The following is a 57,106-nucleotide window of genomic DNA, read 5'->3' on the forward strand; positions in this document are numbered from 1 at the left end:
CCAGCGCCGTGATGCTTTTGCCGCAGCCGGATTCGCCGACAAGGCCGAACGTCTCGCCGCGATCGATGCGGAATGAAATGCCCTCGGCCGCCGCAACGCGCCGCGATCCATCGTCGAGATCGATACGCAAATCCTCGACTTCGATCAGCGGCGTGCGGGTCATGTGCGCCGGCTCCGCGATTGCGGATCGAGAATGTCGCGCAGGCCGTCACCGAGCAGATTGAGGCCGAGCACCGTCAGGAAGATCGCAAGGCCGGGAAACACCGAGAGCCACGGCGCGGTCGTGATCTGATCGCGGGCATCCGACAACATGCTGCCCCAGCTCGGAAACGGCGGGCGGACGCCGAGGCCGAGGAACGACAACGCGGCTTCGGACAAGACCGCGCTGCCCATGCCGAGCGTGCCGATGACGACGATCGGCCCTAGCATGTTCGGCAGCAGCTGCGTGATCATGATGCGGAGATCGCCGTAGCCGAGCACGGTCGCGGCCTGCACATAGCCCTGGCTCCTCAGCGACAGCGCCGAGGCCCGCGCGATCCGGCACGTGAAGGACCAGTTGGTCAAGCCGAGTGCGATCAGCAGGCTGGTCAGGCCGGGACCGAGCACCGCCATGATGGCCAACGCGAAGATCAGCGAGGGGATCGCGAGCATGAGATTGGTCAGGCCGTTGACGACATCGTCCCACCAGCCGCCCCAATAGCCGGCGCTCAGGCCCAACGCGACGCCGATGACGCTATTGATGAGCTGCGAGACGATGCCGACCGTCAGCGAAACCCGCGCGCCATAGACGACGCGGGAATAGATGTCGCGGCCTTGGTCGTCGGTGCCGAACCACCAAGTCCAGCTCGGAGGCTCTTCCGCGTTGAGCAGATTGGCGTCCAGGACAGGATCGGTATGCGCCAGCCATGGCGCGAGCAGGCCGACCAGGATCGCAAGCGCGAACAGCGCGCCACCGATGATGAGATTGGCGCGGAGCTTCATGCGTATCTGATCCTGGGATCGATCACGCCGTAGAGCACGTCGATCAGCAGATTGATAGCGAGAAAGGACAGCACCACGACAAGAATGGAGCCCTGGACGGCCGGAATGTCGCGCTGCAGGACACTGTCGACCAGCAGCGAGCCGATGCCCGGCCAGGAGTACAGTTTCTCGACCACGACCGCCTGCCCCATCAGCCCGCCGAACTGCAGGCCGACGGTGGTGAGAATGATGACAAGCGCGTTGCGCATCACATGCCACTTCACGACTCGGGTCTCGCTCATGCCCTTGGAGCGCGCGGTGCGGACGAAATCCGCGGTCATGATCTCGAGGACCGCGGCGCGTGTCGTCCGCGCGAACAGCGCCATCGGCGAGACGCCGAGCGTCACGGCCGGGAGGATCAGATATTTCAGTCCGCCATCGCCATAGCCGAAACTCGGCAGCCAGCCGAGCTTCAACGCGAACAAGTACATCAGCACCAGTCCGAGCCAGAATTTGGCGATCGAAAGGCCTGATACCGCCACGACCATGGCCAGCGTGTCGACGATACCCCCCGGCTTCAGCGCGGCGATGAAACCCAGGGGAACACCGATCACGACGGAAAACGCCATGGCGGTGAAGATGAGCTGGAGCGTCGGCCATATCCGCTTGGCGATCATGAACGTCACAGGCTCGCGCGTCCGGAACGACGTTCCGAAATCACCGGTCGCAAGCTTGGCGATGTAGGCGCCGAAGCGGACATAGACGGGATCGTCGAGCCCGAGCTGCTTCTTCATGCGCAGCTCGACCTGCGGATCGGCATCGTCGCTCATCGACGAGACGATGCTGCCGGGAACGACGCTGAACAGCACGAACACCAGAGCCACCACTGCGAGCACGGTCGGAATGGTCTGCAGCAGGCGGCGGAACAGGAAGGAGAGCATCGGCACTTTTCCTCTCTCCCTCCGTCGTTCATGGCGACGGAGGGAGCGCGAGAGCGCGTGTCACTTCGCGGGCGAGGTCTCGTCGACCCAGAGGTCTTCGACGTTCTGATGGGTCAGTTCGGTCGCATTCAGCTGAACCCCCTTGAGCCACGGCTGCACGGCCATGACCGCCTTGTTGTAGTTGAAGAACCAGACCGGCGCCTCTTCGTAGAGAACAGCATTGGCCTTCTGCAGCAGCTGGGTACGCTTTGCAGCGTCATCGGACTGCCCCGCCTCGTCGATCAGCTTGTCGAACTCGGCATTCTTGAAGTTCATGTAGTTGCAGGCCGACTGCGGTGTCGATGAGTGGAAGCATTTGAGGGCGGCCTGCGGATCGGGTCCGGTCGCCTGCGAATAGACAAAGGCCTGGTAGTCGCCGCTGCGAACCACCTCCGCCAGCACCGCGGTCTCGACCTGCTTGACCTTGGCCTTGATGCCCACCCTGTCCAGCATCGGGATCACGGCCGAGACGATCGGCAGACCCCAGCTCTCGTTCTGGCTGGTGGTCCATTCGAATTCGAAGCCTGAGGGATAGCCGGCGTCGGCGAGCAGCTGCTTGGCCTTGGCGGGATCGAAGGCGTAGGGCTTCATGGCCTTGTCGTAGGCGGTAGAGGTGAGCGGCAGCCAGCTGGTGGCCCGGTAGGCCTTGCCCTTGACCAGCTTGTTGATGATCAGGTCGGTGTCGATCGCGTAGTTGATCGCCTGCCGGACCCGCTTGTCGGCGAACGGCTTGAACGCGGGATTCATCCCCATGTAGCGGGTGAAGACCTCGGCGACTTCCACGACCGTGCCCTTGAGGTCGGCGTCGTTCTGATAGGCGACATATTGCGCCGGTCCCAGCACCGAGGTGTCGATCTCCTTGTTGCGGAAGGCGACATCGCGTGCCGCGGCCTCCCCCATGACCGACACGATGATCTTGTCAGCGTAGGGCTTGCCGGGCTTGTAGAACCGATCCCAGCGCTCCAGAACGATGCGCGACCCCGGCACGTGCTCGACGAATTTGAAGGGTCCAAGACCGATCGGCTTCTGGAGAAAGCTCTCCTTGGCGGCCTCGTCGGCGGGATAGATCGACGTGATCGCGTTCCAGAAGTAGAAACCTGGATCGACCTTCTCGGTCAGCTTCATCTCGAAGGTAAAGTCGTCGATTTTCTTCAGGCCGGAGATCTCCTTGGCCTGGCCCTTCTCGACCGCCGCCGCGCCCTCGATCACGCGGACATAGCGCGCACCGGGATAAGCCTTGGTGCCGTCCATGATGCGGTTGTAGGTCCAGATGATGTCGTCGGCCGTCATCTTGCGGCCGTTGTGGAAATAGGCGTCGTCGCGCAGCTTGAAGGTATGAACGAGGCCTCCGCCCGAGACGACGTCCTCCTTGGCAAGCGCCAGAACCGGCTTGCCTTCCGTGGAATTCCAGATGTAGAGCGACCGGTGCAGCGCCTTGGCGTAGATCTCGTCCTGGGCGCGCTGCGTGGTAAGAATGTCCAGGCTGGTGAAGCTCGAGCCATAAGGCGCGGTCATGCGGATGGTTCCGCCCTTGCGCGGCGTCTGGGCCTCCGCCGAGGCCACCAGTGCCAGCCCCAAACCCGCGATGATCGCCACTATCCTGAACATCATGGTCCCTCCGACAACGCAGCGTGCTCTGGTCCGAGAGTTGACCATCCACGGCACGTCGAGCGCAAGCGTCTTGAAGGGGTTGACGTATGCGAGCGTCGCGCGCGGGCCCCACCGATTTGCGCAGAAGCCCGCTAGAACTCCGGCTGCCAGTCGCGCAATTTTCGCGCTGCAGCGGTGACATCCGCGATGGTCGGAAACGCCCCCACCTCGAGCATCATCGCCCTTGCCAGCCTGACGGCGCGTGCTTCGCTGATCGCGCGCCGGCGCGGATCCTCGATCAGCTCGAAGTCGATATTGTGGGCGAGGCCGAAGATGCGGCGGATGGTTTTTGCCGCGGCGAAGCCGACCGTGTCCGCGAACAGCCGCTGCATGTAGGCCTGCCGCTCGGCTTCCAGCCGTGCCGCGCCTGTCTCGCCGGCGAACAGTGAGGCGGGATAGGCATCGCCTGCGGCGCCAGCGCGCCAGAGCTCGAGGAACTTTCGCGTAAAATCGTTCCAGACCGTTTCCACCGTCTCCAGCACCCAGGCCTCGAAAGCACGCCGTTCGCCCGGCGTGCGCTCATGCCCGGCGGAGGCAAAATAGGCCATCAGGAGGTTGGCCAGCACGGCGCCGACATCGAAACCCATCGGGCCGTAGAACGCGAATTCGGGGTCGATCACCCGCGTCTCGCCGCCCGTGACCATGATCGAGCCGGTGTGCAGGTCGCCGTGGAGCAGCGCCTCGGGGCTCGCCATGAACTTCAGCTTCAACCGGGAGATCGCGACGTGGAGGTCCATATCCTCGCGAAGCTCTGCGGCGAGCGCATCGAGATACGGCGCAGTCCAGCGGTTCTGCTCGGCGACGCGGTAAGGATCGGTGAAGATCAGATCCTCGGTGATCTTGCACAGCGCATGGTTGCCGGCGAAAGCTGCGATGCCCTGCTTCTTCTCGGCCGCCGACACCGCGAGGTCGGAGGTGAAGAACAATGTCCGCGCCATGAAGGTGGTGATGTCATCGACAAAGCGCGGATACTGCGAGCCCGCAACCATCCCCTTGCGCATGATGATGTGGGGCTCGAGCAGCTCCATCACCGTCAGCGCCAGGGCCTCGTTGTGATGCAGCAGCGCCGGCACGAGGCCGGGCGCGAGCTCGGCCTGCCGCGACAAAGCGAGATATTCGTAATGAGCCCGGGACAACGGCAGCGGCCAGCTCTCGCCGACGAGGCGGACATAGGGCAGCGCCTGCTTCACGGCGATGCCGCCGCGGCCGCCCTTGACGATGAAAACGAGATTGAGATTGCCGTCGCCGACTTCGGTGATCGACCAGGAGGCCGGCTCGCCGCCGAGGGTCGCGGCGAGATCCGCAACGCCCGCGAGATAGTCCCGCAACGCCGCCTCATGCAAAATCCGGTAGTCCCCCTGCCCCTGCGCCATGACGATCCCATCCCATGCTTGGCATGGCCGTATCGTTACTCCCGCTCCAGGAAGCTCGAGCCGATCTCGGCCTTTCTTTTGATCGGATCGTAATCACAATAGACGCTGTCCGCCACCAGCGTGTAGCTGGCGCTGACGGTGTATTTGTCTGTTTTGACCGAGTTCAGGCCGATCACCGCGGTGCTCTTGCCGCCGTTCCATTTGAATGGGGTCGAGCTCTTGGCCTGCTCGCAGGCGATCACGGCCTCGTTGAAGACATAGCCCTCGACGAACGCCTTCAGGGTGCGCACCTGCACGGCCATCTTCCACTCGAAATAGCCGATGGCGCCGAGACCGGCGACGATCAGCACTAGAAGCGCGACGACGATCCTCTGAAAAGTCATTCTTCCCCCAACCAAGCCAACCACGAAATTAAAACGGCATGCCCATCAATTTCGACAGGCGCTCGATCGACAAATAGCCGGCGTGATAGGCGACCATGGCGATCCCGTAGATGACCGCCGAGATGATGGTGGTCCAGATCAGCTTGCCCCCCATCCGCGTCAGGATCGGCGCGCCGGGGTCGCTGCCCGGCACTCCGACGCCGTCCTCGTGCTGGCTGCGCACGCCAAACGGCAGCGTCAGGAACAGCGCGACCCACCAGATGACGAAGTAGATCGCGATCGCGGTTGATATCTGGATGGCCATGGCTTCGGCCTATGCCTGCTCGATTTCGACCAGCGCGCCGGAAAAATCCTTCGGGTGCAGGAACAGCACCGGCTTGCCGTGGGCGCCGATCTTCGGCACGCCGTCGCCGAGCACCCTTGCCCCCTCCTTCACCAGCGTGTCGCGCGAGGCGATGATGTCGACCACCTCGTAGCAGACGTGGTGGATGCCGCCGTCGGCGTTGCGGTCCAGGAACTTTGCGATCGGCGAGGCCTCGCCGAGCGGCTCGATGAACTCGATCTTGGTGTTGGGCAGCGTCGCGAACACCGTGGTGACGCCATGCTCGGGCAGCGCGACGGCCTCCGAGATCTGGGCCCCGAATGCGGTGCCATAGATTTTGGCGGCCTTGACGGCGTCCTTGGTCGCGATCGCGACATGGTTGAGCCGGCCCAGCATGTTTCTCTCCCGTTACACTGTCAGCACATGTACCAGACAGGGGGGCTTTTTGCCCCAATGTTCGTTGATCACGGAGCGGACAGCGCGTCGCACCGACTCCGCCAGCGCATCCGGGTCGCGACGGCGCGCCTTCGGCAGGCCCTCGACGGTGGAGACCACGGCGTCGAAGACGAGGTCGTCGAAGGGCTCGCCCGCTTTGTTCTTCTCGGGGATACCGACGAGTTCGACCGCGGGATCGTCGGCAAGCTCGCCCTGCTCCGTCATGGCGATGGCGACAAAGGCGCAGCCGGAGAAGGCCATGCGGCGCCGCTCGCCCACCGCGCGGGACTTGGAGTCCTCCAGAATCGTGCCGTCCTTGTAGAGACGGCCCGCAGGCACTTGCCCAATGATGCCGGGATCGCCGGGGCCGAGCTTGACGAGATCGCCGTTGCGGCAGACCAGCACGCGCGGCACGCCGGCGGCACGCGCGAGCTTGGCGTGCTCATTCAGGTGCAGGGCCTCGCCATGGACGGGGATCAGGAGCTGCGGCCTGGTCCAGGCGATCATGTCGCGCAATTCGTCGCGGCGGGGATGACCGGAGACATGGACCAGCTGGTCGCGGTCGGTGATGACCTCCACGCCCTGCAAGACCAGGCCATTGATGATGGCCCCGACCGCCTTCTCGTTGCCGGGAATGGTGCGCGAGGAGAAGATGACGCTGTCGCCACGGTTGAGCGTGATCTCGGGATGGTCGTCATTGGCGATGCGCGCCAGCGCGGCACGCGGCTCGCCCTGGCTGCCGGTGCAGAGCGCCAGCACCTTGTCCTGCGGCAGATGACCGTAGACCTCGGCGGAGCGGAAACTCTGCACGCCGTCGAGATAGCCGGTCTCGCGCGCGACCTGCACCACGCGTTCCATGGCGCGGCCGACCACGACGACCTCACGGTCGGCGGCCTTCGCAGCGATGGCGACGGCCTTGAGGCGCGCGACATTGGAGGCAAAGGTCGTGACCGCGACGCGGCCCTTGGCGGCCTTGACGAGCTCGGTGATGGAGCTCGCAACCTCGGCTTCCGAGGGTGAGCGGCCGTCGCGCACGGCGTTGGTGGAATCACCGATCAGGGCGAGCAGGCCCGCATCGCCGAGCTCCCGCAGCCGCTTTTCGTCGGTCGGGCGGCCGATGATCGGGGTCGGATCGATCTTCCAGTCGCCGGTGTGCAGCACCGTGCCGACTTCGGTGTGAATCGCGAGCGCATGCGACTCCGGAATCGAATGGGCGACCGGGATGAACTCGACGTTGAACGGGCCGATATCGACGCGCCCGCCTGACGGCACCACCGTCACCGGGATCTTGGGCGCATTGCGCTCGGCGGCGCACTTGGCCTCGAACAGCGCGGCGCTGAACTGCGTCGCGTAGATCGGACATTTCAGCTTCGGCCAAAGGTCGATGATGGCGCCGAAATGATCCTCATGGGCGTGGGTCAGCACCAGCCCCATCAGATTCTTGCGTTCCTTCTCCAGGAAGCTGACGTCGGGCATGATCAGGTCGATGCCCGGCAGATGCTCCTCGTCGCCGAAGGAGACGCCGAGATCGATCGCCAGCCAGGCGCGCTGCTGGCGGTTGCCGAGGCCGTAGATCGACAAATTCATGCCGATCTCGCCGACCCCGCCGAGCGGTGCAAATACCAGTTCTTCCGGCTTCGCCATCACGCAGCTCCCACGGAGGCGGCCGTGCCGAAGAACACCTCGCCCGCGGCGACCGGCACGCGCCGGCCCTCCGCGGTGCGGACGATCAGGCAGCCGGTGTCGTCGATCGTGTCAAAAATGCCGTCCAGCGTCATCACTCCCGTGTGGATCGCGACCCGCTCGCCGAGGCCGGCGGCGCGCTCCAGCCACAATTTGCGAATTTCGGCAAAGCCACGGCCATTGTCCCAGATACCGCGGAATTCCACCCAGGCATCGGAGAGCGCCGAGAACAACTCCTCCGCACTGATCTGGACGCCGAGCGCGGCCAGCGACACCGCAGGCGTCGGCGTACCCTCGGGCGCGGCGACGACGTTGGTGCCGATGCCGACGACGATGGCAAGACGGTCGCCGATGGCTTCGGCCTCCAGGCCGATGCCGACCAGCTTCTTGCCGCCGGCCAGCACGTCGTTCGGCCATTTCAGGGCGTAGCGGGGACGGCCCTCGCCGAGGCGCAGTGCAGCCTCCAGGCTGACCTTCTCCAGGGCGGCCTCCTCGGCCAGCCCGGCCGCAAAGCCGATCGTCGCGGCGACGGAAGGGGCAACGTCCAGGACTTCGAGGACGCTGGCTGCAAGGTTGCCCTTTGGTGCGATCCAAGGGCGCTGGCGGCGGCCGCGGCCGGCGGTCTGCTCCGACGTCACGAACCACATCGGGCCGCGTTCGCCGCGCCTCGCGTGCTCGATCGCCTCGGTATTGGTCGAGCCGGTCCGTTCGAAAGCTGCGAGCTTGTAGCCCGCCGACGCCGCACGAGGACCGAGCGCGAATGCCATCCTAGAACAGCGACTTGGCGGCGGCGGAGGCGACGCTCACCACCGGGCCCGCGAACAGGGCGAACAGAATGTTGAACAGGCCCGCGACCGCCAGCACCGTCTTGACTTCGACGCGCACCGGATCGACCTGCCCGGCCGGCTCGTCGAAATACATCGTCTTGACGATGCTGAGATAGTAGTAGGCGCCGACCACGCTGGAGAGCACGCCGATCACGGCGAGCGTGAACAGGTTCGCCTTGATGGCGGCGACGAAGACGTACCATTTGGCGAAGAAGCCGGCGAGCGGCGGGATGCCGGCGAGCGAGAACAGCAGCATCGCGAACATGAAGGCGAGCAGCGGATTGGTCCGAGAGAGACCTGCGAAATCGCTGATCTGCTCCACCGGCTGGCCGTTCCGCTTCATCGCCAGGATGATGGCGAAGGAGCCCAGCGTCATCGCGACATAGATCACGATGTACATCAAGACGCCCTGCGCGCCCTCGACCGTGCCTGCGGCAAGTCCGACCAGGGCAAAGCCCATATGGCCGATCGAGGAATAGGCCATCAGGCGCTTGATGTTGCTCTGGCCGATCGCGGCGAACGAGCCCAGCGCCATCGAGGCGATCGACACGAACACCAGGATCTGCTGCCACTGCGAGACGATGCCCGGGAATGCGGTCAGCGTGACGCGGGTGAAGACCGCGAGCGCGGCCACTTTCGGGGCCGAGGCGAAGAAGGCTGTCACAGGCGTCGGTGCGCCCTCGTAGACGTCGGGTGTCCACATGTGGAACGGCACCGCCGAGACCTTGAAGCAGAGGCCGGCGAGCAGGAACACCAGGCCGAACAACAGGCCGACATTCGAGATCGTCGCGGCCGCCGCGATGCCGGTGAAGGCCACCGTGCCCGTGAAGCCGTAGATCAGCGAGGAGCCGTAGAGCAGCATGCCCGAGGACAGCGCGCCGAGCACGAAGTACTTCAGGCCGGCTTCGGTCGACTTGGCGTTGTCGCGGTTCGAGGCCGCGACAACGTAGAGCGCCAGCGACATCAATTCGAGGCCGAGATAAAGCGAGATCAGATCGCCGGCCGAGATCAGCACCATCATGCCGAGCGTCGAGAGCAGCACCAGGATCGCATATTCGAAGATGCGGCGCGACGGATCCGACAGGAACTCGGTCGACAGCACCAGCGTCACCGCCGAGCCGATCAGGGCCAGGATCTTCATGAAGCGGGCAAAATCATCGACGATGAAGCTGCCGCCGAAGGTCACGTGCTTGCCCGCGGGCAGCATGTATTCGAGCACGCCGACAACGATCAGGAGCAGCACCGCAAGCGTCGTGACCGTCTTGGTGGTCTCCTGCCCGCGATAGGCGCCGAGCATCAGGAGTGCCATCGCCCCGACCGCGAGCACGAGCTCGGGCAGCACCGGCGCCAGTTGATAACCTGCAGTCTCAAAGCTCATGGCGATATCCTGACCTGCCCGCTCACTGGAGCAGTGCGGCGGCCTTCACGGCCGTCACAGCGGTGTTGTAATTGTTGACGAGTTGCTGGACCGAGGCCGCCGACATGTCGAGCACCGGCTTCGGATAGATGCCGAACAGGATCGTCAGCGCGATCAGCGGGAACAGCGTCAAGCCCTCCCGGAAGGTGAGATCCTTCATGCTCGCCAGCGACGGCTTGACCAGCGCCCCGAACACGACCTTGCGGTAGAGCCACAGCGCGTAGCAGGCCGACAGGATCACGCCGAAGGTGGCGAAGAACGCGGTCGGGATCGAGACCTTGAAGGTACCGAGCAGCGTCATGAACTCGCCGACGAAGCCAGAGGTGCCGGGCAGGCCGACATTGGCCATGGTGAAGACCATGAAGGTCAGCGCGTAGAGCGGCATCCGGTTGACGAGGCCGCCATAGGCCGCGATCTCACGGGTGTGCATGCGGTCGTAGACGATGCCGACGCAGAGGAACAGCGCGCCGGAGACGATGCCGTGCGAGATCATCTGGAACACGCCGCCGGCGACACCCTGCATGGTACCGGCGAAAATGCCCATGGTGACGAAGCCCATATGCGCCACCGAGGAGTACGCAATCAGCTTCTTCATGTCCTCCTGCATCAGCGCCACCAACGAGGTGTAGATGATGGCGATGGCCGAAAGCGTGAAGACCAGCGGCGCGAAGTCGTGCGAAGCCAGCGGGAACATCGGCAGCGAGAAGCGCAGGAAGCCGTAGCCGCCCATCTTCAGAAGGATCGCGGCCAGGACCACCGAGCCTGCGGTCGGCGCCTCGACGTGGGCGTCGGGGAGCCAGGTGTGCACCGGCCACATCGGCATCTTCACCGCGAACGAGGCGAAGAAGGCGAGCCACGCCCAGGTCTGCAGCGAGCGCGGCACGGCGGTGTGCATCAGGGTCGGGATGTCGGTGGTGCCGCCGTTCCAGTACAGCGCCATGATCGCGAGCAGCATCAGCACCGAGCCGAGCAGCGTGTAGAGGAAGAACTTGAAAGATGCATAGACCCGGCGCGGACCGCCCCAGACGCCGATGATCAGGAACATCGGGATCAGGCCGCCTTCGAAGAACAGGTAGAACAGCACGAGATCGAGCGCCGAGAAGGTGCCGATCATCAGCGTTTCCAGGATCAGGAACGCCATCATGTATTCGCGGACGCGGTTGGTAATCGCCTTCCAGCTCGCGATGATGCAAAACGGCATGATGGCGGTGGTCAGGATCACCAGCGGCAACGAGATGCCGTCCACGCCCATGTGGTAGGTGATGCCGGTGGCAAGCCAGTTCGCCTTCTCGACGAACTGGAAGTCGGCGCTCGACGCATCGAACCGCATGACCAGGATCACCGACACAGCGAAGGTGATCAGCGTGGTCCACAGCGCGATCCAGCGCGAGTTGCGCCGGGCCGCCTCGTCGTCGCCACGGCTGAGATAGACGATCAGCGCGCCGACCAGCGGCAGGAACGTCGTGACGGATAGAATTGGCCAGGTCGTCATTTACTGGCCTCCAAAGCCGAACATGAACCAGGTGATCAGGCCGGCGGCACCGATCAGCATGGCGAACGCGTAGTGGTAGAGATAGCCGGTCTGGATTTTCACGACGTTGCGGGTGACGTCCAGCACGCGGGCTGAGACGCCATCGGGGCCGAGACCGTCGATGATGAAGCCGTCACCCTTCTTCCAGAGCTGATAGCCAATCCACTTCGCCGGACGGACGAAGATGATGTCGTAGAGCTCGTCGAAGTACCATTTGTTGAGCAGGAACTTGTACAGCATTGGCTGCGTGTTCGCGAGCTCGACCGGCAGATAAGGCCGGCGGATGTAGAACAGGTATGACACCAGGAAGCCCAGCACCATCATCACCGTCGGCAGGAAGGCGATGGTCTCGGGAATGTGGTGCATCTCCTCGATGATATGCGGGTTCATCTTCACGGACTCGCGGAAGAACTCCTCGATGCCGTGACCGGCGAACAGCTCCTTGAACGGGAAGCCGGCCAGGATAGAGCCGACCGCAAGCACACCGATCGGGATCAGCATCCAGATCGGCGCTTCATGTGCGGCCTCGTAGTGGTGCTCGTCATGCGGCTCGCCGTGGAAGGTCTTGAAGATGAGGCGCCACGAGTAGAACGAGGTCAGGCCGGCCGCGACGACCGTCATCAGGAAGCCGTACATCGCGAACGGATTGTGCGAGGCGTAGGCGGACTCGATGATCGCGTCCTTGGAGAAATAGCCCGCGGTCAGCGGGAATCCCGTGAGCGCGAGCGTGCCGACCACCATCACCGCGTAGGTGTAGGGGATCTTGCGCCAGAGGCCGCCCATGTTGCGGATGTCCTGCTCGTGATGCATCGCATAGATCACCGAGCCGGAGCCCAAGAACAACAGCGCCTTGAAGAAGGCGTGCGTGAACAAATGGAACATGCCTACCGAATAGGCCCCTGCTCCCATCGCCACGAACATGTAGCCGAGCTGCGAACAGGTCGAGTAAGCGACGATGCGCTTGATGTCGTTCTGGACCAGGCCAATGGTCGCCGCGAAGAACGCCGTAGTGGCGCCGAAGAACATCACGACGGCCTGCGCGTTCGGCGCGAGTTCGAACAGCGGCGACAGGCGCGCCACCATGAAGACGCCGGCGGTGACCATGGTCGCGGCGTGGATCAGCGCCGACACCGGGGTCGGGCCTTCCATCGCGTCCGGCAGCCAGGTGTGCAGCAGGAACTGCGCCGATTTGCCCATCGCGCCCATGAACAGCAGCAGGCAGGTCAGGGTCAGCGCGTCGGCGTGCCAGCCGAGGAAGTCGATGGTCTTGCCGGTCAACCCGGGCGCAGCGTGGAAGATGGTCTCGAAATCGGTCGAGCCGGCCAGCAGGAAGATCGCGAAGATGCCGAGCGCGAAGCCGAAATCGCCGACACGGTTGACCACGAAGGCCTTGATGGCGGCGGCGTTCGCCGACGGTTTCTGGTACCAGAAACCGATCAGGAGGTAGCTTGCCAGACCCACGCCTTCCCAGCCGAAGAACAGCTGCACGAGGTTGTCGGCGGTCACCAGCATCAGCATGGCGAAGGTGAACAGCGAGAGATAGCCGAAGAAGCGCGGCCGGTTCGGATCCTCGTCCATGTAGCCGATGGAATAGAGGTGCACCAGCGAGGACACGGTGGTCACGACCACCAGCATCACGGCGGTGAGCGTGTCGACCCGCAGCGTCCAGTAGACCTGGAGATCGCCGGAGAGGATCCACGGCAGCAGCGGAATGCGCATGTCGTGGTGCATGAAGCCGACATCGACCAGCGTCATCCAGGACAGCGCCGCCGACACGAACAGCAACGCCGTGGTGATCAGCTCGGCAGCGCGCGAGCCCGCCGCGGGCGGCTCGGAGACGTGGTGGTCGTCGTGGCCATCTCCGGGTTCGTGATGAGTCTCGTGGACGACCGACGCATCCTCGTTGATCGTGTCCGACGCATGGGCGTGCGCGCCATGACCGTGATCATCGTGATGCTCGACCGTGTCGCCCGAGGGGTTGCGGGCATGCGCGCCGAACAGCGCGATCAGGCCAGCCAGAATGGCGCCCAGCAGAGGCAGGAAGACGATTGCCTGGACCATGATTTACTCTTTCCGCATGATCTGGTCGGAAAACCGGTGTCCACTTTTCCGGATCATGCGATCAGCCCTTCATCAGATTGACGTCCTCAACCGCGATCGAGCCGCGGTTGCGGAAATAGACCACCAGGATGGCGAGACCGATCGCGGCTTCAGCGGCCGCGACGGTGAGCACCAGGAGCGCGAAGACCTGCCCGACGATGTCGCCGAGGAAGGTCGAGAACGCCACGAGGTTGACGTTGACCGCGAGCAGGATCAGCTCGATCGACATCAGGATGACGATGATGTTCTTGCGGTTCAGGAAGATGCCGAGGATCCCGAGCGTGAACAGGATCGCGCCGACCGCAAGATAGTGTCCGAGCCCGATCGTCATTTCACCCACTCCGCCGCGTCAGAGTCCTGGAGCCCCTGCCCCGGCGCCACCTTGCGTATCGCCATCGCTATTTCGGGCGTGCGCGCGTTCTGAATGTTGATGTCCTGCCGCTTGACGCTCGCCTTGTGCCGCAGCGTCAGCACGATGGCGCCGATCATCGCGACCAGCAGCACCATGCCCGAGAGCTGGAAGTAGTGGATGTACTTGGTATAGAGCACCAGGCCGAGCGCCTCGGTATTGGAGACGTTGGTCGGGATCGCCGCCGTGATCGTCTTGGCGACGCCGGGGTTGATGACCCAGAAGCCGACCGTGAGCAGCAGCTCGAACAGGAAGATGCCGCCGATCACGAGGCCGACCGGCAGGTATTCGATGAAGCCCTCGCGCAGCTCGAGGAAGTCGACGTCGAGCATCATGATCACGAACAGGAACAGGACCGCGACCGCACCGACATAGACGACGATCAGGATCATCGCGAGGAATTCGGCGCCCATCAACACGAACAGACCGGAGGCGTTGACGAAGGCCAGGATCAGGTACAGCACCGAGTGCACGGGATTGCGCGAGACAATCACCATCACCGCCGAGGCGACACAGACGCCGGCGAACAGATAGAAGAACAGCGCGGGAAGGATCATGCTCTCATCTCACCGGTACGGCGCGTCGAGTTCGATCGCTTTCGCGATCTCGCGTTCCCAGCGGTCGCCATTGGCGAGCAGCTTGGCCTTGTCATAGAACAGTTCCTCGCGGGTCTCGGTCGCGAACTCGAAGTTCGGACCTTCGACGATGGCATCGACCGGACAGGCTTCCTGGCAGAGGCCGCAATAGATGCACTTCACCATGTCGATGTCGTAGCGCACGGTGCGGCGGGTGCCGTCGTTGCGGCGCGGGCCGGCTTCGATGGTGATGGCCTGCGCCGGGCAGACCGCTTCGCACAGCTTGCAGGCGATGCATCGCTCTTCGCCGTTCGGATAGCGGCGCAGCGCATGCTCGCCGCGGAAGCGCGGCGAGATCGGGCCCTTCTCGAAGGGATAGTTCAGCGTCGGCTTCGGCTGGAAGAAATAGCGCATGGCGAGGAAGAACGCCGAGACGAATTCCGACAGCAGGAGCGAGCGTGCAGTGGCGTTGATGTTGATACCCATGACGGCCCTCACTTCGGCGCGATGTCGGCGAAGTGCAGCACACCGGCCACCACGATCACCATCGCTAGCGACAACGGCAGGAACACTTTCCAGCCGAGGCGCATCAGTTGATCGTAGCGGTAGCGCGGCACGATCGCCTTGGCCATCGCGAACAGGAAGAACATGAAGAACAGTTTCAGCGAGAACCAGATGATCCCCGGCACCCAGTTGAAGGGCGGCAGGTCCACCGGCGGCAGCCAGCCTCCGAGGAACAGGATCGTTGCCATCGCGCACATCGTGGCAATCGCGACATACTCGCCGAGCATGAACAGAAGATACGGCGTCGAGCCGTACTCGACCATGAAGCCGGCGACGAGCTCGGATTCTGCTTCGACGAGGTCGAACGGCGGGCGGTTGGTTTCAGCCAGCGCCGAGACGTAGAAGATCACGAACATCGGGAACAGCGGCCAGACGTACCAGTTCAGGATGGTGAGCTGCGGCAGCCCGATCAGGCTGGCGAGGCCGCGGACATGCTGCGCCTCGACCACGGCCGAGAGGTTCAGCGTGCCGGCGCAGAGCAGCACCGTGATGATGACGAAGCCGATCGAGACCTCGTAGGACACCATCTGCGCCGCCGAGCGCAGCGCCGCGAGGAACGGATATTTCGAGTTCGACGACCAGCCGGCCATGATGATGCCGTAGATCGACAGCGACGAGATCGCGAAGATGAAGAGAACGCCGACGTTGATGTCGGAGATCACCCAGCCGAGATTGGTAGGGATCACCGCCCAGGCCGCGAGCGCGAGCACGCACGAGACCAAGGGAGCAAGAAGAAACACGCCCTTGTTGGCGCCGGACGGGATGATCGGCTCCTTCAGCACGAACTTCAGGAGGTCGGCGAAGGATTGCAGCAGGCCCCAGGGACCAACCACATTCGGGCCGCGGCGGATCTGCACCGCCGCCCAGATCTTGCGGTCGGCGAGCAGGATGTAGGCGATCGCCACCAGCAGAACGACCAGCACCAGGACGCTCTGCGCGATCATGATGATCAGCGGCCAGAGGAACCCGGTCCAGAATGCGCTTTCGAAGAATTCCATCGGCTCACTCCGCTGCGGTCAGCATCTGCCCGGAGGCAAGCCGCGAACATTCCGCCATCACGGCGGACGCACGCGCGATTGGGTTGGTCAAATAGAAGTCCTCGACAAGCGGCTTGAACGGGGCCTTCTCCGTCGAGCCGCCCTTCCCCGCGAGCTTCCTGATCTGGTCGGCCGAGCCGGGCTCGATCTGGTCGAGACGGATCAGATGCGGCACTGCCTTGAAGATCGCCTGGCGCAGGGCCGAAAGCGAGTCATAGCCGAGCTTCTTGCCGAGCGCCTCCGACAGCGCGCGGATAATCGCCCAGTCCTCGCGGGCCTCGCCCGGCGGGAATGCGGCCCGTCCGGTCATTTGCACGCGGCCTTCGGTGTTGACGTAGATCGCGGACTTCTCGGTATAGGCGGCGGCCGGCAGGATCACGTCGGCGCGATGGGCGCCGCGGTCGCCGTGGGTGCCGATATAGACGACGAAGGTGCCGTCCGACGGCTTGATCTCGTCGGCGCCGAGCAGAAACAGCAGATCGAGCGTCCCGAACGTCGTCATCTGCGCCGCATTCAGCCCGCCCTGACCGGCGACAAAGCCGATATCGAGCGCGCCGACGCGCGAGGCGCTCTCGTGCAGCACGCCAAAGCCGTTCCAGCCGTCCTTGAGCGCGCCGACGTCGAGCGCGAGCTTGGCCGCGGCTGCGAGAATGGCGGCGCCGTCGTGGCGCGAGGCGGCGCCCGCGCCGACCAGGATGATGGGGTTCTCGGCGTTCTTCAGCACGTCCATGAAGGAGTGCTTGCCGGCCGCGAGCTCACCGAGCGTGTCGGTGCCCGCGCCGAGGTGATCATAGTCGTAAGTGAGGTCGGGCTTGGCGCCGATCACGCCGACCTTGAAGCCGCCGGCGCGCCAGCGCTTGCGGATGCGGGCGTTGAACACGGCCGCCTCTTTCCGCGGATTGGCGCCGATGATGAGCAGCGCATCGGCCTGCTCGACGCCGGCGAGCGTCGGATTGAAGATGTAGGAGCCGCGGCCGAGCGCGGGATCGAAGGCGTCGCCGCCCTGCACCGCCAGATTGGCCGAGCCGTATTGGGCCAGCAAGTCCTTCAGCGCGAACATCTCTTCGACGCCGGCGAGGTCGCCCGCGATCGCGCCGATGCGCTTGCCGTCGGTGCGGGCCGCTTTCGCGGCGATCGCGGCAAAGGCCTCGGGCCAGCTCGCCGCGCGCAGCTTGCCGGCTTCGCGGATATAGGGCCGGTCGAGGCGCTGGGTGCGCAGGCCGTCGACGACGTGACGGGTCTTGTCGGAGATCCACTCCTCGTTCACGGCCTCGTTGATGCGCGGCAGGATACGCATCACTTCGCGGCCGCGGGTGTCGACGCGGATCGCGGATCCCACGCCGTCCATCACGTCGATCGACTGGGTCTTGCCGAGCTCCCACGGGCGCGCGGCGAAAGCATAGGGCTTCGAGGTCAGCGCGCCGACCGGGCAGATGTCGACGAGATTGCCTTGCAATTCCGAGGTCAGCGCGTGCTCGAGATAGGTCGTGATCTCCATGTCCTCGCCGCGGCCGGTCGCACCCATTTCGGGGGCGCCGGCCACTTCCGCCGAGAAGCGGACGCAGCGGGTGCACTGGATGCAGCGGTTCATCGAGGTCTTGACCAGCGCGCCGAGATATTTGTCCTCGACCGCGCGCTTGTTCTCGGCGAAGCGGCTGGTGTCGACACCGTAGCCCATCGCCTGGTCCTGGAGGTCGCACTCGCCGCCCTGATCGCAGATCGGGCAATCCAGCGGATGGTTGATCAGAAGGAATTCCATCACGCCTTCGCGCGCCTTCTTCACCATCGGCGAACGGGTGGAGATTTCCGGCGGCTCGCCCTTGGGGCCTGGACGGCAATCGCGCACGCCCCAGGCGCAGCTCGCGACCGGCTTCGGGCCGCCCTTCACCTCGACGAGGCACATCCGGCAATTGCCGGCGATCGACAGCCGCTCATGATAGCAGAAGCGCGGAATCTCGGCGCCGGCCGCTTCGCACGCCTGGAGCAGCGTGTATTCGGCGGGGACATCGATCTCTTTACCGTCGATGATGAGCTTGGTCATTCTCTCTACTCCGCCGCGACCATGTTCACGGGATCGCGGACGCCGATATCGTCGATGTCGGACTTGTGCGAATATTGGTCGATGCGCGCTTCGATCTCGTGACGGAAATGCGCTATCAGGCCCTGGATCGGCCACGCCGCCGCGTCGCCAAGCGCGCAGATGGTGTGGCCTTCGACCTGCTTGGTGACTTCCAGCAGCATGTCGATCTCGCGCTTGTGGGCGCGGCCTTCGGCCATGCGGGTCAAGACGCGCCACATCCAGCCGGTGCCTTCGCGGCACGGCGTGCACTGGCCGCAGCTCTCATGCTTGTAGAAATAGGAGATGCGGGCGATGGCGCGGATCAAATCGGTTGACTTGTCCATCACGATCACGGCCGCGGTGCCGAGACCCGAGCGCAGCTTGCTCAAGCTGTCGAAATCCATCGGCGTGTCGATGATCTGCTCGGCCGGCACCATGCGCACGGAGGAGCCGCCGGGGATCACGGCCTTGAGGTTGTCCCAACCACCGCGGATGCCGCCGCAATGCTTCTCGATCAGGTCACGGAACGGAATGCCCATGGCCTCTTCGACGTTGCAGGGCCGCTCGACATGGCCGGAGATGCAGAACAGCTTGGTGCCGACATTGTTCGGACGACCGATGCCGGCGAACCATGCCGCGCCACGGCGCAGGATGTCCGGCGCAACCGCGATCGACTCGACATTGTTGACGGTGGTCGGGCAGCCGTACAGGCCGACATTGGCCGGGAACGGCGGCTTCAGGCGCGGCTGGCCCTTCTTGCCTTCGAGGCTCTCGAGCAGCGCGGTTTCCTCGCCGCAGATATAGGCGCCGGCGCCGTGGGCGACGTAGATGTCGAACGGCCAGCCGTTGACGTTATCCTTGCCGACCAGCTTGGCCTCATAGGCCTGGTCGATCGCCGCCTGGAGATGCTCGCGCTCGCGGATGAACTCGCCGCGGACATAGATGTAGCAGGCATGCGCGTTCATCGCGCAGCTCGCGATCAGGCAGCCCTCGATCAGGAGATGCGGATCGTGCCGCATGATCTCGCGATCCTTGCAGGTCCCGGGCTCGGATTCGTCGGCGTTGACGACGAGATAGCTCGGCCGGCCGTCGGTCGATTCCTTGGGCATGAACGACCATTTCAGGCCGGTCGGGAAGCCGGCGCCACCGCGGCCGCGCAGCCCCGACGCCTTCATCTCGTTGATGATCCAGTCACGGCCCTTGTCGATGATGTTCTTCGTACCATCCCAGGCGCCGCGGCGCCGCGCGCCCTCGAGGCCCCAATCGTGGAGGCCGTAGAGGTTCTTGAAGATGCGGTCCTTGTCCTCGAGCATGTCAGTGCTTTCCGATCAACGGTTGGCTTGCTTGTAGGCAAGCCCGGCGGCGCAGACGGCGAAGGTCAGCGCCCAGAGCAGACTGGATTCCAGCGACGCGTTCAGGGCGAAGCGCTGAAGCAGGAAAATGAAGGTGGCCGCCACGGCGGAATGCATTGCGACGAAGCCCCACTTCTTCACAACACTGCTCCCTTCAACTGGCGGTAAGAGATCACGCATCAGGTGATTTCCTTCAGCGTGGTCGGCCCACCGGTCGGCGCCGAGAACTGGCGGCCGTTCTGCGGACCGGGCTTGGGCGGATTGCCCGAGGCAAAGCCATCGAGCACCTTGCCGAAGCTTTCCTTCGTCAGATCCTCATATGTGTCCTTGCCGATCAGCACCATCGGCGCATTCACGCAGGCACCGAGGCACTCCACCTCTTCCCAGCTGAAATTGCCGTCCTTGGAGAGATGGAAGGGCTCGTGATGAATGCGGTGCTCGCAGACGTGGATCAGATCCTCAGCGCCGCGCAGGCGACACGGCGTGGTGCCGCAGACCTGGACGTGGGCCTTCTTGCCGACCGGGCCCAGCTGGAACATCGTGTAGAAGGTCGCGACCTCGAGCACGCGGATATAGGGCATGTCGAGCATGTCGGCGATGACGCGGATCGCGGCTTCCGAGACCCAGCCGTCGTGCTGCTCCTGCGCCCGCCAGAGGATGGCGATGACGGCCGAAGCCTGGCGTCCGGCCGGATATTTCGCGATCTGCTGCTTGGCGAACGCGAGGTTTTCCTCCGTGAACGCAAAGCTCGCGGGCTGGACTTCCTTCGGTGCTAATCGGCGAACGGACATCTCTTCAATCTCTCACTGCACGCGGCGCGCTGTTTTCGCATTCAGGGCATTGATCCTGTCCTGCCAGAATGCGCTTGCGGTGCCGAAAACATTGTAGCCGACGTGGGTGGAGACCTTGATGCGGTCGAGGATCGACAGCTCGGTCACCGTTTCCATACGTCGGGTGCTGGGATCGTAGACGATCAGCTTCAGCGGGGTGTGTTCGAGGATGTAGCGCGAGACCGCGTGCGAACGGTCGCTGCCGTGCTCCTCGCACATGATGACGCTGTCGGCCTGGAGCAGCCGGGCGCCGCCCTTGATCGCCTCGATCTCGACGCCCTCGACGTCGAGCTTGATCAGGTACTTGCCGGTGCCTGCGATCTTGCCGTCGTCGATCAGATTATCCAGCGCAATGACCGGCACATCCTCGCCGCCCGCCGACGCATCGCCGGCGATGCTGAAGGCCTCGTGCTTGGTGCCTGACAGACGCGCGGTGCCACGGGCCGCGCCGATCGCGCATTTCATGGTCTCGAAGCGGCTGGCGTTAATGCGGGCGTTGTTGTCAAGCTTCGGATAGTTCTGCCCCGACGGCTCGATCGCGATCGCCTTGTGCGAGCCGAACGGCTTGCTCGACACCAGCACCGACCAATAGCCGTAATTCGCGCCGCAATCGAGCAGCGTGTAGTCGACGTCGATGGAATCGGCGAACAACAGCTCCAGCTCGTCCTCGTAATTGTAGGAGCGGTTGAGCAGCTTGCTCCAATAGCCGTCGCCGTAGGGAAATTCGAACACGGCGTCGGGGTTGAGCTTGATCGCGATATTGCGCTCGGGCAGCGTCTTGCGCAGCAGATTGGCGCAGGCGATGTAGCCCATATGCGAGAAGTGCGACGAGATCTTCGATCCCGTCACCAGCGCCAAGGCAGCCGTCCGCTCCCACAGGTTGGCCCCTTCAAGGGCCCCCGAGGCACGGTCAAACTGGATCGGCGCCTGCGCCATCACCGATCGACCTCTCCGAACACGATGTCGAGCGAGCCGAGGATCGCCGAGACGTCGGCGAGCAGATGACCGCGGCAGATGTGGTCCATCGCCTGCAGATGCGCAAAGCCGGGCGCGCGGATCTTGCACTTGTAGGGCTTGTTGGTGCCGTCCGAGATCAGAAAGACGCCGAACTCGCCCTTCGGCGCCTCGACCGCGGCGTAGACCTCGCCGGCGGGCACGTGGACGCCTTCGGTGTAGAGCTTGAAGTGGTGGATCAGCGCTTCCATCGAGCGCTTCATCTCGCCACGGCGCGGCGGCGCGACCTTGTTGTCCTCGACGACGACGGGACCCTTCCCGTCGGCCGCGTTCAGCTTCTGGATGCACTGCTTCATGATGCGCACGGACTGGCGCATCTCTTCCATGCGGATCAGATAGCGGTCATAGCAGTCGCCGTTCTTGCCGATCGGGATATCGAAATCCATCTCGGCGTAGCATTCATAGGGCTGCGACTTGCGCAGATCCCACGCCGCGCCCGAGCCGCGCACCATCACGCCCGAGAAGCCCCACTCCCAAGCTTCCTTCAGCGACACGACGCCGATGTCGACGTTGCGCTGCTTGAAGATGCGGTTGGCGGTGAGCAGCCGGTCGAGATCTTCGACCACTTTCAGGAACGGATCGCACCAGGCGTCGATGTCGTCGACTAGCTTCTGCGGCAGGTCCTGATGCACGCCGCCGACGCGGAAGTAGGCTGCGTGCATGCGACTGCCGGAGGCGCGCTCGTAGAACACCATCAGCTTTTCGCGCTCTTCGAAACCCCACAGCGGCGGGGTCAGTGCGCCGACGTCCATCGCCTGCGTGGTGACGTTGAGCAGATGCGACAGGATGCGACCGATCTCGCAATAGAGCACGCGGATTAGCTGCGCGCGGCGCGGCACCTCGATGCCGAGCAGCTTTTCTGCAGCCATGCAGAAGGCGTGCTCCTGGTTCATCGGCGCGACGTAGTCGAGGCGGTCGAAATAAGGGATCGCCTGCAGATAGGTCTTCTGCTCGATCAGCTTTTCGGTGCCGCGGTGAAGCAGGCCGATATGCGGGTCGACGCGGGCGACGACTTCGCCGTCAAGCTCCAGCACCAGGCGCAGCACGCCGTGCGCCGCCGGATGCTGCGGACCGAAGTTGATGGTGAAGTTGCGAAGGACTTCGGGTTGCTCGTTCATGATCAGACCTTCGGCCCTGCTTTTTCATCCCCTGGAAGGACCGGATAGTCGGCGCCCTCCCACGGGGACAAAAAGTCGAACTTGCGGAATTCCTGGTTGAGCCTGACCGGCTCGTACACCACCCGCTTCTCCTGGTCGTCGTAGCGGACCTCGAGGAAGCCGGTGGTCGGGAAGTCCTTGCGCAGCGGATGACCCTCGAAGCCGTAATCGGTCAGGAGGCGGCGCATGTCGGGATGACCGACGAAGATCACGCCATAGAGGTCATAGGCCTCGCGCTCGAACCAGTCGGCGCCGGGAAACACCTCGATCAGCGAGGGCACCTGCGTGGTCTCGTTGGCCTGCGCCTTGAGCCGGATCCGCGCGTTCAGGGTCGGTGACAGGAAGTGATAGATCACGTCGAAGCGTTTTTCGCGCGACGGATAATCCGCGGCCGTGATGTCGGTGAAGTTGATGAAGCGGCAGTTCGGGTCATCGCGGAGGTACTTGACCACCTCGACGATTTTGCTGACCTCGACATCCACCGTGAGTTGGTTGAAGGCCACCGAATGACCGATGGCGGCGCCCGGAAGCGCGCTAACGATCGTCTGCCCCAGGGCGTCGAGCTTGGCGTCGTCCATGACGTAAAACCTTAGCGTTCGATTGTGCCGGTGCGGCGGATCTTCTTCTGCAGCAGCAGCACGCCGTAGAGCAGCGCTTCCGCCGTGGGCGGGCAGCCCGGCACATAGATGTCGATCGGCACGATGCGGTCACAACCGCGCACGACCGAGTAGGAATAGTGATAATAGCCGCCGCCGTTGGCGCAGGAGCCCATCGAGATGACGTAGCGCGGCTCGGGCATCTGGTCGTAGACCTTGCGCAACGCAGGCGCCATCTTGTTGGTCAGGGTCCCCGCGACGATCATCACGTCCGACTGACGCGGTGAAGCGCGCGGCGCGAAGCCGAAGCGCTCGACGTCGTAGCGCGGCATCGAGACCTGCATCATCTCGACCGCGCAGCAGGCGAGACCGAAGGTCATCCACATCAGCGAGCCGGTGCGCGCCCAGGTGATGAGGTCGTCGGTCGCGGCCACGAAGAAGCCCTTGTCGGACAGTTCCGAATTGACCTCGAGGAAGAACGGATCATTGGCCCCGACCGGCTTGCCGGTCGACGGGTCCAGGATGCCCTTGGGGGCCGGCGCGAGAACCGGACCGGCGGACGACGTAGGGGTCAATCCCATTCCAGTGCGCCTTTCTTCCATTCATAGGCGAACCCGACCGTCAGCACGGCGAGGAACACCACCATGGACCAGAAGCCGGTCGCGCCAAGCTTGCCGAACGCCACCGCCCAGGGAAACAGGAACGCCACCTCGAGGTCGAAGATGATGAAGAGGATGGCGACGAGATAGAAGCGGACGTCGAACTTCATGCGGGCGTCGTCGAAGGCGTTGAAACCGCACTCATACGCCGACAGCTTTTCCGGGTCCGGCTGCTGGAACGCCACGATGAACGGCGCGATCAGCAGCACCAGGCCAATGAGGCCCGCTACCCCTATGAAGACGACGAGTGGAAGATAGTTCTGCAGAATGCCGCTCATTGACGAGCCCTTTTTCCCGCAGCCTCGGGACAGCCACGGATTCGTCCAGTTTGGAATTGTTCTGAGCCTTAGCGCAGTGCACCAATGGGCGCAAGACACGCTCTTTTTAGGCCCTTTGTCGCCCTCAGAACGGTGGAAATCCCGGAATCACCCCGCGGCTGGTATGGAGCAGATCGACAGCCCCAGCAAGGGCGCCCCGATCAGTCCACACGCGCTGGGCCGTGACGTCCGTGGTTGGGAAGGCTCACTTTATCTAGGCCGCGACGCTGCAAAGTCCAGATTATAACGAGGCCAAGCGTGCCCATTATCGGGCGAGCGATCCGGGAGCCATGCATCACGATCGGACCTGGGCTCGTCTGGCGAATGTGTCGGGCAGGAGGCGCCCACTTCGCCGCAGCGGAAAATGGGTGGCGAGCGCGGCGGCGACATGGCTGGGTCGTCGCGCGCCGCACTCGCATGAGCTTCGGGCCGGGGGGCATGGCCCGCGAGCTCATCGATCTCGTGGTGGAAGCCGGCGACGGGCCGGTCAGGCTCTCACGATGGCCTTCCCTCGCCTGTTCTCGTCATTTGCCTCACCATTTGTAGGAGACGCTGGCGGTGACGCGCCGGCGGTCGCCGTAGAAGCAGGATGACGCCGCCGCGCAGCTCGCGACGTAGATCTTGTCGGTCAGGTTGATCACGTTCAGCGCGGTGCGCCAGTTCTGCCATTCATAGTGGAACGCGAGATCGCCGAGCACGACCGCGGGAACCTCGAGGGTATTGGCGGTATCCGCCCACGACGAACCGATATAGCGGAGACCGCCGCCGAAGCCGAACCCCGCGAGTGGCCCGTCCTTGAAGGTGTAGTCCGCCCAGCCGGACACCAGGAGCTCAGGCGTGTTGGTCGGGGTCTTGCCGACCAAAGACGGGTCCAGATCCCTGCTGTTGAACAAATGGTAGGCCGTGAACGAGCCGATCAGCTTCAGCTCACGCGTGGCGTTCGCCACCGCTTCGAGCTCGATGCCGCGCGAGGTCACCTCGCCGGTCTGGTTCTGCAAGGTCGTGACGACAGGATCGGTCGTTGCCACATGCTGACGTTTCAAGTCGAACACCGAAGCGGTGAAGTAGCCGTCAAATCCCCGCGGCGCGACCTTCACGCCGATTTCCGTCTGCTGGCCGGTCTCCGGCAGGAACAGCTGGTTTTGCGCGTTGAGGCCGATGATCGGATTGTAGCTCGTGGCGTAGGACACATAGGGCGCGATGCCGTTGTCGAAATTGTAGATCAGCCCGGCGCGCCCGCTGAACCTGCTGTCGTCGCGGCTGACAAGCGTGGCGCCGGTATCACGGGCAGCCTGCGTCGTCTCGACCCAATCGTTGCGGCCGCTCAGCACCAGCGTGAAGTTGCCGAGCTTCATCTGGTCCTGAAGATAGGTGCCGGCCTGCTTCTGCGTGATCTGGAAGTTGCGGAACGGTGCGCCCGTCAACGGAATGTCAAACCCGTAGGCGGGATTGAAGACGTTGATCGAAGGGACGGTGCCGAAGTTGAAAGCCTGATAATCGTCGATCTGGTAGCCCTTCAAATCGACCCCGAACAGCATCGTATGCCGCACAGCGCCGGTGTTGAAGCGGTACTCCAGCTGATTGTCGAGATTGGCCTGGTTGGCGGTGTTCTTCGCATACCAATTATAGCGACCGAGACTGGCCGTGTTGATGTCAGCCCAATTATTGCCGACATAGCCGCGATAGGTCACATCGACATGGGCAAAGCGCGCATTCTGCCGGAACGTCAAATCGTCGGTGAGATTGCGCTCGAACTGATAGCCAAGCATCTCCTGCTCGCGCGTGAACTTATCGACGCTGGGATCGCCAGCGAAAAAGCTGGTCGGGATCTTGCCGAACCGAGCGTTGGTCACCGTGCCCTCATAGGGCAGGAAGTTGATGCCACGGGTTTCCTGCCGGGAAGCTGAAGCCAGTACCGTGAACCTCGTGTCGGCGTCCGGCTTCCAGGTCACCGACGGCGCGATGAAGTAGTTGTTGTCCGGCGTGAAATTGACCTGCGTGGGGCCGTTCTGGACCTGACCGACGACGCGGTAGAACAGCTTGCCGTTCTCGTGGCTCGTTGCGACCGGACCGGCAACATCGAAGCCGACATAGGCGTTGCCGAAATTGTTGACGCCGGTCTCGATGAAACGGACGGGCTCCGCCGGCGGCATCTTGCTGATGACGTTGACGATGCCGCTCGGGCTCGATCCGCCATAGAGCACGGCCGATGGACCGCGCAGCACCTCGACGCGCTCCATGTTGGGCGTCTGGAGCTTCCAGCTCGCATAGGAGGTGTAGAACAGCTGCATGCCGTCGAGAAACAGTCCGACGTCGTCGGACTTAAAGCCGCGGATCAGCCACCAGTCGTTGCGCGTGTCCGCGCCGAAGGTCCCGGCGCGGACTCCACCAGTATAGCGCAGGACCTCGTCGAGCTTGTTCGCCTTCTGGTCGCGAATCTGCTCCGCGCCGATCACCGACACCGCCTGCGGCGTCTCCATGATCGGCGTGTTGGTCTTGGTGCCGGACGAGCTGCGGCCGGCGACGTAGCCGTGCACCGGGCCGAGCGGGGTCTCGACGAAACCGACATTGCGCGGCGGCTGCGGCCTGTTTCGGTTGGCGGTCTGCTGGGACGATCGCGGCGCACGGCGCTGCACGGAGATGGCTCGTCGGCGCGCTTCCGGCGCGGTGACGGTCACCGACGGAATGTTCTGCGCGCCAATCTGCGCAGGAGATTGTGCAAGCGATGCCTGCGGCAGCAAAACCCAAGCGGATGCGGTCGCCAACATGGCCGACCGCAGCATTCCAAGACTGTTCACGCGCAACCCCAAAACTGCGTGTTCTGATGGCACATGCTGTCGGCCCATGACGGCATGCGCTTGCGGTGACGCTTAGGGCAGCGCGCGCGAATTCCCTAATTGAAAGCCTCTTAGAAGGAGTCTTAAAAACGGTCTTGGAAGCGATCCAACATGTTCCCGGATTGCCGAAACGTCAGCGCGAAATCTTCTCGCTCTCAAGCATCTCGGCGGCGATTGCCGTCAATTGATCGACCTGCCGCAGCAGCGTCTCGAACTCGGCTTCGCTCAGATGTTCGCGCAAACGCCGATTGCGCTCCTGCGCACCGGCGACGATCGCATCGTGCGCCGCGAGGCCCGTTGCGGTCAGCGAGACCAGCACCTCGCGGCTATCCTTCGGGTTCGCCGATTTCGCGATCAGCTTGCGCGACACGAGTTCCGCAAGCGCGCGGCTGATCTGCCCCTTGTCCTGGCCGACGGCTTCCGCGAGCCGCGCCACGCTCATCGGCGGCCGCCGGCCAAGCGAGGCGACCAGGCCGAACTCGACCGATGACAATCCGGCGAGACGCTTGTAGCGCAGGATGGCGCCGCGCTTGAGCAAATTGGCCAGCACCATCAGCCGCGACGACAGCATGACGGTGATCGGCGCCAGCGACTGACTTTCGTCCGCATCGGACGATGTGCGCCCGTCCCTGCCTGATGTCTGGCTCATGGTCCACCTCTGCCAAGAAAGCCGCGGCGTGCCAAGTCTTGGTAGCGCGACCTCCCCAGCCTGATCCGAATGCGATTAAGAGGCATTTGGAAATCGTTGACATTGTCATCGATCTAATCTTCACTTGGTACAAGGCATCAAAAAAGCCCGGCCGGTACGGCCGATTGCGGGAGGACCAGCATGACCATCACGCAGCGGGATCGCGATCTCGGAACGGCCTATGCGATGAAGCCGGCGCACACCCGCACCGAGCTCACCTCGGTCATGCGCGGCACGCCGATGGGCGAACTGCTCCGCCGCTACTGGCATCCGGTCGGGCTCATCAGAGACGCAACCGACACTCCGAAGAAGGTCCGCGCGCTCGGCGAGGATCTGGTGCTGTTCCGCGACAAGCACGGCCGCGCCGGCCTGCTGCACGCCCGCTGCTGCCACCGCGGCACCACGCTCTATTATGGCAAGGTCGAGGAGGACGGCATCCGCTGCTGTTATCACGGCTGGAAGTTCGACACGGAGGGCCATTGCCTGGAGCAGCCCTGCGAGCCCGATGGCGGCCAGTTCAAGGACAAGGTGCGCCAGCCCTGGTATCCGGTCGAGGAGCGCTACGGGCTCATCTTCGCCTATCTGGGCCCCGCCGAGAAACGCCCGGTGCTGCCGGCCTATGAGTGCCTGGAGACCATGGACGACGGCGAGTTCGTCGACGCCGACGATTCCTCGATCGGCGGCGGTGGTCCCGCGATCATCCCCTGCAACTGGCTCCAGCATTTCGAGAACGTGGTCGATCCCTACCACGTGCCGGTGCTGCACGGCTCGTTCTCGGGTCCGCAATTCACCAACATGATGGCATCGATGCCGGAGGTGACGTTCGACAAGACGCCGCGCGGGATCGCCGTGCGCTCGATCCGCAAGCAGGATGACGGCAAGGTGTTTTACCGCGTCACCGAGGCGGCGCTCCCCACCTTGCGCGTTGTGCCAAACCCGCGCGTGGCGCAATTCGCCCGCGTCGAGTCGATCGGCTGGACGCTGCCGATCGACGACACCTCGTTCCGCATCTACGTCGCCGGCCGCGTCAAGAACGCCGGCGACATCGGTCGCATGCGCTCGAAATTCAACGGCAAATTCTGGTGGGACATGACCGAGGAAGAACATCAGCGATTTCCGGGCGATTACGAAGCCCAGGTCGGCCAGGGACCGCAGACCATCCATTCCGAGGAGCATTTCGGCCAGAGCGACCGCGGCATCCTCATGATCCGACGCATGCTGAGCGACCAGCTCGAGGCGATGGAAGCAGGCCGCGATCCGATCGGAATCTCGTTCGATGCAAGCGCGCCTCCCGTCGAATTCGAAGCGGGGAATTACATCCGCGAAGGCTGACCTGCCAGCCCCAATCAGGGCTGGACCGACAACGATAACAAAGACTAATTGGGGGAAGCGATGGTCGATGTGACGTCACAAATGTCGGTGCAAACGGCCGCGACGGCAAAGCCCTCGGCGCGGCGCTATTACGTGCTAGGCCTGCTCACGATCATCTACGCGCTGAACTTCCTCGACCGCACGATCTTCAACGTGCTGATCGAGCCGATCAAGAAGGAGTTTCAGCTCAGCGATACCATGATGGGCCTGCTCGCGGGCTTCGGATTCGCGCTGTTCTACTCCCTGCTCGGCATCCCCATCGCGCGCGTCGCCGACCGGCTCAACCGGCGCAACATCGTCGCCGCCGCCTTCGCGTTCTGGAGCGCGATGACGGCGTTGTGCGGCGCCGCTTCGAGCGTCACCTCGTTGGCGCTGGCGAGGATCGGCGTCGGCATCGGCGAATCCGCAGGCTCGCCCGCCTCGCAATCGATCGTGGCCGACCTCTTCGCCAAGAACGAGCGTCCGCGCGCGCTCGGCATCTACGCCGTCGGCACCTATCTCGGCGTATTCCTCGGCTATTTCGTGGGCGGGTACGTCAACCAGCACTATGGCTGGCGGATGGCGTTCTACGTTGCGGGCCTGCCCGGCATCCTGCTTGCTATTGTCCTGTGGCTGACGATCTCCGAGCCGAAGCGCGGCGCCATGCAGGAGAATTTCGTGCCCGAGCCGCTCGGGCCGACGCTGCGCTTCCTGGCCTCGCAGCGAAGCTTCATCATCGTGCTGATCGGCTTCTGTCTCACCACTTACACGAACTATGCGACCGCGGCGTGGATCCCGCCGTTCCTGGCGCGTGTGCACCATCTGTCGAGCGCGGAGATCGGCACCTATGCCGGCACCTTCAAGGGTCTCGCCGGCATGGCCGGCACCCTGCTCGGCGGCTTCGTGGTGGCGCAGATCAGCCGCTGCGACGACCGCTGGAAGCTGTGGGCGCCCGCCATCACCTCGGGCCTTGCCGGCCCGGTGTTCGCGCTGTGCATGCTGACGCAGGACTTTGCGCTGATGGTGGCCACGCTGGCGCTGACCTCGTTCCTGGTCGGCTTCCATCTCGGACCGATCTTCGCGATCGCGCAGACGGTCGCCAAGCCGAGCATGCGGGCGCTGGCCTCCGCCCTGATCGCGCTCACTGCCACCTGCTTCGGCCAGGGCCTCGGCCCGCTCGCCGTGGGCGTGGTCAACGATGCCCTGAAGGGCGCTTACGGCGCCGACGCGGTGCGCTATTCCCTGCTCTCGGCGGCGGTCACGACCACGCTGGGGGCACTCCTGTTCGTCTGGGCGGCGCGCTCGATCCGGGACGATATCGGCCGGGCGGCCGCCTGACGCCGGTACAGGCCGCAAGCCCAGCGAAACCAACCGAGCGCATTAATGAAACCATTTTGCGGAACCCGCGAAACCATCCGGAAACAGACGGTCTTTACAAGACGAGCCATAGACGGCGGCAAAGCCCGTCGGGAGGCTCAGATGAACCACTCTATCCACTCTGCTGATCGTGCGACCCACCTGAAGATCGTGGTGGTGGCGCTGGTGGCCGGAATTGCAGTGGCCGGCTTCGGGATCGCAGCCCGCACCAATGCCGATTACAGCCAGACCGCCCATTCCGCCCATGTGATCAAGGCCGGGAAGCCGGTGGTGGTGACGAGCGCAGGGACGTCGGAGATCCGCTGACACCGCCCCGCTCGGGGCTGACAGACGCCGCCGCCTGGCGGCCTTTTTCGTTTTCCAGAGCAATGCTTAGCCGGGATGTGCCGACGAAGCGCAACATCCTTGACTTCACCCAGCCCCGCCTTTAAGTCCCCCCTCGTTCCGCGCGCTGTCAGCGAACCACGCGGGAGTAGCTCAGTTGGTTAGAGCGCCGGCCTGTCACGCCGGAGGTCGCGGGTTCGAGCCCCGTCTCTCGCGCCATTTTGGCAATTCCTTCATAGCCTTAGAGCAAACTTCTACACGCCTTTCGCGGCTGTGACGGCGATTGCCGGCATCCGTCGAGAACTTGCGCCATAGTCAGCCGAAGCCCGAATCGTCTAGGCCTTCCAGGACTTGGAGGGATCCCCACCCTTTACCGCCTTTTCCGGGGCCCCTGTGATTGAGGAGGCCAGATATGGCTAAGAAGGATTCCACGAAGAAGGCTGCCGCGCCCGCCACCATCACGCTCAAGCACCTCGCCGCCGACATTGCGGAGAGCCAGGACCTGTCGAAGAAGCGCGCCGAGGCCGTTCTGACCGACATGGTCGAACTCATCACCAAGCACCTGAAGAAGGGCGACCGCGTCCGCATCGTCGGCCTTGGCATCCTCCAGGTCCGCAAGCGCGCCGCCCGCACCGGCCGCAATCCCGCCACGGGCGAGCCGATCCACATCAAAGCCACCAAGAAGGTCGCCTTCCGCCCCGTCAAGGAACTAAAAGAGGCGATCTGACCACTCACGTTTCGTTAAGCCTGATCAGCCTCCTCCGGCCTCACCGCACCCTGCTTTTCTGGTATACCGCCTCTCTCCCCTGACCCGGCGGTTTGACCAGAAATGTCCTCCCTCACCTTTTCGCATACCGTGACCGAGCGCTTCCTGCGCTACGTCACCATCGACACCCAGTCCGATCCGGAATCCCCGAGCTCGCCCTCGACGGAGAAGCAGAAGGACCTCGGCCGCGTGCTCGCCGCCGAACTGAAGGCCATGGGCGTCGAGGACGCGCATCTCGACGACTTCGGCTACGTCTATGGAACGATTCCGGGCAACACACCTAAGAAGGTACCGGTGATCTGCTTCTGCTCGCACATGGACACTTCGCCCGACGTCACCGGCAAGAACGTCAAGCCGCAGATGGTGAAGAACTATCGCGGCGGCGACATCACGCTGCCGGGCGATACCAGCCAGGTGATCCGCTTCGCCGAGCATCCGGCGCTGAAGAACCAGATCGGCAACGACATCATCACCACCGACGGCACCACGCTGCTCGGTGCCGACAACAAGGCCGGCGTGGCTGAGATCATGGATGCCGCGCATTTCTTCATCAACAACCCGCAAGTGAAGCACGGCACCATCAAGATCCTGTTCACGCCGGACGAGGAGATCGGCCGCGGCGTCGACAATGTCGACATCAAGAAGCTCGGCGCTGATTTCGGCTACACCATGGACGGCGAGAGCGCGGGTAGCGTCGAGGACGAGACCTTCTCGGCGGACGGCGCCACCATCACCATCAACGGCGTCAGCGCCCATCCCGGCTATGCCAAGGGCAAGATGGAGCACGCCATCAAGATCGCCGCCGCCATCGTCGAGCGCCTGCCCCGGGAAGGCTGCTCGCCCGAGACGACATCAGGCAAGCAGGGTTTTCTGCATCCGATCGGGATCGAGGGTGCGCTGGAGCAGGCTACGCTCTCCTTCATTGTGCGCGACTTCACCGAGGAAGGGCTGAAGGAGAAGGAGATCCTGCTCGAGAACATCGTCAAGGACGTGATGAAGGATTTTCCGCGCTCGACTTACACATTCGAGGTGCGGGAGCAGTACCGCAACATGAAGCAGGTGATCGATCGCCACCCGCACATTCTTGAATACGCCATCGAAGCGATCCGCCGCGCCGGCCTGCGCCCGATGCGCACCGCGATCCGCGGCGGCACCGACGGCTCCCGCCTGTCCTTCATGGGACTGCCCTGCCCCAACATCTTCGCCGGCGAGCACGCATTTCACTCCCGGCTCGAATGGGTCAGCCGGCAGGACATGGAGAAGGCGGTGCAGACGATCGTCCATCTCGCCATGATCTGGGAGGAGAAGGCTTAGGCCTCTCGTCAAAAGGCAATATGGCCGGGATCGCTCCCGGCCATCGTCCTGCACGTTACGGCACCCGCATCGCACGCGGAGAGCGATGGAAGCGGTTGGAGCTCGCCATCCAGTTCGGGAGCGGCGCGCCGTCGCGATGCCGGCCACCGGCAACAGCCGCAGCCCAGGCCACCGCAGCGCCGATCAGGGTTGCTGCCGCAACGGAGAAGGCGACGATGATGGAGTTACGCCGCGCCCGATTGATGGCCGTCCTTGAATCCGCGATCAGCGTGTCGACCCGTCGCTCCGAGTCGGGTGCTGCAAGTCCCGTCAACGCGGCCACCTGCTGCACGAGGTAGGCCCGGTCATCGGTGCTGACGCCGCTGTGGCTCGACGACGTCATCAGGATGCGTCCCGCTTCGGCACGAGGTTCCCTGAGGTCGGTGTTGGGGGGCCGCCGCGCTGCGCGAAACAGCTTATCCAGCTCGTAGCTCAACAGAGGCTCGGCGGCGGAGGTACTGCTCGCCGAACTGCGCATCGGCGAGCGGTCAATCGCAGCTGCGCCGAGCATCGCGAGCAGAGCGGCACCAAGCAGCACGGCGAGCGCCCAGGACATCAGGCCATGCAGCCCGTCCCGCCGTTCGCCCTCGTCTTCGATCGTTGTGACCGCCGGGGCTGGTCGCGTCGTCCGGCCGGCGATATAGCCGCCGAAGCCGAAGCTGATAATCGCCTGGATGATCAGATACAGCCCCGACAGCAAAGCCAGCGCCGCCGATGCATCGCGCCATGTCGGCGAGGCTGAACTGACGCCCAGGCCGACGGCGACTCCAAAGCCGACCAGGATGAACGACATTGCGCCGGCAGCCAAAGCGCCTGCGATCACCGAGCTCCACTGGATGATGCGCCTTTCATCGGCAGCGACGCCGCCGCCTTCCACGATGTCTTCCCGTATGAGAGTTTCCATGGTCATCGCCGCTCTCTCAGCGCAAGCCGAAGAACGACAAGATCGCCATGACCACCACGATCAAGCCGATGAGATAAATCAATCCGTCCATGGTCCGTCCTCCTCAATTTCTCCTCGTCGCTAATCACAATGAACAAGGAACGTTCCAAATTGGACCGAGCCCGCGGGAACGAACCCGCGCGATGCGGATTATCTGTCCAAGTCCCAAGGATGAAGTTTGTGAGCACGAAAGCCTCAGCCGGTAAGTCCCGGCTGGGGCTTTCTTTTTGTGCGCCGGTTCCTGTCCTATGTTAACGACGCCGGCTCTCGGATCATCAAGGATGCGCTCGGGGCGGGAACCTCCGGATCGGGAGAGCCGCGTGGATCGCAGAACCGCGTGCCTTCATCAGGCAGATGCATTCCGGGAAAAGGCGATCGCCGATCCCGAGCACCACGACCAGTGGATCGATGAAGCCATCAAATGGCTGGAACGGGCCATGGAAGCGGGCTGCCGCGCCGTCGTCACGGTCGAAGGCGGCGATATGCCGAACGTGGCACGCGGAGCGGCAGCCGATGCTCGGCTGAGCTTGATCACACGCCAATGAGAAGAGCTGCCGTCTTCGCGAGCGCTGCGGCAATTGTTCCCGGAACGTAACAATGTTGCGGGTCGACACTGTTCCCAACGCCATGCTAGGCCGGGCGCAGACCGCAACCAGAGTGACGTCGTGCTCGCGAACCGCCAGCCCTCAGGATCATGCCGGCCGCGCAACTGGCGCGGGCTGCTGTCTGTGCTGATCGCGGTCGTCTACCTGCTCGCGGGAGCGCTGCATGGCCTGCACGACATCGACGTCACCACGCCCGGTGGCGGCTCGGAGATCAGCGCGGTGCTTGACGGCTCGGCGGATCACAACGACCACAAGGCCATCGGCGGGCATCATTGCCATGGCTGCTTCTCGGTGACGGTGGCGCAGCCGACGCCACCGGCCGGATCGATCGGGCTCGTGTCCGCATCGCGCCCGCAACGCGCACCCCGGCTCGCCGGCATTGTTCCCGACACCGACTCCCCGCCTCCCAAACATATGGCCTGAACGGATTGGTCGGGCGCCACGAGCGTCCATTCGGTTCATCCTCACAGGTCGGTTTCATGTTTTTCAGGGGAATGGCCGCGCGCCTGGCGTGCGCGGCAGCGTGTCTGATTGCCGGATCGGCGCTTGCGCCATCTCACGCCCAGACTCTGACGATGCGGAGCGCGCTTTCGCGCGCGCTGGCCGCGAGCCCGCGGCTGACCGCGGCGGAGCGCGATGTCGGCATCGCCACGGGCCAGCGCATCCAGGCAGGTGCGCTTCTCAATCCGGAACTGACCTACGAACAGGACAATTCGTTCGGGTCCGGCATCTATCGCGGCACACGATCGGCCGAGACCACGCTCCAGATCAGCCAGGCCTTCGAGCTGTTCGGCAAGCGCGACGCGCGGATTGCAGCTGGCGTCGCCGGCATCGAGGTCGCCGCGATCCAGCGCAAAGCCGTCAGGCTGGAGGTGCTGTCGGAGACCGCGATCGCCTTCCTCAGCGTGCTCGGCGCACAGCGGCGCATCCAGATCCTCGACGAGCAGATCACCGCCATCGACCGGCTGACGCCGCTTTTGAGCCGACGCGTCGAGGCCGGCGCCTCCTCGCCGGCCGAGACCGGCCGTGCGGAGGTGGCGTCCGCACTGGTGAAGGCCGACCGCGAGCGCTTCAAGGCGACGCTGGCCAGCGCCCGGCGCGAGCTTGCGGTCTTGATGGGCGACGCGGCACCGAAATTCGGCGAGGTCTCCGGACGGCTCGACACCATGGGCCGGCCGCCGACGTTCCAGTCGGTCGTCGCCGCGATCGATGCCAATCCGCAGCTGGTGCGCTGGACCGCGATCTATGCCCAGCGCAACGCCGAGCTGTTGCTGGCGCGGCTACGGCCCTATCCCGACGTGCGGATCGCCGCCGGCTGGCGCCATTTCAACGAGACCAATGACGACGCGGCGCGCCTCACCGTCTCGGTGCCGATCCCCGTGTTCGACCAGAACCAGGGCAATATCCTTTCGGCCCAGGAAAGCCTCGCCAAGACCAAGGCCGAGCGCGAGGCCAACCGCAACACGCTGATCGTGGTCGCCGGCCGCGCCTACGACTCGCTGCAGGGCTCGCTGCGCGAGCTCGCGGTGCTGCGCGAGAGCGCCATTCCCAAGGCCACCGAAGCCTCGGACGCCATCGCGCAAGGCTACGGCCAGGGCCGCTTCAGCCTGCTCGAAGTGCTCGATGCCCAGGCCAGCGTCGCCCAGGCGCGGCTGCGCGAGCAGGAGGCGCTGCAGAATTTCCACGCGGGGGTGGCGACCATCGAAGGGCTCGTCGGCAATCCCTTTACGCTGGCGCGGGAGAGCGCACGATGAAGACGTCCTCCACCATCCTCGTCGCATTCGTTGCCGCCGCACTTGGCGTCGCACTTGGCGCTTACGGCTATTCCCTGCTCGGCCCGGCCAGGGTCGAGCATGCCGAACACGCCGCGGACAAGAAGCCGGAGAAGCCGAACGACCATGTCGAGCAGGACGAGCACGGTGCCGACCGGATCCGCATCTCCGACGTCAAGCTTGCCGCCGCCGGCGTGACGCTGGCGGAAGCCGGGAGCGTCACGCTGACCGACACGCTCGCCTTCAACGGCATCCTGCGCGCCAACCAGGAAGCCGTGGTGCAGGTGACGCCGCGCTTTCCCGGCGTTGCCAAATCGATCCAGAAGCGCATCGGCGACGAGGTCGGCAAGGACGATCTGCTCGCCGCGATCGAGAGCAACCAGAGCCTCACCGTCTACGAGCTCAAGGCGCCGCTTGCCGGCACCGTCATCGAGCGGCAGATCTCGCTCGGCGAATACGCCTCCGAGCAGAAGCCGGCCTTCGTCGTCGCCGACCTCTCCACCATCTGGGTCGATCTGTCGATCTATCGCCAGGATCTGCGGCGCGTTCGTCTCAACGACGAGGTGCTGATCGATCCCGACGACGGCCGCGGCGAGATCAAGGGCACGATCGCCTACATGGCCCCGATCGGCTCGAGCGAGACCCAGACGGCGCTGGCGCGCGTGGTGCTGCCAAATCCGGACGGGCGCTTGCGTCCCGGCCTGTTTGTCACGGCACGGCTGATCCTCGCCGCCCGCAACGTCGCGGTCGCGGTGCGCAAAAGCGCGATCCAGACGCTGGAGAACAGGACTATCGTGTTCGTTCGTGAGGACGGCGACAAGATCGAGGCGCGCCCGGTGGAGCTTGGCGATTCCGACCCGCGCCATGTCGAGATCAAGGCCGGTCTATCGGCCGGCGAGCATTACGTCGCGGAAAACAGCTTCGTCGTGAAGGCGGAGATGGGCAAGGGCGAGGCCGAGCATGATTGAGCGTCTCATCGCGGTCTCGCTGCAGCAGCGCTGGCTGGTCCTGCTGCTCGCGCTCGGCGCCGTCGCTTTCGGAGCGTGGAATTTCCAACGCCTTCCGATCGACGCCGTGCCTGACATCACCAACGTCCAGGTCCAGATCAACACCCGCGCCCCCGGCTATTCGCCGCTGGAAACCGAGCAGCGCATCACCTTCCCGGTCGAGACCGCGATGGGCGGGCTGCCCAAGCTCGACTACACGCGCTCGCTGTCGCGCTACGGCCTGAGTCAGGTGACCGTCGTCTTCAAGGACGGCACCGACATCTATTTTGCCCGCCAGCTCGTCGGCGAACGGATCCAGCAGGTGAAGGACCAGCTTCCGGCCGGCGTCGAGGTCGCGATGGGACCGGTCTCGACCGGGCTCGGCGAAATCTTCATGTACACCGTCGAGGCCAAGGCGGGCGCGAAGACGCAAGGCGGCCACGACTATTCGCTGACCGACTTGCGCACCGTGCAGGACTGGATCATCAAGCCGCAGCTTCGCAACGTGCCGGGGGTGATCGAGGTCAACACCATCGGCGGCTTCGAGCGGCAATTCCATGTGCTCCCCGATCCCGGCAAGCTGATGGCCTACCGGCTCGGCTTTCGCGACGTCATGACGGCGCTCGCCGCCAACAATGCCGATGTCGGCGCCGGCTATATCGAGCGCAACGGCGAGCAATATCTGGTTCGCTCGCCGGGCCAGGTCGGCAATGTCGGCGAAATCAGGGACATCGTCATCGGCTCGCGCGGCGGCAATCCCGTCAGGATCAGGGATATCGCGACCGTCACCGAAGGCCGCGATTTGCGCACGGGAGCCGCAACGCGCGATGGCGAGGAAACCGTGCTCGGCACCGCCATGCTTTTGATCGGCGAGAACAGCCGCACCGTGGCGCGCCGTGTCGCGGCCCGGCTGGAGGATATCGCCAAATCGCTGCCCGACGGCGTCGTGACGCGGACCGTCTACGACCGCACCGATCTGGTCGAAGCCACCATCCGCACCGTCGAGAGCAATCTGCTGGAAGGCGCGGCCCTGGTCGTGGCCGTGCTGTTCCTGATCCTCGGCAACATCCGCGCCGCGCTGGTGGTGGCTTGCGTCATTCCGCTGTCCATGGCCATGACGGTCACCGGCATGGTCGAGACCAAGGTCAGCGCGAACCTGATGAGCCTGGGTGCAATCGATTTCGGCATCATCGTCGACGGCGCCGTGATCATCGTCGAGAACTGCCTGCGCATGCTGGCCGAGGTCCAGCGCGAGAAAGGCGGCCTGCTCACGATCTCCGAACGGCTGCGCGCGATCCGGAGTGGGTCGAGCGAGGTGATCAAGCCGAGCCTGTTCGGAACGCTGATCATCGCAGTGGTCTACCTGCCGGTGCTGACGCTGACCGGCGTCGAGGGCAAGATGTTCACGCCGATGGCCCTGACGGTGCTGATGGCGCTGGGTGCCGCGGTGCTGTTCTCCATCACCTTCGTGCCGGCGGCGGTTGCCATCTTCGTCACCGGCAAGGTGTCCGAACACGAAAACCTGTTCATGCGGCTGGCGAAGCGCGCCTATCTCCCCGTGCTCCGGCTGGCGATCGACCATCGCCTCGGCGTCGCAATCATGGCCGCCATCATCGTGGTCGCAAGCTGCGTTGCCGCCGCGCGCATGGGCGGCGAGTTCATCCCGAGCCTGGACGAAGGCGACGTCGCGCTGGCCTCGATCCGGATTCCCGGCACCAGCCTGACCCAGTCGCTGGACCTGCAAAAGGCGCTGGAAAAGCGCGTCAAGCAGATTCCGGAGGTGAAGGAGTTCTTCACCCGCATCGGCACCGCCGAGATCGCAACCGACCCGATGTCGCCGGCACAGACCGACGGCTACATCATGCTGAAGCCGCGCGCCGGATGGCCCGACCCTGGCAGCTCCAAGGCCGAGGTGATCGAGGCCATCGCCCGTGCCGCTGACGACATCCCCGGCAGCGCCTATGAGATCTCCCAGCCGATCCAGTTCCGCGTCAACGAGTTGATCTCCGGCGTGCGAAGCGACGTCGGCGTCAAGATCTTCGGCGACGACCTCGAGATCCTGCAAGGCGCGGCAAAACAGGTCGAAGCCGCGATCCGCGGCATCCGCGGCGCCAGCGACGTCAAGATCGAGCAGGTCTCGGGCCTGCCGATCCTCACCGTCCGCCTCGACCGCCAGGCGCTCGCCCGGTATGGGCTCAGCATCAGCGAGGTGCAGGGCATCGTCGAGATCGCGGTCGGCGGCAAGTCGGCCGGCAAGCTGTTCGAGGGCGACCGCCGCTTCGACATCGTCGTGCGCCTGCCGGAACATCTGCGCGGCGATCTCGAGGTCATCCGGGCGATCCCGATCCCGCTGCCGCCGGGTGAGGAAGCAGCAATCGGCGCGCCAATCCGGACCGCATTGCCCGCCCCTCCCCTTGCCCAGATGCGCTATGTGCCGCTGTCGTCGGTCGCAACCGTCGAAGCGACGCCTGGCCCGAACCAGATCAGCCGCGAGAACGGCAAGCGGCGCATTGTGGTCACCGCCAATGTCCGCGCGCGCGATCTCGGCTCCTTCGTCACCGAGGCCGAGGCAGCCGTCGCGGAGAAGGTCAAGCTGCCGCCGGGCTACTGGATCGGCTGGGGCGGACAGTTCGAGCAATTGGTCTCCGCCACCAAGCGGCTGACGCTCGTGGTGCCGTTGGCGCTGCTGCTGGTCTTCCTGCTGCTGTTCATGGGCATGGGATCGGCGGCTGATGCGGCGCTCGTGTTCTCCGGCGTGCCGCTGGCACTGACCGGCGGCGTCATGGCGCTGCTGCTGCGCGGTATTCCGCTGTCCATCAGCGCCGGCGTCGGCTTCATCGCACTGTCGGGCGTCGCTGTCCTCAACGGGCTCGTCATCATCGCCTTCATCGAGCGGCTGCGCAGCGAGGGCCAACCCGTTACCGACGCGGTGCGCGAGGGCGCGCTGACACGCCTGCGTCCGGTGCTGATGACGGCGCTGGTCGCGTCCCTCGGCTTCGTGCCGATGGCTCTTGCCACCGGGGCCGGCGCCGAGGTGCAGCGGCCGCTCGCGACTGTGGTGATCGGCGGTATCATCTCCTCAACCGTGCTGACGCTGCTGGTGCTGCCGGCGCTCTACGTGCTGTTCCGCCGTGACGGGGCTGCCGAAACGCCTACAATGGCGCCTGATTTGGCAGCGTCCAGGGAGCGATAGAGGTGGGCAGCCACGACCATCACGGCCATCATCACGATGATCATAGCCACGGCCATGATCACGATCATGGTGGCCACGCCCATGCCCATGCGCCCGCCAGTTTCGGCAAGGCGTTCGCAATCGGCATCTCACTCAACACCGCGCTGGTCGCGGCGGAGGCCGTCTACGGCTATATCGGCAACTCCACGGCTCTGCTTGCGGATGCCGGCCATAATCTTAGCGACGTGCTCGGCCTGGTCGTGGCCTGGTGCGCGTCGATCGCGGCGCGGCGCGCGCCCAGCGGCCGCTTCACCTATGGCCTGCGCGCCTCCACCATCCTGGCGGCGCTGGCGAACGCGGTGTTCCTGCTGGTCGCAACCGGCGCGATCGGCTGGGAAGCGATTTTGCGCCTGCGGGAGCCGGAGCCGGTCGCCGGCATCACCGTGATGGTGGTCGCCGGCATCGGCATCCTCATCAACGGTTTTACCGCCATGTTGTTCGCGCGCGGTCGCAAGGACGACATCAACATCGAAGGCGCCTATCTGCACATGGCGGCCGACGCCGCGGTCTCGCTCGGCGTCGTCATCTCGGCGGCGCTGATCATCTGGACCGGCTGGCTCTGGCTCGATCCCGTCACCAGCCTCGTCATCTGCGCCACCATCCTCTGGAGCACCACCAGCCTGCTCCGTGGCTCCATCGACATGTCGATGGCGGCGGCGCCCAGGGGCACCGACATTGCCGCGATCAAGATCCTTCTGCTGGAGCGGCCCGGCGTCACTGCGATCCACGATCTCCACGTCTGGCCGATCTCGACCACCGAGACGGCGCTGACCTGCCACCTCGTCATGCCCACCGGCGCCGGCGATGCCTTCCTGATGGAGACGGCGCAGATGCTGAAGCGCTCCCACCGCATCGGCCACACCACGCTTCAGATCGAGACGCATCCGGACAATGGCTGCGCGCTGGCGCCGGATGACGTGGTGTGAGGTAGTTGCGTTGCTGCGTCCCCATCGTCATTGCGAGGAGCGAAGCGACGAAGCAATCCAGACTGCCTCCGCGGAGAACGGTCTGGATTGCTTCGCTGCGCTCGCAATGATGGGGACAGAGCGACGCCTACGCCGCCTTCGCCGTCACGATCCAGATCGCGCCCTGGAGCGCCACGCTCTGACCCTTCAGGAACGGCGCGAGCGTCTCGCGGATCGAGGCTTTTGCCGCGGCATAGGTCTCCGGCGGATGCCCTTGCAGCGCGCGGCTCGCCGGGCCGATCTGGAGCGAGCCTTCGACCGCGGCATCGAGCCCGCCGCCAATCGCGACGTCCATCGCGAGATTGTGCGGCTCCATCGCGACGTCGACGAAGCCCGCGCCTTTCAGGATGCGCGTCACGCGCTCTTCGGAGGCGAAGGCGAACGGGCCCGGCTCCTCCGGCCCGACCGGCGGCATCTTGGGAACGTGCTTGTAGACCGCCATAAGCGGCGCCATCATCCACGGATTTTCCTTCGGCTCGCGCCAGCAGGCAAACGCCAACCGTCCCGTCGGCTTCAGCGCGCGGCGGAGATTGGTGAAAGACGCGATGGGATCGGCGAAGAACATCACGCCGAACCGCGAGGCCAGCAGGTCAAAGCTCGCCGGCTCGAACGGATGCACCGTCGCATCGGCCAGCACGAAATCGAGCGGCAGGCCTTTTGGCGCAAACGCGCGCGCCTGCGACAGCATCGGCTCGGAGACGTCGAGCCCGAGCGCAAAGCCATCAGGCGCGACAGCCTTCGCGAACGCGAACGTCGTCGCACCGGAGCCACAGCCGATGTCGAGGACGCGCTCGCCCGGCTTCGGCCTGGCGCGGGCGATCAGCACGTCGGCAATGGGTCCCAGCAGGCTCTCCTGCGCCGCATGGCGATCGGCCCAGCGCTGCCCGCTGGGGCCATTCCAGTAGGCGATCTGATCGGCGTTCTGCTCGTGTCCGCTTGGTTGTTGCATCAGGGCCTCTGTGGCTCGGTATCGCCCGCCTGCGCCTATCGGCTTCGGCGCGGCAGCCTTCGTTCGCTTCGCGCCAATAACGTGTGAGGCTGGCTCGCCGAGCCGAAGCTCGCGAAGCGAGCAAAGGCTGGTGGGCGGTGAGAGATTCGAACTCCCGACCCTCTCGGTGTAAACGAGATGCTCTAACCAGCTGAGCTAACCGCCCCTCGCCGCTTCTTTATCCCTACCGGCCCCGAACGGGCAAGCGCGGAACGCCAATTCCAGGGCCTCAATCCTGTGGCCGGCCCGGCAGCAGCGGCACCGCGTCGATCCACACCGCCGCCGACTGGCACCAGATCTGCCTGACGGGCCGCAATTTGTCGCGCTGGCGGATGCTGCCCCAGCGGATGCCCCAATCGTCCTCCTGGTCGCCGTCGCCGCTCGTGAACAGCGGGGAACCGCAGTCGGCGCAAAAGTGCTGGAAGCGCATCCGGCCGTTGTCGCCGCGCTTGCCGTAGATCCTGGGCGTGCCGGCAGTCAGGCGGACTTCGGCGCCCGAACAGACGGCCGTCACCCGGAAGGGCGAGCCGGTCAGTGTCTGGCAATCGGTGCAGTGGCAGACCGACACCGTCTCCGGGTCGATCTCGGCTTCAAAGGTAATCTCGCCGCAATGGCATTGCCCGTCGATGTGCATTGTCGTCATCCGCTGCCCAAAACAAAATGCCCCACAAAAAAACGGCGCCCGAAGGCGCCGTTTTATCATCTTTTTCGAGCTGCGATCTCAGTGAGCGGTCAGGCCGCCGGCGGCTTCGTCGCCGTCCGGCTTCACCGTCACCTTGGTGTCCTCTTCCCAGACGATCGGCACTGGCTTCTTGACCAGCGCCTTGGCGACGACGTCGTCGAGGCGCGAGACCGGGATGATCTCCATGCCGCCCTTGATCGCATCGGAAATCTCCGTGAGATCCTTGGCGTTGTCCTCAGGAATCAGCACCGTCTTGATGCCGCCGCGGGCAGCAGCCAGCAGCTTCTCCTTCAGGCCGCCGATCGGCAGCACGCGGCCGCGCAGCGTGATTTCGCCGGTCATCGCGACATCGTGGCGGACCGGGATGCCGGTCATGACCGAGATGATCGCGGTGGCCATCGCCACGCCCGCCGACGGACCGTCCTTCGGCGTCGCGCCTTCCGGCACGTGCACGTGGATGTCGCGCCGGTCGAACAGCGGCGGCTCGATGCCGTAGACGATCGCGCGCGAGCGGACATAGGACGCCGCCGCCGAGATCGATTCCTTCATCACGTCACGCAGATTGCCCGTGACCGTCATCTTGCCCTTGCCGGGCATCATGACGCCTTCGATCGTCAGCAACTCGCCGCCGACATCGGTCCAGGCAAGGCCGGTGACGATGCCGACCTGCGGCTCGCTCTCGATCTCACCGTAGCGGTACTTCGGCACGCCCAGAAGCTCTTCGAGAGTCTTCTCGGTGATCTTGACCGACTTCTTCTTGGAAATCATCAGCTCCTTCACCGCCTTGCGGGCGAGTGTGGAGAGCTCACGCTCCAAATTGCGCACGCCCGCTTCGCGGGTGTAGCGGCGGATCAGAAGCAGCAGCGCGTCGTCGTCGATCGAGAACTCCTTGGAGTCCAGGCCGTGCTTGGACACCGCGGTCGGGATCAAGTGCTTGCGCGCGATCTCGACCTTCTCGTTCTCGGTGTAGCCCGCGATCCGGATGATCTCCATGCGGTCCATCAGCGGTCCCGGAATATTGAGCGTATTCGCGGTCGTGATGAACATCACGTTGGACAGATCGTAGTCGACCTCGAGATAGTGGTCGTTGAAGGTCGCGTTCTGCTCGGGGTCGAGGACCTCGAGCAGCGCCGAGGACGGATCGCCGCGGAAATCGGCGCCCATCTTGTCGATCTCGTCCAGCAGGAACAGCGGATTGGACGACTTCGCCTTCCGCATCGACTGGATGATCTTGCCCGGCATCGAGCCGATATAGGTGCGGCGGTGCCCGCGGATCTCGGCCTCGTCGCGCACGCCACCGAGCGAGACGCGCACGAATTCACGCCCCGTCGCCTTCGCGATCGACTTGCCGAGCGAGGTCTTGCCGACGCCGGGAGGGCCGACGAGGCACAGGATCGGGCCCGTCAGCTTGTTGGCGCGCGACTGTACGGCGAGATACTCGACGATGCGGTCCTTGACCTTCTCCAGCCCGTAGTGATCCGCATCCAGAACCGCCTGCGCGGCTTCCAGATCCTTCTTCACCTTGGACTTCTTGTTCCACGGAATCGACAGCAGCCAATCCAGATAGTTGCGCACGACGGTCGCTTCCGCGGACATCGGCGACATCTGGCGCAGCTTCTTCAATTCATGCTGCGCCTTCTCGCGCGCTTCCTTGGAGAGCTTGGTCTTGGAGATCTTCTCTTCGAGATCGGCGAGCTCGTCGCGACCGTCGTCGTCGCCGAGCTCCTTCTGGATCGCCTTCATCTGCTCGTTGAGATAGTACTCGCGCTGGGTCTTCTCCATCTGGCGCTTGACGCGCGAGCGGATGCGCTTCTCGACCTGGAGCACCGAGATCTCGCTCTCCATCAGGCCCAGCACCTTCTCCAGGCGCTGCGTGACCGACAGCGTCTCCAGGATGCCCTGGCGATCCGCGATCTTGACGGCGAGATGCGAGGCGACGGTGTCGGCGAGCTTGGCAAAATCGGTGATCGCCTGCACGACGCCGACGACCTCGGCCGAGATCTTCTTGTTGAGCTTCACGTAGCTCTCGAAGTCGGACACGACGGAGCGCGCCATGGCCTCCGCCTCGACCGACTTCGCATCGGTATCGGCGAGCGCAATCGCGGTCGCTTCGTAATAGTCGGCGCGATCGGTGTACTTCTGCACGCGCGCCCGCTCGAGCCCTTCGACCAGCACCTTCACAGTGCCGTCGGGAAGCTTCAAGAGCTGGAGCACGCTGGCAAGCGTACCGGTCTCGTAAATGGAATCGGGTGCCGGATCATCGTCGGACGCGTTCTTCTGGGTCGCGAGCATGATCAGCGCGTCGTTCTTCATCACCTCTTCGAGCGCGCGGATCGACTTCTCGCGGCCGACGAAGAGCGGAACGATCATGTGCGGGAAGACGACGATGTCGCGCAGGGGCAGCACGGGATAGGCGTGCGTTTCGCCATGGACGATGGTTGGCCTGGGTTTTGGATTGGTCATGGCCTTTTCCTTTTGCTTTGCCCCCTTGCACGCAGCCCGCCATGCTCATGCGCAACCGCCACAAGGTGCCGAGGTGACCCGCAATACCGATCGCTCCTTTTGAGGTTGGACCGGCTTGCCGAATCGGAACTGAGGCGAATCTTGAAGAGAATTTTTACTCGCCGCCGACATTAGGTGGCTATCGACCCGGGGGGTGTCAAGTCATTGAAAGACGCGCGCCATCAGGCGCTTACGCACGCAATAAGCGACGCAACACCGGCTGCGGAGATACTTTCCGCAGCCCCTGCTTGAGGAGACGATTGGAGCGTTCCAGCGCCGAAATCAGGCGCTGGCGTTCTCGACGGCGCGATCGGACCGATCGGCGTAGATGTAGAGCGGACGCGCCGTTCCTTCCACGACTTCGCGGGAAATCACGACTTCTTCCACACCTTCGAGGCCCGGCAGGTCGAACATGGTCTCGAGCAGGATCGCCTCGAGGATTGAACGCAGCCCCCGCGCACCGGTCTTGCGCTCGATCGCCCTGCGGGCAACCGCGCCAAGCGCCTCGTCGGCGAAGGTCAGCTCGATGTTCTCCATCTCGAACAGCCGCTGGTACTGCTTCACCAGCGCGTTCTTCGGCTCGACCAGGATCTTCTTGAGCGAAGCCTCGTCCAGATCCTCCAGCGTCGCCACGACGGGCAGACGGCCGACGAATTCCGGGATCAGGCCGTACTTCAGGAGATCCTCAGGCTCGACATGACGGAAGATTTCGCCGGTGCGGCGGTCTTCCGGTGCGAGCACCTGAGCGGCGAAACCGATCGAGGTCGAACGTCCGCGTGCCGAGATGATCTTTTCGAGGCCCGAGAACGCACCACCGCAGATGAACAGGATATTGGTGGTGTCCACCTGCAGGAACTCCTGCTGCGGATGCTTGCGGCCGCCCTGCGGCGGGACCGAAGCCACCGTGCCTTCCATGATCTTGAGCAGCGCCTGCTGCACGCCCTCACCCGACACGTCGCGCGTGATCGAGGGATTGTCGGACTTGCGGCTGATCTTGTCGATTTCGTCGATGTAGACGATGCCGCGCTGGGCACGCTCGACATTGTAGTCGGCGGCCTGGAGCAGCTTCAGGATGATGTTCTCGACGTCCTCGCCGACATAGCCGGCTTCGGTCAGCGTCGTCGCATCCGCCATCGTGAACGGCACGTCCAGGATGCGGGCGAGCGTCTGCGCGAGCAGCGTCTTGCCCGAGCCGGTCGGACCGATCAGCAGGATGTTCGACTTCGCAAGCTCGACGTCGTTGTGCTTGGTCTGGTGGTTGAGGCGCTTGTAGTGATTGTGCACCGCGACCGAGAGGACCTTCTTCGCATGGTTCTGGCCGATCACGTAATCGTCCAGCACCTTGCAGATTTCCTTCGGCGTCGGAATCCCGTCGCGCGACTTCACCAGCGAGGATTTGTTCTCCTCGCGAATGATGTCCATGCAGAGCTCAACGCACTCGTCGCAAATGAAGACCGTGGGACCCGCGATCAGTTTGCGCACTTCGTGCTGGCTCTTGCCGCAGAACGAGCAATACAGCGTGTTCTTGGAGTCGCTCGTGCCGACCTTACTCATTCATGTCTCCGTCCGCGGTTCGATCCCGTCCGCTCGATCGCCCTATTCCGGCACGACAGCCGGTACAGTCCTTCAAATAGAGCAAATTCCGTACCAAAAAAGACCCTACGCGTTACATGCCGTGCGAATCGCGGTCATTCGATTCCCCGCGATCATAGCCGATCAGTCATAGCGAACCATGCTGGCACCCGACTATCAAGAATTCGCTAATCGGGGGTCGCCGGCTACCCGTGACAATACCGTGATTTCCGGTCTTGGCACGGGCGAAGTGATCGAAATCACCCCGGCGTTGCTGGATTGCCACGAAAAACAAGCACGAAAGCGGAACTTTCTGCCTGTCGCAGGGCGCAAAAGTGCGTTTTGCGACGCGCGCACGTGTCCTTAACGTGAACGCTCCCTGATGTGCCCGCGGTCCCAGAGGGATTGCCGGCACAGTAGTGCTACGGGGTCTTCGGCGACGCGGTTTCCTCGGCGCGCTTGTCGATCACCCTGTCGACCAGGCCGAACTCCTTGGCGTCGCTCGCGGTCAGGAACTTGTCGCGTTCCAGCGCGTCCTCGATCGCCTTGTAGGTCTGGCCGGTGTGCTTCACGTAGATCTCGTTGAGCCGCTTCTTCAGGTTCAGGATTTCCTGGGCGTGCAGCATGATGTCGGTGGCCTGGCCCTGGAAGCCGCCGGAGGGCTGATGCACCATGATGCGCGCGTTCGGCAGCGAGAAGCGCATGTCCTTCTCGCCGGCGCAGAGCAGCAGCGAGCCCATCGAGGCGGCCTGGCCGGTGCACAGCGTCGAGACCGGCGGACGAATGAACTGCATGGTGTCGTAGATCGCGAGGCCCGACGTCACCACGCCGCCCGGCGAGTTGATGTACATCGAGATTTCCTTCTTCGGATTTTCCGCCTCAAGGAACAACAGCTGCGCGACGATCAGCGTCGACATGCCGTCCTCGACCGGCCCGGTCAGGAAGATGATGCGCTCTTTCAGAAGGCGCGAGAAAATGTCGTAGGCGCGCTCGCCACGGTTGGTCTGCTCGACCACCATGGGCACGAGGTTCATGTAGGTTTCAACCGGATCGCGCATGAGTCACCTAGGGTTTTGAAGAGGCGGACATCGCCAGGCCCGGCTGCCAGTCGGGGCTGGATCTGCCGGAAGGCCGATGGACGTCCCGTGATGCAGGAACTTGGCAGAAGAACTTGGTAGAGGCACTTGGCAGAAGCAGAGGGCGTAGCGACAGATATAGCCCAATTCGCGCCTGACAAGTGCGGAGCGAATTAAGGCTTAATCCGTGAGGCAGTTGAAGCTGATTCGTACAAAGAGGCCCAGCCGGCCACCTGGCTAGCTCGACCTCTTCGCTGATCATCCTTAATGCAAGGCTATCCTGGAGGCTCTCCTAAAGGCTCTTCTGGAGCCCTCAGGCCGCGGTCTTTTCCGCCTCGTCGTCCTTGTAGAGATCGTCGCGCGAGACCTTCTTCTCGGTCACCTTGGCAAGCTCGAGGATGAAGTCGACGACCTTGTCCTCATAGATCGGTGCACGAAGCTGGGCCAACGCTTGGGCGTTGCTGCGGTAATAGTCCCAGACCTCCTTCTCGCGGCCCGGCATCGAGCGCGCCCGCTCGATCACGGCGCGGCCGACCTCGTCATCGGTCACGGAGATCTTGTTCTTCTCGCCGATCTCCGAGAGCACGAGGCCGAGCCGCACGCGACGATCGGCGATCTTGCGGTACTCTTCCTTGGCGGCGTCTTCAGTGGTGTCTTCGTCGGCGAAGGTCTTGCCGGCGGAGTCCATCTCGGCCTTCACCGAGTTCCACATCAGATTGAACTCCTCGTCGACCAGCGAGGGCGGAGCCTCGAAGCGATGGGCCTCGTCGAGGCGGTCGAGCAGCGCGCGCTTGACGCGCTGGCGGGTCGCGGTCGCGAACTCGGCCACCAGCCGCTCGCGCGCCGCTTCCTTCAGCTTGTCCAGCGATTCCAGGCCGAGCGTCTTCGCGAACTCGTCGTCGATCGCGAGATCCTGCGGCGCCTCGATCAGCGTCGCGGTGGTCTCGAACTCGGCCGGCTGGCCGGCAAGCTTGTCGTTCATGTAGTTCTTGGGGAACGCCACCTTCAGCGTGCGGGTCTCGTTGGCGGCGATGCCGATGAGCTGCTCTTCGAAGCCGGGGATGAAGGTGTTGGATCCGATCACCACCTGGATGCCCTCGCCGGCGCCGCCTTCGAAGGCTTCGCCGTTGATGGTGCCCTTAAAGGCGACGGTGACGCGATCACCCGATTCGGCCTTGGCGCCCTCGCCCTTCGCGGCATAGCCACGGTTCGAATCGGCGATGCGCTTGATCGCCTCGTCGACGTCGGCGTCGGTGACTTCGGCCACGGGCTTTTCGACCTCGAAGGTCTTGAAGTCGGCGAGCGCAATCGACGGCACCACCTCGATCGCAACCGTGTAGGTCAGATCGGTTTTGCCGTTGAGCAGCTCCTCGACCTCGGCCTGCTCGGTCGGCATGGTGATCTTCGGTTCGGTCGCCAGGCGGAAGCCGCGCTCGGAGAACAGCTGAGTGTTGGTGTCGCGGATGGTCTGGTCGATGGTCTCGGCCATCACCGAGCGGCCATAGACCTTCTTGAGGTGCGTGACCGGCACCTTGCCGGGACGGAAGCCGTTGATGCGAACCTTGTCCTTGAGGTCGACGAGCTTGGCACCGGCCTTGGCGTCGAGATCAGACGCGGGAACGCTGATCTTGAACTCGCGCTTTAAACCTTCCGAGAGGGTTTCTGTGACCTGCATGGTGTCCAATCTTCTTCTCGTTCGGTCCCGGCGCGCATGCGTCGGGACGCTGTCATTAATCGATCCGGCGCGAGGCGAACGCCTCAACGCCGGTGGTTCATCGGACCGACTTCCGGCGGACAAACATCCGCGCGGGAGCAGATCGCGTAATCCGTGCAAACGCTGAAAGCGCTTGGTGCGGGCGGAGGGACTCGAACCCCCACAACTTTCGTCACTGGAACCTAAATCCAGCGCGTCTACCAGTTCCGCCACGCCCGCGTAAATTTGCATCAAGACCGGCCGCGATGCCGCGGGCGGCGGGCTTATAGCATGTGCCCGCCTGTTCGCAGCAAAAAAATGGCCCGATAGAGGCAGGCTTCACCTAGGCACGACGGCTGGACTTATCCAGCACGGCGTGGTCCGGATCGGCCCATGAAAACGCGGATCTTCGACCTGACGAGGCGCGAGGTTTTGGCCGGATTTGGCGCCTCTGCGGCCGGGCTGATGGCGGGCGGCGCAGTCCCGGCCGTGACCGCCCAACTCGCGCTTCAGGCAAGGCCGGCAACGCTGGCTCTGAGGTCGGGGCAGCCGGCTACACCCATCTGGGAGCTGGCCGCCGTCAGTCATCTCGGGGATGTCCGCCTCAAACGTGGCGACCGCTGCGAGGTGGTCTTCCGCAACGACCTGCCTGTGCCGCTTGCACCAGTTTGGTACGGCCTCAATGGCCCGGCCGCGGCCGACCCGCTTCGGGGTCGCGCACCGACGGCCCCGGACGCGACGGAAACATCAATCATTTCAGTGCCAACCGCGGGAACCCTGTTGGCCGACTTCCGGCTGTTCGAGGACGGCCTGAAGCAGCCCGCGCGCCCGCTTCCGATCATCGCCACCGAGACCAACACGGTCGCCGCCGATCGCGACGTGGTCCTCTTGATCGAGGAGTGGCGGCTGCGGCCGGATGGGACCGCACTTGCCCCGGGCCGGGACCCGAAGGACACATCCCCGCTCTATACAATCAACGGAACGACTTCATTCGAACTCTCAGCTTCAGCAAATGAGCGGCTGCGGCTGCGCTTTATCAACGGCTCGCAACGTTCTGTTCTGGCGATCAAATTGGAAAGTCACGAGGTCCACGTGGTGGCCCTGGACGGACAGCCGGCTGAGCCGTTCCCGGCTCGCAACGGCGCGCTGGTGCTGGCTCCCGGCGCACGCGCCGACGCCTTCGTGGATGCGGCCACATCGGCCCCATTCCTGCTGCATGACGGCAAGGAGGCGCGCCAGGTCGGCCGCCTGACGGTCTCCGGCAAGCTTGACCGGCGCGCGCCGCCGTTGCCGCTCTTGCCACTCCCTCCGAATGACCTACCCGACCGGCTCGATCTGAGGGGCGCCCTGCGATTCGATGTCGCTCTCGGGGCAGCCGACGCCGGGTGGGTACGGGCCGCAAATTTCTCGACGTCCTCCGCCCCCGCCTTTCGCACCAAGGCCGGCCGCACCGTCGTGTTGGCCCTCAAGAACCCCGCCTCCGTCGCAACCGTCTTCCATCTCCACGGCCACCATTTCCGCCTGCTCGACAAGCTCGACGACGGCTGGAAGCCCTATTGGCTCGACACGCTCGCGATCGAACCCGGCCAGACCCAGCGCATCGCATTCGCTGCGGCCTCTCCCGGGCGGTGGCTGATCGAATCCGTCGTCACCGACTGGGCCGCGCCGCGGCTGGTGCGCTGGTACGAGGTGGAGTGAGCTATCGGCCACGCGTCCAAAGATAGCGAGCGTCCGGTTCTTTCTCCTCGTTTCGGGTCCCGTTGGTCTGCTCGATCAGCGTGAACCCGCGCGCTTCATAGAAGCGGCGCGCCAACGCGTTGCGCTGGAAGGTCCAGAGCTCCAGCTGTTCGCTGGCCTGCTTGGCGATATCGAGGAGTTCGGTGCCGACGCCGCGCCCTTGAACAGCAGGAAGGACGTAAAGCTGCTCGACCCAGCCGTCACGGACAGCGATGATTCCGCTCAGTACATCGGCATCGAAGCGTCCCCACACGCGGCACGTCGCCAAGACATGCTCGCGGTAGAACCAGCGGTCCTCATCCGGCGTATGCAGCCCAGCAAGCCAGGGCATCGCATGGTCGAATGCAGCCCGGTGAACCTGCGCCGCCGCGCCCATATCGATGAGCGCGAGCGGCCTGAGCATTAGTACTCGATCCCCAGCGCATGATAGATCCGTCGGTGCACGGCGGGCAGCGTCTCGGTGAGATCCTCCGCGATCAGGCCCGGCCCCGCCTCGCTCGCCGCTTCGCCATGCATCCACACCGCGATGCTGGCTGCTTCGAACGCCGGGACGCCCTGCGCAAGGAGGCCTGCGATGATGCCGGCGAGGACGTCGCCGGCACCCGCGGTGGCGAGCCAGGGCGGAGCGTTGGCGGCGATGGTGGCGCGGCCGTCGGGCGCGGCAATCGTGGTGTCGGCGCCCTTCAGCAGCACGACCGCGCCGGAGCGCTCGGCGGCGGCGCGCACGCGCTCGATCTTCGAGCGCCCCGGATGTTTATTGCTGAGGTCGGAGAACAGCCGCGGGAACTCGCCCTCGTGCGGCGTCAGCACCACCGCCTTGTCCTGCGACGTCTTGATCGATTCGAACAGGCGCTCGGGATTGGCGGCAAAGCTCGTCAGCGCATCCGCGTCGAGCACCAGGCGCCGCTGGGAGGTAAGCGCCGTGTGGACGAGATCGCAGGTGCGCTCGCCGACGCCCGCGCCAGGGCCGATGATGCAGGTGTTGTAACGCTTGTCGCCGAGCAGCTCGCCGAACTCGATGGCGGTATCGACGGGGTGAACCATCACCGCGGTGAGCGCAGCCGCATTGATCGCCAGCGCATCACGCGGCGTGGCCAGAGTCACCAGGCCCGCGCCGGCGCGCAGCGCCCCGCGCGCGGCGAGCCGCGCCGCACCGGTCGCCGCCGCATCGCCCGAGACCGCCAGCACATTACCTCGCGCGTATTTATGGCCGTCGATGCGCGGCACCGGAAAGGCCGAGCCCCAGAAGTCCGGATCGTTCTCAAAAATCCGCGGCGCGATCTCGTCCAGCACCTGCGCCTCGATGCCGATGTCGGCGACGCGGACGTGACCGCAATGCATGCGCCCCGGCAGCAGCAGATGCGCCGGCTTCTTGCGGAAGAAGGTGATGGTCTCGGCGGCGTTCACGGCCACGCCCAGCACGGCCGCGCTGGTGCCGTTGATGCCGCTCGGCAGGTCGACCGCGAGCACCGGCGCACCATTGGCGTTGATCGCCCCGATCATCTCACGCGCCTCGCCCTCGACGGGACGGCTGAGGCCCGCGCCGAACAGCGCATCGATGATCAGCGCCGGTCGCCCGATCGCCTGCGGGTTGAACGGGAGCACCGGGTGTTTCCAACCCCGCGCGGCCGAGGCCGCGTCGCCCTGGAGCTGGTCCCGCTCGCACATCAGGATCACCGAGACCTCGCGGCCTTGCGCCGCGAGCTCGGCGGCTGCGACAAAACCGTCCCCGCCGTTGTTGCCCGGGCCGGCCACGATCAGGATTGGCCCCTCCTCCACCAGCGCGTGGGCGGCCTCGGCGACCGCCTGACCGGCGCTGAGCATCAGCTTGAAGCCGGGGGTGCCTGCCGCAATGCTGAGCTGGTCGGCGCGCTGCATTTCGGCGTTGGTCAGAACTTCCATGCCACTTCCCTGTCCAAAAAGCGTTTTCAAGAGGCACGTTCCGCACCGGGCCATCCGACGGAACGACGATCTGCACAGATATTGAACCGTTTGCCTATTTCGTAGTCTGCGGTATTTTGTGCGGGTCGGCGCCACCTATCAGAGCTGCACGTTAAAGGGCTGATAACGCTCCAATAATCAGGGCATTTGCAACTTGGCATAGACCCTGCTTTCGCGGAAGTCGCTTCGGTTCGTCGTGTTCACTGGCATTTATCAGGGTGTGGCCGGCCGTTGTTGCCGGATTGGTCAGGGATCCCGGCATAGCGAAGACAAGATCATGCGTTAAGAAAAGCGCATCCTGACGAAGACGTTGCTATTGTTCGAAAGGCCGGGAGGCGCGCAGTGAAGAAAATCGAAGCCATCATCAAGCCATTCAAGCTCGACGAGGTGAAGGAAGCGCTTCAGGAAGTCGGCCTTCAGGGCATCACCGTCACCGAAGCCAAGGGCTTCGGCCGGCAGAAGGGTCACGCCGAGCTGTACCGCGGCGCAGAATACATCGTCGACTTCCTGCCCAAGGTGAAGATCGAGATCGTGATCGGCGACGATCTGGTCGAGCGCGCCATCGACGCAATCCGCCGCGCCGCGCAAACCGGGCGCATCGGCGACGGCAAGATTTTCGTCTCCAACATCGAAGAGGCGATCCGCATCCGAACCGGCGAATCCGGGCTGGACGCTATCTGAGCCGGGTGCTATCCCGCATTTTGCGACATTCTGACAAGAAATAGGCTGCTTCGGCGGCCTCGTTTTGTTTGTGCCTCGCGCGCCTCAAGAAGCGTGAACACGGTCGCTCGAAGTTTGGAAACCGACCCGCAGAGCCAAAAGGGGTATGCATGAAGACCGCCAAAGACGTCCTGAAATCGATCAAGGACAACGACGTCAAATACGTCGACCTGCGCTTCACCGATCCGCGCGGCAAGTGGCAGCACGTCACCTTCGACATCAGCATGATCGATGAGGACATTTTCGCCGAAGGCACGATGTTCGACGGCTCATCGATCGCCGGCTGGAAGGCGATCAACGAGTCCGACATGTGCCTGATGCCCGATCCGGTGACCGCGACGATCGATCCGTTCTTCGCCGAGACCACCATGGTCATCACCTGCGACGTGCTCGAGCCGACCACCGGCGAGCCCTACAACCGCGATCCCCGCGGCATCGCCAAGAAGGCCGAGGCGATGGTGAAGTCGATGGGCGTTGGCGACACCGTCTTCGTCGGCCCCGAAGCCGAATTCTTCGTGTTCGACGACGTGCGCTTCTCCGCCAATCCCTACAGCACCGGCTTCCGCCTCGACTCCTCGGAGCTGCCGACCAACTCCGACACCGAATATGAAGGCGGCAATCTCGGCCATCGTGTCCGCACCAAGGGCGGCTACTTCCCGGTGCCGCCGCAGGATTCCGTGCAGGACATGCGCTCGGAGATGCTCGGCGCCATGGCCAAGATGGGCGTGAAGGTCGAGAAGCACCATCACGAAGTCGCCTCCGCCCAGCACGAACTCGGCATGAAGTTCGACACGCTGACGCTGATGGCCGACCACATGCAGATCTACAAATACTGCATTCACCAGGTCGCGCACATCTACGGCAAGACCGCCACCTTCATGCCGAAGCCGGTCTTCGGCGACAACGGCTCGGGCATGCACGTGCACCAGTCGATCTGGAAGGACGGCAAGCCGGTGTTCGCCGGCAACAAATACGCGGACCTGTCGGAGACCTGCCTCCACTACATCGGCGGCATCATCAAGCACGCCAAGGCGATCAACGCCTTCACCAACCCGTCAACCAACTCCTACAAGCGTCTGGTCCCGGGCTATGAGGCTCCCGTGCTGCTGGCCTATTCCGCCCGCAACCGCTCCGCCTCCTGCCGCATCCCCTACACCGCTTCGCCGAAGGCCAAGCGCGTCGAGGTGCGCTTCCCCGATCCGCTCGCCAATCCCTATCTCGGTTTCGCCGCGATGCTGATGGCTGGCCTCGACGGCATCAAGAACAAGATCGATCCGGGTCCGGCGATGGACAAGGACCTCTACGATCTGCCGAAGGAAGAGCTGAAGCAGATCCCGACGGTGTGCGGCAGCTTGCGCGAGGCGCTCGAAAACCTCGACAAGGACCGCGGCTTCCTGAAGAACGGCGGCGTGTTCGACGACGATTTCATCGACGCTTATATCGAGCTGAAGATGACCGAAGTCGCCCGCTTCGAAATGACCCCGCACCCGGTCGAGTTCGAGATGTACTATTCGGGCTAGGCGGCCCGAACGACCACGACGCACGAAAGGCGCCCCTCGGGGCGCCTTTTTTGTGGTCATCGAGTTTCGTTCTGCGTCTGACTCCATTTCGTTCTCAAAGAACGAATCGGAATCGAGAAAACTGGCGCGCATCAATTCTTGATATCTGGTTTATTGCGCCCGAGAGATCGCGAGCGCTGTTGGTAATTCGCAGGATGCATTCAGCGCCGCGAAATCCATCCTGGAGACTAGTTCTCGTGCCTGTTTGCGAAAATCGCCAATCCTCCGCCGCCGGTCGCAACGATCGATAGCCTTATAGGCCTCGGCGCAGCCCCGCAGCTACGCCGCCGCGCGCTGCTTCGCCACCATGGCCTGACCGAACGCCTCGAACAGTTTTCGATTGATCGGATTGTGCTGCGGGTCGTATTCGGCGTGCCATTGCACGCCGAGCGCAAAGGTCTTGGCTTCCGCGATCCGGATCGCCTCGATGGTGCCGTCCTCGGCAATGCCCTCGATCAGCACGCGCTTGCCGGGATCGAGGATGCCCTGGCCGTGCAGCGAATTGACCCTGATCTTGTCACAGCCGAGCAATTCCGCGAACGCGCCGCCCGGTGTCAGATCGACGTCGTGACGATCGGCGAACACCACTGTCGGGTCGGGATGGATCTCACCGTTCTCAAGCCTTGGCATGCGATGGTTCATGCGGCCCGGGATTTCGCGGATCTCGGGATGCAGCGAGCCGCCGAAGGCGACGTTCATCTCCTGGAGGCCCCTGCAGATGCCGAACAGCGGGATACCGCGGGCAACGCAGGCGACCGAGAGCGCCAGCGCCACCTCGTCGCGGTGGATGTCGTAGGGCTCGTGCGCCTCACACGGATCGACGTTGAAACGGGTCGGGTGGACGTTGGCGCGGGCGCCGGTGAGCACGATTCCGTCGACGGTTTCGAGCAGCGCGCCGATATCGGTGATGTCGGGCGAGCCCGCGAACATCACCGGCAGGCCGCCGGAAACCTCGGCCACGGCGCGCAGATTACGCTCGCCGACCATCTGGACCTGAAATCGATTCTCAATGCGATGGGCGTTCCCGATCACGCCGACGACCGGCTTTCTCATCTCCCGTTCAGACCTCTCGCCGAAGACGATTCTCCAAACATGCCCCTGGGGTGGAACAAATTCAACAGAAGGGTACGCGGGACGGCAATGCTATTTTCGCGCAAATGCCTCCCGGGCCACGATCGCGCCGCCAAGGGGCAGGCCGGCGATCTTCA

The 57,106-nt window shown here is 64.2% G+C and carries 53 protein-coding genes and 3 tRNA genes (2 of these 56 only partly in view); 15 read left to right on the forward strand and 41 right to left on the reverse strand.

Annotated elements, in window-relative coordinates:
- The 28 genes from IVB13_RS02615 to IVB13_RS02750 all read right to left on the reverse strand — a co-directional run.
- Positions 1-163: the beginning of an ABC transporter ATP-binding protein gene (locus IVB13_RS02615; RefSeq protein ID WP_018455073.1), read on the reverse strand. Its footprint begins 818 nt before the window's first position; 163 of the gene's 981 nt are visible here — the first part of the coding sequence; it begins with the start codon at positions 161-163; the stop codon falls past the left edge of the window.
- Positions 160-981 (reverse strand): ABC transporter permease, encoded by an 822-nt coding sequence (locus IVB13_RS02620; RefSeq protein ID WP_007603580.1) that lies wholly within the window; start codon positions 979-981, stop codon positions 160-162. Before IVB13_RS02620 ends, IVB13_RS02615 begins: the two co-directional genes overlap by 4 nt.
- On the reverse strand, positions 978-1,901 hold the full coding sequence (locus IVB13_RS02625; protein WP_018455074.1) for an ABC transporter permease: 924 nt from the start codon (positions 1,899-1,901) through the stop codon (positions 978-980). Before IVB13_RS02625 ends, IVB13_RS02620 begins: the two co-directional genes overlap by 4 nt.
- Positions 1,902-1,961: 60 nt before the next feature.
- Entirely contained in the window at positions 1,962-3,548 is a 1,587-nt protein-coding gene (locus IVB13_RS02630) for an ABC transporter substrate-binding protein (RefSeq protein ID WP_247487688.1), read from the reverse strand.
- A gap of 134 nt (positions 3,549-3,682) precedes the next feature.
- Positions 3,683-4,963, reverse strand: a complete 1,281-nt coding sequence (gene mtnK / locus IVB13_RS02635) for an S-methyl-5-thioribose kinase (RefSeq protein ID WP_018455076.1) — start codon at positions 4,961-4,963, stop codon at positions 3,683-3,685.
- A 35-nt stretch (positions 4,964-4,998) separates the two neighbouring features.
- The gene (locus IVB13_RS02640) at positions 4,999-5,346 is read right to left on the reverse strand and encodes a hypothetical protein (RefSeq protein ID WP_007603574.1); all 348 of its coding nucleotides are present in this window, start codon (positions 5,344-5,346) and stop codon (positions 4,999-5,001) included.
- A 28-nt stretch (positions 5,347-5,374) separates the two neighbouring features.
- A complete protein-coding gene (locus IVB13_RS02645) occupies positions 5,375-5,650 on the reverse strand; it encodes a DUF1467 family protein (RefSeq protein ID WP_018455077.1) in 276 nt (91 codons plus the stop codon).
- A gap of 9 nt (positions 5,651-5,659) precedes the next feature.
- A complete protein-coding gene (gene mce / locus IVB13_RS02650) occupies positions 5,660-6,064 on the reverse strand; it encodes a methylmalonyl-CoA epimerase (RefSeq protein ID WP_018455078.1) in 405 nt (134 codons plus the stop codon).
- 12 nt (positions 6,065-6,076) lie between these two features.
- Positions 6,077-7,747 carry a ribonuclease J gene (locus tag IVB13_RS02655; protein ID WP_018455079.1) on the reverse strand — a complete coding sequence of 557 codons (1,671 nt, stop codon included), beginning with the start codon at positions 7,745-7,747 and terminating at the stop codon, positions 6,077-6,079.
- Positions 7,747-8,553 (reverse strand): biotin--[acetyl-CoA-carboxylase] ligase, encoded by an 807-nt coding sequence (locus IVB13_RS02660; RefSeq protein WP_085394843.1) that lies wholly within the window; start codon positions 8,551-8,553, stop codon positions 7,747-7,749. The genes IVB13_RS02655 and IVB13_RS02660 overlap by 1 nt, the downstream gene beginning before the upstream one ends.
- Before the next feature lies 1 nt (position 8,554).
- A complete protein-coding gene (gene nuoN, locus IVB13_RS02665; protein WP_018455081.1) occupies positions 8,555-9,991 on the reverse strand; it encodes an NADH-quinone oxidoreductase subunit NuoN in 1,437 nt (478 codons plus the stop codon).
- Positions 9,992-10,013: 22 nt separating this feature from the next.
- The gene (locus tag IVB13_RS02670) at positions 10,014-11,522 is read right to left on the reverse strand and encodes an NADH-quinone oxidoreductase subunit M (RefSeq protein WP_018455082.1); all 1,509 of its coding nucleotides are present in this window, start codon (positions 11,520-11,522) and stop codon (positions 10,014-10,016) included.
- Positions 11,523-13,622: an NADH-quinone oxidoreductase subunit L gene (gene nuoL / locus IVB13_RS02675; protein WP_247298475.1), complete on the reverse strand. Its 2,100-nt coding sequence runs from the start codon at positions 13,620-13,622 to the stop codon at positions 11,523-11,525.
- Between the two features lie 61 nt (positions 13,623-13,683).
- Entirely contained in the window at positions 13,684-13,992 is a 309-nt protein-coding gene (nuoK, locus tag IVB13_RS02680; protein ID WP_007603558.1) for an NADH-quinone oxidoreductase subunit NuoK, read from the reverse strand.
- Positions 13,989-14,627, reverse strand: coding sequence for an NADH-quinone oxidoreductase subunit J (locus tag IVB13_RS02685; protein WP_018455084.1), 639 nt, complete (start codon positions 14,625-14,627; stop codon positions 13,989-13,991). The genes nuoK and IVB13_RS02685 overlap by 4 nt, the downstream gene beginning before the upstream one ends.
- A 9-nt stretch (positions 14,628-14,636) precedes the next feature.
- A complete protein-coding gene (nuoI, locus tag IVB13_RS02690) occupies positions 14,637-15,125 on the reverse strand; it encodes an NADH-quinone oxidoreductase subunit NuoI (protein ID WP_026232873.1) in 489 nt (162 codons plus the stop codon).
- A 14-nt stretch (positions 15,126-15,139) separates the two neighbouring features.
- Positions 15,140-16,207 carry an NADH-quinone oxidoreductase subunit NuoH gene (gene nuoH, locus IVB13_RS02695; RefSeq protein WP_018455085.1) on the reverse strand — a complete coding sequence of 356 codons (1,068 nt, stop codon included), beginning with the start codon at positions 16,205-16,207 and terminating at the stop codon, positions 15,140-15,142.
- A 4-nt stretch (positions 16,208-16,211) separates the two neighbouring features.
- Positions 16,212-18,287, reverse strand: a complete 2,076-nt coding sequence (gene nuoG, locus IVB13_RS02700) for an NADH-quinone oxidoreductase subunit NuoG (RefSeq protein ID WP_247487585.1) — start codon at positions 18,285-18,287, stop codon at positions 16,212-16,214.
- Between the two features lie 5 nt (positions 18,288-18,292).
- Complete coding sequence (gene nuoF / locus IVB13_RS02705; protein WP_247487588.1) at positions 18,293-19,618, reverse strand: NADH-quinone oxidoreductase subunit NuoF; 1,326 nt, start codon at positions 19,616-19,618, stop codon at positions 18,293-18,295.
- Between the two features lie 15 nt (positions 19,619-19,633).
- Positions 19,634-19,837: a hypothetical protein gene (locus IVB13_RS02710; RefSeq protein ID WP_204511346.1), complete on the reverse strand. Its 204-nt coding sequence runs from the start codon at positions 19,835-19,837 to the stop codon at positions 19,634-19,636.
- The gene (gene nuoE, locus IVB13_RS02715) at positions 19,837-20,448 is read right to left on the reverse strand and encodes an NADH-quinone oxidoreductase subunit NuoE (RefSeq protein WP_247487589.1); all 612 of its coding nucleotides are present in this window, start codon (positions 20,446-20,448) and stop codon (positions 19,837-19,839) included. The genes IVB13_RS02710 and nuoE overlap by 1 nt, the downstream gene beginning before the upstream one ends.
- A gap of 12 nt (positions 20,449-20,460) precedes the next feature.
- Complete coding sequence (locus tag IVB13_RS02720) at positions 20,461-21,423, reverse strand: FkbM family methyltransferase (RefSeq protein ID WP_085384779.1); 963 nt, start codon at positions 21,421-21,423, stop codon at positions 20,461-20,463.
- The gene (locus IVB13_RS02725; RefSeq protein WP_018455091.1) at positions 21,423-22,619 is read right to left on the reverse strand and encodes an NADH-quinone oxidoreductase subunit D; all 1,197 of its coding nucleotides are present in this window, start codon (positions 22,617-22,619) and stop codon (positions 21,423-21,425) included. The genes IVB13_RS02720 and IVB13_RS02725 overlap by 1 nt, the downstream gene beginning before the upstream one ends.
- A 2-nt stretch (positions 22,620-22,621) precedes the next feature.
- A complete protein-coding gene (locus IVB13_RS02730; RefSeq protein WP_247298469.1) occupies positions 22,622-23,236 on the reverse strand; it encodes an NADH-quinone oxidoreductase subunit C in 615 nt (204 codons plus the stop codon).
- 11 nt (positions 23,237-23,247) lie between these two features.
- Complete coding sequence (locus IVB13_RS02735) at positions 23,248-23,829, reverse strand: NADH-quinone oxidoreductase subunit B (RefSeq protein WP_026232875.1); 582 nt, start codon at positions 23,827-23,829, stop codon at positions 23,248-23,250.
- On the reverse strand, positions 23,826-24,191 hold the full coding sequence (locus IVB13_RS02740) for an NADH-quinone oxidoreductase subunit A (RefSeq protein ID WP_008136158.1): 366 nt from the start codon (positions 24,189-24,191) through the stop codon (positions 23,826-23,828). Before IVB13_RS02740 ends, IVB13_RS02735 begins: the two co-directional genes overlap by 4 nt.
- Before the next feature lie 572 nt (positions 24,192-24,763).
- Positions 24,764-27,013, reverse strand: coding sequence for a TonB-dependent siderophore receptor (locus tag IVB13_RS02745; protein ID WP_247397174.1), 2,250 nt, complete (start codon positions 27,011-27,013; stop codon positions 24,764-24,766).
- Between the two features lie 187 nt (positions 27,014-27,200).
- A complete protein-coding gene (locus IVB13_RS02750) occupies positions 27,201-27,716 on the reverse strand; it encodes a MarR family transcriptional regulator (RefSeq protein ID WP_247397082.1) in 516 nt (171 codons plus the stop codon).
- Between the two features lie 180 nt (positions 27,717-27,896).
- On the opposite strand from IVB13_RS02750, the gene IVB13_RS02755 reads away from it, so the two are divergent.
- The 6 genes from IVB13_RS02755 (at position 27,897) to pepT (ending at position 32,886) form a co-directional block, all read left to right on the forward strand.
- The gene (locus IVB13_RS02755; protein WP_247375171.1) at positions 27,897-29,087 is read left to right on the forward strand and encodes an aromatic ring-hydroxylating dioxygenase subunit alpha; all 1,191 of its coding nucleotides are present in this window, start codon (positions 27,897-27,899) and stop codon (positions 29,085-29,087) included.
- A gap of 60 nt (positions 29,088-29,147) precedes the next feature.
- A complete protein-coding gene (locus IVB13_RS02760) occupies positions 29,148-30,443 on the forward strand; it encodes an MFS transporter (protein ID WP_346659038.1) in 1,296 nt (431 codons plus the stop codon).
- 141 nt (positions 30,444-30,584) lie between these two features.
- Positions 30,585-30,788 carry a hypothetical protein gene (locus IVB13_RS02765; RefSeq protein WP_247397079.1) on the forward strand — a complete coding sequence of 68 codons (204 nt, stop codon included), beginning with the start codon at positions 30,585-30,587 and terminating at the stop codon, positions 30,786-30,788.
- 160 nt (positions 30,789-30,948) lie between these two features.
- A tRNA-Asp gene (locus IVB13_RS02770) sits at positions 30,949-31,025 on the forward strand.
- Between the two features lie 193 nt (positions 31,026-31,218).
- Complete coding sequence (locus IVB13_RS02775; protein ID WP_085353352.1) at positions 31,219-31,533, forward strand: HU family DNA-binding protein; 315 nt, start codon at positions 31,219-31,221, stop codon at positions 31,531-31,533.
- A 102-nt stretch (positions 31,534-31,635) separates the two neighbouring features.
- Positions 31,636-32,886 carry a peptidase T gene (pepT, locus tag IVB13_RS02780; RefSeq protein ID WP_085353354.1) on the forward strand — a complete coding sequence of 417 codons (1,251 nt, stop codon included), beginning with the start codon at positions 31,636-31,638 and terminating at the stop codon, positions 32,884-32,886.
- Positions 32,887-32,941: 55 nt separating this feature from the next.
- Here the strand turns inward: pepT and IVB13_RS02785 are convergent, their stop codons facing one another.
- Positions 32,942-33,835, reverse strand: coding sequence for a hypothetical protein (locus tag IVB13_RS02785; RefSeq protein ID WP_018455101.1), 894 nt, complete (start codon positions 33,833-33,835; stop codon positions 32,942-32,944).
- Between the two features lie 353 nt (positions 33,836-34,188).
- On the opposite strand from IVB13_RS02785, the gene IVB13_RS02790 reads away from it, so the two are divergent.
- The 6 genes from IVB13_RS02790 to IVB13_RS02815 all read left to right on the forward strand — a co-directional run bounded on the left by IVB13_RS02790 (position 34,189) and on the right by IVB13_RS02815 (position 41,389).
- Positions 34,189-34,413 carry a hypothetical protein gene (locus IVB13_RS02790; RefSeq protein WP_018455102.1) on the forward strand — a complete coding sequence of 75 codons (225 nt, stop codon included), beginning with the start codon at positions 34,189-34,191 and terminating at the stop codon, positions 34,411-34,413.
- 120 nt (positions 34,414-34,533) lie between these two features.
- Positions 34,534-34,896: a hypothetical protein gene (locus IVB13_RS02795; protein ID WP_085353356.1), complete on the forward strand. Its 363-nt coding sequence runs from the start codon at positions 34,534-34,536 to the stop codon at positions 34,894-34,896.
- Between the two features lie 56 nt (positions 34,897-34,952).
- Positions 34,953-36,227: a divalent metal ion exporter subunit IhpA gene (gene ihpA / locus IVB13_RS02800; protein WP_247487591.1), complete on the forward strand. Its 1,275-nt coding sequence runs from the start codon at positions 34,953-34,955 to the stop codon at positions 36,225-36,227.
- A complete protein-coding gene (gene ihpB, locus IVB13_RS02805) occupies positions 36,224-37,213 on the forward strand; it encodes a divalent metal ion exporter adaptor subunit IhpB (RefSeq protein WP_204511355.1) in 990 nt (329 codons plus the stop codon). Before ihpA ends, ihpB begins: the two co-directional genes overlap by 4 nt.
- Positions 37,206-40,424 carry a CusA/CzcA family heavy metal efflux RND transporter gene (locus tag IVB13_RS02810; protein WP_247336876.1) on the forward strand — a complete coding sequence of 1,073 codons (3,219 nt, stop codon included), beginning with the start codon at positions 37,206-37,208 and terminating at the stop codon, positions 40,422-40,424. The genes ihpB and IVB13_RS02810 overlap by 8 nt, the downstream gene beginning before the upstream one ends.
- 2 nt (positions 40,425-40,426) lie before the next feature.
- On the forward strand, positions 40,427-41,389 hold the full coding sequence (locus IVB13_RS02815) for a cation diffusion facilitator family transporter (protein ID WP_162496492.1): 963 nt from the start codon (positions 40,427-40,429) through the stop codon (positions 41,387-41,389).
- 127 nt (positions 41,390-41,516) lie between these two features.
- Here the strand turns inward: IVB13_RS02815 and IVB13_RS02820 are convergent, their stop codons facing one another.
- From IVB13_RS02820 to IVB13_RS02855, 8 genes are all read right to left on the reverse strand, one after another.
- Complete coding sequence (locus tag IVB13_RS02820) at positions 41,517-42,377, reverse strand: methyltransferase domain-containing protein (protein WP_085353363.1); 861 nt, start codon at positions 42,375-42,377, stop codon at positions 41,517-41,519.
- A 128-nt stretch (positions 42,378-42,505) separates the two neighbouring features.
- Positions 42,506-42,582: transfer RNA gene (locus tag IVB13_RS02825), tRNA-Val, on the reverse strand.
- Between the two features lie 63 nt (positions 42,583-42,645).
- On the reverse strand, positions 42,646-43,050 hold the full coding sequence (locus IVB13_RS02830) for a GFA family protein (RefSeq protein WP_018455108.1): 405 nt from the start codon (positions 43,048-43,050) through the stop codon (positions 42,646-42,648).
- 87 nt (positions 43,051-43,137) lie between these two features.
- The gene (lon, locus tag IVB13_RS02835) at positions 43,138-45,561 is read right to left on the reverse strand and encodes an endopeptidase La (RefSeq protein ID WP_018455109.1); all 2,424 of its coding nucleotides are present in this window, start codon (positions 45,559-45,561) and stop codon (positions 43,138-43,140) included.
- Between the two features lie 321 nt (positions 45,562-45,882).
- Positions 45,883-47,154: an ATP-dependent Clp protease ATP-binding subunit ClpX gene (gene clpX / locus IVB13_RS02840; protein WP_007603503.1), complete on the reverse strand. Its 1,272-nt coding sequence runs from the start codon at positions 47,152-47,154 to the stop codon at positions 45,883-45,885.
- Positions 47,155-47,594: 440 nt separating this feature from the next.
- Positions 47,595-48,230 carry an ATP-dependent Clp protease proteolytic subunit gene (locus tag IVB13_RS02845; protein WP_007611005.1) on the reverse strand — a complete coding sequence of 212 codons (636 nt, stop codon included), beginning with the start codon at positions 48,228-48,230 and terminating at the stop codon, positions 47,595-47,597.
- 331 nt (positions 48,231-48,561) lie between these two features.
- On the reverse strand, positions 48,562-49,923 hold the full coding sequence (gene tig / locus IVB13_RS02850) for a trigger factor (RefSeq protein WP_085362115.1): 1,362 nt from the start codon (positions 49,921-49,923) through the stop codon (positions 48,562-48,564).
- 173 nt (positions 49,924-50,096) lie between these two features.
- Positions 50,097-50,181: transfer RNA gene (locus IVB13_RS02855), tRNA-Leu, on the reverse strand.
- A gap of 153 nt (positions 50,182-50,334) precedes the next feature.
- Here IVB13_RS02855 and IVB13_RS02860 point away from each other — a divergent pair.
- Positions 50,335-51,639, forward strand: a complete 1,305-nt coding sequence (locus IVB13_RS02860) for a multicopper oxidase domain-containing protein (protein ID WP_247487593.1) — start codon at positions 50,335-50,337, stop codon at positions 51,637-51,639.
- A 1-nt stretch (position 51,640) separates the two neighbouring features.
- On the opposite strand, the gene IVB13_RS02865 is transcribed toward IVB13_RS02860, so the two are convergent.
- A complete protein-coding gene (locus tag IVB13_RS02865; RefSeq protein WP_085353367.1) occupies positions 51,641-52,081 on the reverse strand; it encodes a GNAT family N-acetyltransferase in 441 nt (146 codons plus the stop codon).
- Positions 52,081-53,580: an NAD(P)H-hydrate dehydratase gene (locus IVB13_RS02870; protein ID WP_247487596.1), complete on the reverse strand. Its 1,500-nt coding sequence runs from the start codon at positions 53,578-53,580 to the stop codon at positions 52,081-52,083. The genes IVB13_RS02865 and IVB13_RS02870 overlap by 1 nt, the downstream gene beginning before the upstream one ends.
- Before the next feature lie 381 nt (positions 53,581-53,961).
- Between IVB13_RS02870 and IVB13_RS02875 the strand changes: the two genes are divergently transcribed.
- Both IVB13_RS02875 and glnA read left to right on the forward strand, forming a co-directional pair.
- On the forward strand, positions 53,962-54,300 hold the full coding sequence (locus IVB13_RS02875) for a P-II family nitrogen regulator (RefSeq protein ID WP_007603495.1): 339 nt from the start codon (positions 53,962-53,964) through the stop codon (positions 54,298-54,300).
- A gap of 149 nt (positions 54,301-54,449) precedes the next feature.
- Positions 54,450-55,859 (forward strand): type I glutamate--ammonia ligase, encoded by a 1,410-nt coding sequence (gene glnA / locus IVB13_RS02880; protein ID WP_007603494.1) that lies wholly within the window; start codon positions 54,450-54,452, stop codon positions 55,857-55,859.
- Positions 55,860-56,177: 318 nt separating this feature from the next.
- Here glnA and IVB13_RS02885 read toward each other — a convergent pair whose 3' ends face one another.
- Together IVB13_RS02885 and IVB13_RS02890 are read right to left on the reverse strand one after the other, a co-directional pair.
- The gene (locus IVB13_RS02885; protein WP_247487597.1) at positions 56,178-56,951 is read right to left on the reverse strand and encodes a gamma-glutamyl-gamma-aminobutyrate hydrolase family protein; all 774 of its coding nucleotides are present in this window, start codon (positions 56,949-56,951) and stop codon (positions 56,178-56,180) included.
- 90 nt (positions 56,952-57,041) lie between these two features.
- On the reverse strand, positions 57,042-57,106 hold the final stretch of the coding sequence (locus tag IVB13_RS02890) for a hypothetical protein (RefSeq protein WP_026232881.1). The gene runs 640 nt beyond the window's last position; the window shows 65 of its 705 coding nt (coding positions 641-705); its start codon lies off the right edge, out of view — the gene reads right to left on this strand; it ends in the stop codon at positions 57,042-57,044.

It is taken from the genome of Bradyrhizobium sp. 17 (assembly GCF_023073515.1).
Lineage (GTDB): Bacteria > Pseudomonadota > Alphaproteobacteria > Rhizobiales > Xanthobacteraceae > Bradyrhizobium > Bradyrhizobium canariense_D.

Bases quoted from the DNA above. Each gene is read 5' to 3' on its own strand.
- IVB13_RS02620 (WP_007603580.1), bottom strand. From the start codon at position 981: ATGAAGCTCCGCGCCAATCTCATCATCGGTGGCGCGCTGTTCGCGCTT.
- IVB13_RS02625 (WP_018455074.1), bottom strand. From the start codon at position 1,901: ATGCTCTCCTTCCTGTTCCGCCGCCTGCTGCAGACCATTCCGACCGTG.
- IVB13_RS02630 (WP_247487688.1), bottom strand. From the start codon at position 3,548: ATGTTCAGGATAGTGGCGATCATCGCGGGTTTGGGGCTGGCACTGGTG.
- mtnK (WP_018455076.1), bottom strand. From the start codon at position 4,963: ATGGCGCAGGGGCAGGGGGACTACCGGATTTTGCATGAGGCGGCGTTG.
- IVB13_RS02640 (WP_007603574.1), bottom strand. From the start codon at position 5,346: ATGACTTTTCAGAGGATCGTCGTCGCGCTTCTAGTGCTGATCGTCGCC.
- IVB13_RS02645 (WP_018455077.1), bottom strand. From the start codon at position 5,650: ATGGCCATCCAGATATCAACCGCGATCGCGATCTACTTCGTCATCTGG.
- mce (WP_018455078.1), bottom strand. From the start codon at position 6,064: ATGCTGGGCCGGCTCAACCATGTCGCGATCGCGACCAAGGACGCCGTC.
- IVB13_RS02655 (WP_018455079.1), bottom strand. From the start codon at position 7,747: ATGGCGAAGCCGGAAGAACTGGTATTTGCACCGCTCGGCGGGGTCGGC.
- IVB13_RS02660 (WP_085394843.1), bottom strand. From the start codon at position 8,553: ATGGCATTCGCGCTCGGTCCTCGTGCGGCGTCGGCGGGCTACAAGCTC.
- nuoN (WP_018455081.1), bottom strand. From the start codon at position 9,991: ATGAGCTTTGAGACTGCAGGTTATCAACTGGCGCCGGTGCTGCCCGAG.
- IVB13_RS02670 (WP_018455082.1), bottom strand. From the start codon at position 11,522: ATGACGACCTGGCCAATTCTATCCGTCACGACGTTCCTGCCGCTGGTC.
- nuoL (WP_247298475.1), bottom strand. From the start codon at position 13,622: ATGGTCCAGGCAATCGTCTTCCTGCCTCTGCTGGGCGCCATTCTGGCT.
- nuoK (WP_007603558.1), bottom strand. From the start codon at position 13,992: ATGACGATCGGGCTCGGACACTATCTTGCGGTCGGCGCGATCCTGTTC.
- IVB13_RS02685 (WP_018455084.1), bottom strand. From the start codon at position 14,627: ATGATCCTTCCCGCGCTGTTCTTCTATCTGTTCGCCGGCGTCTGTGTC.
- nuoH (WP_018455085.1), bottom strand. From the start codon at position 16,207: ATGGAATTCTTCGAAAGCGCATTCTGGACCGGGTTCCTCTGGCCGCTG.
- nuoG (WP_247487585.1), bottom strand. From the start codon at position 18,287: ATGACCAAGCTCATCATCGACGGTAAAGAGATCGATGTCCCCGCCGAA.
- nuoF (WP_247487588.1), bottom strand. From the start codon at position 19,618: ATGCTCGAGGACAAGGACCGCATCTTCAAGAACCTCTACGGCCTCCAC.
- IVB13_RS02710 (WP_204511346.1), bottom strand. From the start codon at position 19,837: ATGCGTGATCTCTTACCGCCAGTTGAAGGGAGCAGTGTTGTGAAGAAG.
- nuoE (WP_247487589.1), bottom strand. From the start codon at position 20,448: ATGTCCGTTCGCCGATTAGCACCGAAGGAAGTCCAGCCCGCGAGCTTT.
- IVB13_RS02720 (WP_085384779.1), bottom strand. From the start codon at position 21,423: ATGGCGCAGGCGCCGATCCAGTTTGACCGTGCCTCGGGGGCCCTTGAA.
- IVB13_RS02725 (WP_018455091.1), bottom strand. From the start codon at position 22,619: ATGAACGAGCAACCCGAAGTCCTTCGCAACTTCACCATCAACTTCGGT.
- IVB13_RS02730 (WP_247298469.1), bottom strand. From the start codon at position 23,236: ATGGACGACGCCAAGCTCGACGCCCTGGGGCAGACGATCGTTAGCGCG.
- IVB13_RS02740 (WP_008136158.1), bottom strand. From the start codon at position 24,191: ATGAGCGGCATTCTGCAGAACTATCTTCCACTCGTCGTCTTCATAGGG.
- IVB13_RS02745 (WP_247397174.1), bottom strand. From the start codon at position 27,013: ATGCTGCGGTCGGCCATGTTGGCGACCGCATCCGCTTGGGTTTTGCTG.
- IVB13_RS02750 (WP_247397082.1), bottom strand. From the start codon at position 27,716: ATGAGCCAGACATCAGGCAGGGACGGGCGCACATCGTCCGATGCGGAC.
- IVB13_RS02755 (WP_247375171.1), top strand. From the start codon at position 27,897: ATGACCATCACGCAGCGGGATCGCGATCTCGGAACGGCCTATGCGATG.
- IVB13_RS02760 (WP_346659038.1), top strand. From the start codon at position 29,148: ATGGTCGATGTGACGTCACAAATGTCGGTGCAAACGGCCGCGACGGCA.
- IVB13_RS02765 (WP_247397079.1), top strand. From the start codon at position 30,585: ATGAACCACTCTATCCACTCTGCTGATCGTGCGACCCACCTGAAGATC.
- IVB13_RS02775 (WP_085353352.1), top strand. From the start codon at position 31,219: ATGGCTAAGAAGGATTCCACGAAGAAGGCTGCCGCGCCCGCCACCATC.
- pepT (WP_085353354.1), top strand. From the start codon at position 31,636: ATGTCCTCCCTCACCTTTTCGCATACCGTGACCGAGCGCTTCCTGCGC.
- IVB13_RS02785 (WP_018455101.1), bottom strand. From the start codon at position 33,835: ATGACCATGGAAACTCTCATACGGGAAGACATCGTGGAAGGCGGCGGC.
- ihpA (WP_247487591.1), top strand. From the start codon at position 34,953: ATGTTTTTCAGGGGAATGGCCGCGCGCCTGGCGTGCGCGGCAGCGTGT.
- ihpB (WP_204511355.1), top strand. From the start codon at position 36,224: ATGAAGACGTCCTCCACCATCCTCGTCGCATTCGTTGCCGCCGCACTT.
- IVB13_RS02810 (WP_247336876.1), top strand. From the start codon at position 37,206: ATGATTGAGCGTCTCATCGCGGTCTCGCTGCAGCAGCGCTGGCTGGTC.
- IVB13_RS02820 (WP_085353363.1), bottom strand. From the start codon at position 42,377: ATGCAACAACCAAGCGGACACGAGCAGAACGCCGATCAGATCGCCTAC.
- IVB13_RS02830 (WP_018455108.1), bottom strand. From the start codon at position 43,050: ATGCACATCGACGGGCAATGCCATTGCGGCGAGATTACCTTTGAAGCC.
- lon (WP_018455109.1), bottom strand. From the start codon at position 45,561: ATGACCAATCCAAAACCCAGGCCAACCATCGTCCATGGCGAAACGCAC.
- clpX (WP_007603503.1), bottom strand. From the start codon at position 47,154: ATGAGTAAGGTCGGCACGAGCGACTCCAAGAACACGCTGTATTGCTCG.
- IVB13_RS02845 (WP_007611005.1), bottom strand. From the start codon at position 48,230: ATGCGCGATCCGGTTGAAACCTACATGAACCTCGTGCCCATGGTGGTC.
- tig (WP_085362115.1), bottom strand. From the start codon at position 49,923: ATGCAGGTCACAGAAACCCTCTCGGAAGGTTTAAAGCGCGAGTTCAAG.
- IVB13_RS02860 (WP_247487593.1), top strand. From the start codon at position 50,335: ATGAAAACGCGGATCTTCGACCTGACGAGGCGCGAGGTTTTGGCCGGA.
- IVB13_RS02865 (WP_085353367.1), bottom strand. From the start codon at position 52,081: ATGCTCAGGCCGCTCGCGCTCATCGATATGGGCGCGGCGGCGCAGGTT.
- IVB13_RS02870 (WP_247487596.1), bottom strand. From the start codon at position 53,580: ATGGAAGTTCTGACCAACGCCGAAATGCAGCGCGCCGACCAGCTCAGC.
- glnA (WP_007603494.1), top strand. From the start codon at position 54,450: ATGAAGACCGCCAAAGACGTCCTGAAATCGATCAAGGACAACGACGTC.
- IVB13_RS02885 (WP_247487597.1), bottom strand. From the start codon at position 56,951: ATGAGAAAGCCGGTCGTCGGCGTGATCGGGAACGCCCATCGCATTGAG.